Here is a 56824-nt window from a genome sequence, read left to right as displayed (position 1 = left end):
TGTTGCCGGTGGCAATGGTCAGCCGGCCGCCGGCCGCCGTACCGTTTCCGGAAGGTTCACGCTGACCGCCACAGGCGACCAGTGAGGCAGCGGCGGCAAGCGCCACCACGACTGCGGGGAGGCGACGGATTCTCATGATCTGGCGGATCCTTCCGTGGGTGCGGCCTGGCGTTGCCGCCGGACCACATTGATGACGACGGCAACAAGTAGCAAACCGATTCCGGCGCTGATGGTTACGGGCGCGAGGTAAAGCAGCAGCAACGCGGCCGGTACGCACAACGCCCGCTCGATCCAGGTCGTCGCGACCACGATCCAACCGCCTGTCACGACAGCTAAAGCGGCGACCGCGAGCATCGACGCCGCGAGTGTCCACACCATGCCGACGAACGATCCCTGACCGAGCAGGTGCGCACCGTTGTCGGTGAGCACGAACGCGAACGGCACCAGGAACGCAGGCAGGGTGTACTTCCACGCCTGCCACATCGTCGGCATCACTTTGCCGCCGGTGATCGCGGACGTCGCCACCGCAGCCAGCGCGGTCGGCGGTGACACCTCGGAAAGCACTGCGTAGTAGAAGATGAACATGTAGGCCTCGGCCTGCGTCACCCCGAGCTGAACCAGCGCCGGCGCGATGATCACCGCGGCGATGATGAACGACGCGGTGACCGGAACCGCAAGCCCCAGCACCAGTACGGCGAACGCCGACAGCACCACGGTCAGAATCAGGATCACCGTCTGGTTGTCGGTGAGCCCACGAGCCGCGCCGACGATGATCTCGGCCAGGTTCAGCCCGAGCCCGGTCTGGGTGGTGACGGCAACGATCACCCCGGCGGTCGCACAGGTCGCCGCCACCGGCAGGATCGAACGGGTGCCCTGGGCAAGCGCTTTGAACAGCGGCTTCCCGGTCAGCCGGTGCTCGCGGTCCAGGAACGACAGTCCGAACTGGATGATCACCGCGTAGACGACAGCCTTGAACGGCGGTACGTCGACCGCCATGAAGCCGATGATCACGAACAGCGAGAGGAAGTGGTAGCCGAACCGGACCAGCAGTTTGAGCGCGGACTGGTCGGAGGTCTCGGTCGACTTCGTACCGTGCCGGCGGGCGTCGATCTCGATCGCGAGCAGGATGCCCAGGTAGTACAGGATCGTCGGGATCACGGCGTACCCGAGCACGGTCAGGTACGAGACCTGCAGGAACTCGGCGATGATGAACGCCGCCGCACCCAAGGTCGGCGGCGACAGGATCGCGCCGATGCCCGAGGCCGCGAGCATTCCACCGGCCGGTTCAGGCGGATACCCAGCCCGGCGCAGGATCGGCCACGACACCGTACCGAGCGATACGGCGGTCGCCGTACCGGAACCGGAGACGCTGCCCAGCAGGAAGCCGGCCAAGGTGACCGTCCGGCCCGGCGCGGTGCGGCTGCGCTTGAAGGCTGCGAACGACAGGTCGATGAAGAACTTGCCGGCACCGGAGTAGTCGAGCACTGCGCCGTAGATGGTGAACAGCACGATGTAACTGGCCGCGACGGCGAGCGGCGTCCCGTAGAAGCCGGCCGTCCCCATCGTGAACTGCCCGATGATCGCGTCGAAGTTGAAGCCCTGGTGTGCCAGCGACCACGTGTAGGGCAGGAAGCCGCCGTAGTACGCGTAGGCGATGAACAACAGGCTCACCAGCGGCAGCACCCACCCCGTCGTACGACGGCAGGCCTCGAGCAGCAGAACCAGCAGTACGGCGCCAGCCAGTACGTCGAGTCCGGTCGGAGCCTGACGCCGTTCCAGGAAGCCGTCGAAGTCGAGCAGGGGGTAAACACAGGCCGCGAGCGCGATCAGGGCCAGCAGCCAGTCCGTCAGACCGGGGTCGTCATGCGACCGCGCCTTGAACGGATTGAGCACCGGTGGGACCTTCCAGCCCCGGTAACACAGCAGCGTGATCGGCAGAACGGCTGCGAGAAAGATCACCAGGTAAAACTGGGTTCCCTGTGGTAATGGGAAGAACACCTGCAGGAGTACGCCGACGCTGACGATCGCGCACCAGACCGAGATCACCACATCCAGAGCAGGGCGAAGCCGCCGAGCGGGCCGCTCCTGCTCGTACTCGGCTAACTCCTGGTCGGAGGGCGTGCTCACGCCACCCCCCGTTCCGATACCGACAGTCATCTACCGGTTCCCTCCTGTGTGCGGAAGGCTAATGTTGCCGAACACTGCATGGAGTTGCGTGATTACGTCTTTACCAAGATCTGACACATCCACGCCCCACCTGGCCTACGATCACCGCATGAGTGGCGCTGTCAGGATTCTGCTGGTCGAAGACGATCTCGATATCGCCAATGCCCTGATACCCGCGTTGCGGCGGTACGGCCTGATGGTGACCCATGTCCGGACGGCGGCGGACGCCCTCGCGGCGGACCCCGGCGACCTGGTCCTGCTGGATCTCGGGCTGCCGGACGGGGACGGGATCAACGTCTGCCGGCAGATCCGTTCGGTCTCCGACGTGCCGGTGATCGCGGTCACCGCGCGCGGTGAGGCGGCCGACCGGGTCCGTGGGCTGCGCAGCGGCGCCGACGACTACGTGGTGAAACCCTTCGCGATCTCCGAGCTGCTGGCCCGGATCGATGCTGTACTACGTCGTACCGGCCTACTGCAGCCCCGCCCCCGGGTCACTGTCGGCGACCTCACCGTGGACATCGAGGCCCGGACCGTCCAGGTCGCCGACAAGCCCATCAGTCTGACCCGCAAGGAGTTCGACGTGCTCGCTGTGCTGGCCGCACACCACGGCCGGGTCGTCCCCCGCGAACAGGTCGCCCTGTACGCCTGGCAGTCCGTCTTCGAGGCCTCCTCGCGGACCATGGACGTGCACGTCGCCAGCCTGCGGGCCAAGCTCGGCCGTCCGGAGCTGGTGCAGACGATCCGGGGCGTCGGTTACCGACTGGGTTCGGACTGACCGTTGCGCCGTCGACTACTGCAGTCCCTCGTTCCGATGGTCGTCCTGCTGGCCATCATCGCCACCGTCCCCCTGGCGAACTTCATCGCCACCGGCGCCTCCCGCACCCTGTTCCTGTCCCGCAGCAACGACGCGGACTGGTTCGCCACCATGGCCGAAGCGCCGCTGCAGTCCGGTGACATCGCCAACCTCCGCGAGATGGCCGTCCGGTACGACGAGCTCTACAACACCCCGGTCTTCATCGTCGACGACAACAACAAGGTCGTCGCCACCTCGAAGTCCGGCGTGGACCTGCAGGAGCCCGATATCGCCACCGCCCTCGGCAGCACCCTGGCCGGCCGGCTACCGGCCGAGCCACCGGCACTGTGGCCGTGGCAGGACGGCGAGATGATCGTCGCCCGTCCGGTCGCCAACAACGGCCGTATCCTCGGCGCCGCCTTTCTGCGGGTGCCCACCGACGACCCGCGGCTCGAGGTCCGGCGCAGCCTGATCCTGCTGCTGATCGGCCTGCTGATCAGCATCGGCGCGATCATCGCCGGCATCGTCCGGCCGATCAGCCGCTGGGTGATCAACCCGGTGAAGGATCTGGACAACGCGACCCACCAGATCACTCGCGGCGCCCTCGACACCCGAGTCTCCACCGACGGTCGCGCGCCAGAGCTCCGCCGCCTCGGCGACAGCTTCAACTCGATGGCACTCAGCCTGCACCAGGCCCGGCAGCGCGAGCGCGAGTTCGTCGCCGACGCCTCGCACCAGCTCCGCACACCGCTGACCTCGGCCCGGATCCACATCGAGGGCCTGTCCCGGCTGTCCCCGACCGCGCGCTTCGCGCTCAGTGACATCGACCGGCTCGGCCGGATCGTCCAGCGGCTGTCCCGGCTGGCCGGTTCGGACCGTCCCGGAGCCGATGCCGAGGGCAACAGCGAGGAGCCGCTGGACCTGGCCCAGGCGGTCAAGGAGCGGCTGGTCGGCTGGAAGGCCGTGTACGCCGCCGACGACCTCGAGCTGATCATCGGCGACATGGTCCCCGGCGGGGTCGCCCCGGAGCTCGAGGTCGACGACATCCTCGACGTACTGCTCGACAACGCCTCCAAGTACGGCGCTCCGCCGGTCGAGGTCTCGGTCACCCGCGACGGCACCGAGGTCGTGCTCTCGGTCCGCGACCACGGCCTCGGCCTCGGCTCGCGCGACCTGAAGAAGGTCGGCGAGCGGTTCTGGCGCAGTGCCCACCACCGCGAGATGCCGGGCACCGGCCTCGGCCTCGCGATCGTCCGCTCCGAAGCGGCCCGGGTCGGCGGCCGCGTGGTCGCCCGCCCGCCGATCGGCGGCGGCCTGGTGATCGAGGTCCGCGTCCCCCTGATCGACGACTACGAGCTCTGAGCAGGTACGGCGCTCGCCGTACCTCAGATGTGGTTGTTGCGGTACCAGCGTTCGGCGGCCGGGTGCAGCGGGACCGGCATGGTCGCGATCGCCGATCGCGGGTCCAGGGCGCTGGCCTCGGGGTGGTAGTTCGCTTTGTCGTTCGGGTTGCCGATCAGGTCCTTCTGGCGGCGGAACAGCGTGTTCACGATCCACCAGGCCCAGGAGTCGGACAGGTTCGGCCGGGCGATCAGGTAGTTCGGGATGGTCAGGGTCGGGACCGCGCTGGCCAGCCCGTAGGTCTTCGGCGGGATCGAGGAGACGATGTAGCCGCCGAACTGCTTGAGCGCGATGGTCTGCGCGACCGAGCCGATGTCGACCAGCCGGAAGCCGATCGTCGACTGCAGCGCCGCGATCGGCGCGGTCGGCAGGCCGCCGCTCCAGATCATCGCGTCGATTCCCTGGCCCGGTGCGGCCGACTTGTTGGCCCGGTCCGACAACTGCTTGACCGCTTCTTCCAGCGACAGCGACTTCTTCCGGACCCTGCTCCCGACGCTCTCGCCGGTCTTCTCGATCTTGGCCGTGTCGAGGATCATGTCGGCGACCAGCTGGGTCCCGGAGTCCTTCGGCCCGACACTGACGTCCTTGCCCGCCAGATCCTCCAGGGTCTTGACCGTCGAGGCCATCGGCACCACGACATGCACGTAGTTGTCGTAGGTCCGGCCGAGTGAGGTGATCTTGTTCAGCGCTCCGGGTTTGAACTGGCCGAGCCCCTCGTAGGCGGCGTACGCCGAGTCCGAGGTGGCGAAGCCGACGTCGGCGGTCCCGGCCTGCACCCGGCGAAGGTTGTCGATCGACCCGGCGGTCTCGACCGCGGTCAACGTCATCCCGGTGACCTCACTGACCAGCATGGCCAGTCCGCTACCGAACGAGTAGTAGACACCGCCGACGTTCCCGGTCGCGAGCTTGGCCGGAGCCGCCGGCGCGGGCTCGTCGGAGCGGCCCCGCGAGCACCCGGGCAGCGCAAAGGCCGCCGCGGCGGCCGCGCCGAGGCCGAGCACTCTGCGCCGGCTCATCGAATCCGGAACGATCAGGCGGGGACGGTCCATACGGGACAACCTATGTGGCAACCGGGCCGGTTCGGTAGCTGCGCATGCCCGCCGCTACCGAACCGCTACCCGGAGCGTCCGTCAGCTGGTTCTCACAAACTGCGTCTGGACGGGCCCCCGGTCGGTGTGACAGCGTTGTCATCGCGCGACCGCGTGGATTGCGTGTCTGAACCCCAGTAACAGCCCCCGGAGGATGATTTCGTGCACGACGACCGTCAACTCATCGAGGAGCGGCTCAAGCGCGCCCTGCGGGAGCGGATCCGCCCCGCGATCTACGGCGCGGCGGTCCCGCTGGACATCAAGGTGTGGCACGCGCCTGGTGAGCCGGTATCCCCCGCCGAGGCACTCGCTGCCAGCTACGAGCCCGCCGAGATCGGCCTCCCCTGGGGCGCCCCCTGGGGCACCGCCTGGTTCCACTTCAGCGGCCAGGTCCCGGCCGAATGGGCCGGATCCGAGATCGAGGCCGTCATCGACCTCGGCTTCAGCGGCGGCCCCGGCTTCTCCGCCGAAGGTCTCGTGCACACCACCAAGGGCGTCCCGCTGAAGGGCCTGCACCCGCGGCAGACCTACGCGCCGCTGTCCATCCTGGGCCCGGACGGTACGGCGGCCTCGCCCGGCGACACCATCGAGTTCTACGTCGAGGCGGCCGCGAACCCCGAAGTACTGGGCTGGAACGCGTTCGCCCCGGTCTCCGCCGACCTCGGCTCGAAGCCGGAGCCGGGCGGCAAGCCGATCTACCAGCTGACCCGCGCGGACCTGGCCGTCTTCAACGCCGAGGTCTGGGACCTGATCCTCGACCTCGAGGCGCTCGACGGCCTGCAGCGTGAGCTGACCCCGCAGGAGCCGCGCAGCCGCGAGATTCTCCGTGCGCTCAGCCGGGCGCTCGACGTACTGGACTACGAGGACGTCGCCGGTACGGCGGCCGATGCGCGCGCCCAGCTGACCGACGTACTGAGCCGTCCGGCGCACGCGAGTGCGCATCAGCTGTCCGCGGTCGGGCACGCGCACATCGACTCGGCGTGGCTGTGGCCGCTGCGCGAGACCCGGCGCAAGGTCGCCCGCACGGTCTCCAACGTCGCCACCCTGGCCGAGGAGTACCCCGAGCTCGTCTTCGCGTTCTCGCAGGCCCAGCAGCACGCCTGGGTGAAGGAGAACTACCCGGAGGTCTGGGAGCGGCTGAAGAAGGCCGTTGCCGAGGGCACCATTGTTCCGGTGGGCGGCATGTGGGTCGAGTCCGACACCAACCTGCCCGGTGGCGAGGCGCTGGCCCGGCAGTTCGTGCACGGCAAGCGTTTCTTCCTGGACGAGTACGGGATCGACACGCAGGAGGTCTGGCTGCCGGACTCGTTCGGCTACACCGCGGCCCTGCCGCAGCTGGTGAAGCTGTCCGGCTCGAAGTGGTTCCTGACCCAGAAGATCTCCTGGAACCAGAAGAACAAGTTCCCCCACCACACCTTCTGGTGGGAGGGCCTCGACGGCACCCAGATCTTCACGCACTTCCCGCCGATCGACACCTACAACTCCGACCTGTCCGGCCACGAGCTGGCCAAGGCACAGCGCAACTTCGCCGAGAACGGTTCGGCGACCCGCTCGCTGGCGCCGTTCGGGTACGGCGACGGCGGTGGCGGACCCACCCGTGAGTTCATCGCGACCGCCCGCCGGGTGGCCAACCTGGAGTCCTCGCCGCGGGTGACCATCGAGTCCCCGACCGAGTTCTTCACCGCAGCCCAGGAGGAGTACGCGGACCAGGCCCCGGTGTGGTCCGGCGAGCTCTACCTCGAGATCCACCGCGCGACGTACACCTCGCAGGCCAAGACCAAGCAGGGCAACCGGCGCAGCGAGCACCTGCTCCGCGAGGCCGAGCTCTGGTCGGCAGCCGCCGTGGTCGCGGGCAAGCTGGACGCGTACCCGTACGAGGAGCTCGACCGGATCTGGAAGGCCGTGCTGCTGAACCAGTTCCACGACATCCTGCCGGGCAGCTCGATCGCCTGGGTACACCGCGAGGCCGAGGCGACGTACGCGAGACTGGCCGAAGAGCTCGAAGCGATCATCGGCAAGGCCCAGCAGGCATTGGCCGGCACCGGTGACGCGCAGATCGTCTTCAACGGCGCACCGCACAGCCGCAACGGCGTGGCCGGACTCGGCGCCGGCATCGCGGCCGGCGAAGGCCAGTCGGTGACGATCGAGAACGGCGTACTGGACAACGGCGTCATCCGCGTCACCATCGACGAGCGCGGCCTGATCACCTCCCTGTACGACGTCGAGGCCGCCCGCGAGGTGATCGCACCAGGTGCCGTAGGCAACCTTCTCCAGCTGCACGTGGACACCCCGAACCAGTGGGACGCCTGGGACGTCGACTCGTTCTACAAGAACAACGTCCGCGACCTCACCGAGGTCGACAGCGTCGACTTCAGCTCGGTCGACGGGGTGGCGACCGTGGTCGTCAAGCGCTCCTTCAACCGTTCGACCGTCACCCAAACGCTGCGGCTGCGCCCCGGCGCGAAGCGCGTCGACATCGAGACCGCGATGGACTGGCACGAGGCCGAGAAGTTCCTCAAGGCCGCCTACCCCGTCGACGTCCACGCCGACCGCTCCGCCTCCGAGACCCAGTTCGGCCACATCTTCCGGCCGACCCACCAGAACACCTCGTGGGACGCGGCGAAGTTCGAGATCGCGGCCCACCGCTGGGTCCACGTCGGCGAACCCGGCTACGGCGTCGCCGTCGTCAACGACTCGACGTACGGCCACGACATCAACCGCACCGCCCGCCCCGACGGCGGCACCACGACCACCATCCGCACGTCGCTGATCCGCGCCCCGCGGTTCCCCGACCCGCAGACCGACCAGGGCCTGCACACCGTCAACCACGCCCTGGTGGTCGGCGCCGGCATCGGCGACGCCATCTCGGAGGGCTACCGCATCAACCTGCCCGAACGCGTCGTCACCGGCGCCGAAGGCACCGCCCCCCTGGTCACCATCGACAACCCGAACCTCGTCGTCGAAGCCCTCAAACTCGCCGACGACCAGTCCGGCGACGTCATCGTCCGCCTCTACGAATCCACCGGCGGCCGCTCCCGCGGCACCCTCACCCCCTCCTTCGGGGCGGCGTCGGTGACCGAAGTAGACCTCCTCGAGCGTCACCTCGCGGACCGGGACCTGGACAACGGAGCGGTCGCCCTCGACCTCCGCCCCTTCCAGATCCTCACCCTCCGCCTCAAGCGCTCCTAACCCCCGAGGGCACCACCCCCCCACCCCGGTGCCCTCCACCCCGCGCCCGGTGCCAATCACAGGCACCGGGCGCGGCGGCTTGTGCGGGGGGTTTGAACAGGAACTGGTGGGCCGCCACAGGTCATTCCTTGTTCAAGCCCACCACCCAATGTCCACACCCCCGGGAGTGAGCCGGGGGTGTGGACTCCGGAGCGGGGGTTACTGGGCGGCTGCGGCGACCAGGGTGCCGAAGGCGGCCATGCCTCGGCGGGACGGGTGTAGGGGGGCTGCGTCGGAGGTGGGGATGAGGCCTTCGAGCCAGCGTTGGGTGATGGGGGCGCAGGCGTCGTGGCCGATGGAGGGCTTGCGGAGGTCGACGTAGGTTGCGCCGTGGAGGGCGGACTGAGTAGCGAGCATGTGGTTGAGGCGGTCGACCGTTGCTTGGAGGTAGTTGGCGTCGATGGGCCAGACGGGGATCTGGGGGTAGCAGCCGGCGGGGCGGATGTAGGTGCCGTAGCCGGTGACGAGGATGCGGGCGTTGGGGGCCAGCGCGCGGATGCGGTCGAGGGCTTGGCCGAAGGCGGGGGCGGTGGCGGTGATGCGGGCGGCCAGTTGGTCCTTGCCGCCGGCGGTGTAGCGCTCTTTGCAGGAGAGGCCGGCTGGGGCGGGGAGCAGGTTGATGCAGCTCAGGGCTGCTGCCACCAGGCCGGTGTCGTTGCCGCCGATGGCGACCGTCACCAGGTCGGTCGTCGGCTTCAGAGCGTTGTACTGCGGGGGCACGAAGCCGAACTGCTTTTCGCTGAAGTCGGGGATCACGGCTCCCGAACAGGTCACGTCGGTCAGCTGGGCGCCGAGTTCGGCGGCGGCGATGTGCGGGTAGTTGACGCCGGACCGCAAGCACGGCAGATCGATCTGCGGCAGGATCAGCGGCCCGGCCGCGGAGGAGTCGCCGAGAGCGACGTACTCGAAGACGTCGTCCGCGCGTGCCGTCGCGGGGCTGACCAGGCCAGCCAGCATCACGCCCACGGCCAGCAGTACCCGTCGCTTCATTGTCATCACCCTTTGCGGTCGGCCCGGCACTCTACTTCTGGGTAGTAATGTTCGACCCCAAAGCGCCTGCCGGTCGCTGGGGCCACGCCCAGAGTTCGAGGGGTGATTGTTGTGACAGATCACAAGGAGCTGCGTGCGGGCGGCGTGCCCGTGCATGAGCTGGTCCGGTCCCGCCTCCCGCGGCTGGTCGACGACGTACTCACGAGGCTGGTCGCGGAGATCCCGCTGTATGCGCAGCTCCCGACCGAGGAGCTACAGGGCGACATCCGCCGGATCACCGATCAGTCGTTGCGAGCGTTCATCGAGACCTTCCGGACCGGCGTCGTACCGACCGGCGACGTTCTCGCTCCGCTCAGGGAGTCAGCGCGGCGGCGGGCCGAGGAGGGCGTGCCGCTGGAGGCGCTGCTGGCCGCGTACCACCTGGGCGGGAAGGTCTGCGCCGACGACGTCGCTGCCGGGTTCCGTCCTGAGGAGCTGCCCGACGCGATCCTGCTCAACCGGCTGATCCTCGACTTCCTGCAGCAGGTCACCGCGGTCGTGTCGGCGAGCTACTTCGAGGAACGCCAGTCGATCGCGGGTGAGGACCAGGCCTCCCGGCAGGCAGTGCTCGCGGCGCTACTCGGCGGGCGCGCGGTAGACGAGGCGGCGGTGCGGACCGGCGTACGGCTGCCGGCCGAGTATCTCGTGGCCGGCCTCGCCTTCGGCACCCACCCGGATGAGCGGCAGCCAGGTGTCGACCCACAGATCGTTGCCCGACGCAAGCTTCGGCGGGTCCGGGTCGAACTCGACCGCCTGGCAGGCAGTATGGCGAGTTTGTCGGTCGACGGCGGGATCGCGTTACTCCCGTGCACCCGCGGCGAGGTCGACACCCTCCGCACCAAGTTGAGCCGGGTGGCCGGTGTCGACATCACCCTGGCGATCACCACCAGCCCGCCATCCGACGTACCGGCTGCTGCCGCTCTGGTCAGGGACCTGCTCGACGTCATCCGCATCCATCGCCATCCACCGGGCGTCTACGAGCTCGACGATCTCGTGCTGGAGTTCCAGCTGAGCAGGCCGAGCCCGGCGCGCGACCGGCTGGCTCAGCTTCTCGATCCGCTCGAAGACCGAGCCGATCTGCTCTCCACCTTGCGCTGCTACCTCGACAACGCCCGCAGCCGTCGCCAGACCGCGGCCGACCTGCACGTCCATGCGAACACCGTCGACTACCGGCTCAAACAGGTCGCCAGACTGACCGGCCTCGATCCGGCGAGCGACAATCAGTTGCCCAGGATCGTTGCTGCGCTTGTCGCTTTCGATGCTCAGCGTTCACCAGTTTGACGTAACGTCGAAGGATGGCTCCGACACCACTGCTCGGTTCCCGCACCCTCGATCGCCAGACCGCCCGCACGCTGCCGCCCGGCCCACGCTGGCCCACCTTGGTGCAGAGCGCTCTGTTCGCGAGCCACCGCAAGACGTTCCTCCCACGGATGCGCGAGCAGTACGGCGATGTCTTCACGATCCGCCTGGTTCCGAAGAGCCGGGTGTGTGTCGTGCTGAGCCGGCCGGATCACATCCGTGAGGTCTTCGGCGGATCGCCTTCGGTCATGCACGCCGGCGAGGGCAACACTGCGCTCGAGCCGGTGATGGGGTCGAGTTCGCTGCTCCTGCTTGACGACGAGGACCACGTGCGGATGCGCCGCCAGCTGATGCCGGCGTTCTCCGGCCAGGCACTGCGTGGGTACGCCGACATGGTGCACGAGCTCGCCGTGGCCGAAGCCGCCACCTGGCCGATCGACACACCGTTCGAGATGCACCAGCGGATGCGGAACCTGACGCTGGAGATCATCCTGCAAGTGATCTTCGGCGTGACCGATCACGACCGGCTGAACACGCTGCGCCCGCTGGTGGACAAGATCGTCTCGGTGTCGCCGATCATCATGCTGGGCGGCTTCTACCGGCCGCTGCTCCGGATCCCGCCGTGGCGGACCTTCCTGCGCGCGCAGGAACAGATCGACCAGATCCTGTACGACGAGATCGCGCGCCGGCGCGGAAACCTGACCGGGCGCAACGACGTACTCTCGCGGTTGCTCGCGGCCGGCGAATGGACCGACGTCGAGCTCCGCGATCAGCTGGTCACGCTCCTGCTGGCCGGTCATGAGACGACCGCGACCGCACTGGCCTGGGCCTTCCACGAGCTCGCCCGCCGGCCGGAGGACCTCGCGTTCGGGCAGCACGCCACCGACCACGGTGCCGACGGCGAGCTCGAGGCGATCGTCAAGGAATCCCTGCGCCTGCATCCGGTCGTCTACCAGGTCGGCCGTCGGCTGACCGAGACCACCGACCTGGCCGGCTACCGGTTACCGCGCGGCACCACGATCCTGGCTGCCATGGGCCTCGTCCACCGCGACGCCGAACACTTCCCCACACCGGCCGAGTTCCGCCCGCAGCGCTTCCTGTCCGACGACCCGCCCGCCCCCGGCACCTGGATGCCCTTCGGCGGCGGCTCCCGCCGCTGCATCGGCGCCGGCTTCTCCCTCATGGAAGGCACCGAGATCCTCCGCGCCACCCTCGCCGCCTACAACCTGCACGCCCCGGACCCCACCCCCGAACCAGCCCAAGCAAAAAACGTCACCCTAGTCCCCAAACACGGCACCAGGGTGACCGTCACCCGGCGGTAGGTCAGTTCTCGGGGTCGGTGACGTCTCCGAGGTCTACGTTTTCGTAGGAGGCGAGGTCGGTGTCGTCGTCTTCGTCCAGTTCGAAGTTTTCTTCGTCGTCGACCACGTGGACGGCGGCTTCCTCGGCGGAGGCGGCGGCGCCGTCGAAGCCGATGTCTTCGGCGACCAGGTCGGAATCGATGTCGGCGTGGGCGCCTTCGTCGGGGGCGACCAGGCGGCCGGAGCGGCGGGTGCCGACCTCGGGACCGCCGACGTCTTCGGCCTGCTCGGCGTACGGGTCGACGTCGGGCTCTTCCTGGGCGATCCGCTGGTCGAGGGTCTCGCCCTGGAGGGCCTCGTCGGCGGTGGTGCCGAAGCCTTCACCGGCGGACCACTTCTCGGGCGGCGAGTAGCCCTCGTCGAGCAGATCGTCCACCCCACGGTCGTTCAGGGTGTCCTCCGCCTGCAGCTGGTCCTCGTCGTCGACGCTGTAGCTGCCGTAGTCCTCGCGGTTGTTCTCCGTCATGAACACACAGTGTCCCTTCAGGCCCCGATGAATCAAGCCGGGCACAATGATCGGATGGATCCGGTCAGGCTGACGTTGGACCAGCTGCGGGAGCTGCGCGACGACGTCGCGCCGCAGGCTGCACGACGTTCGCGCGCCTCGGTACGCCGCCGCCTGGAGCGCTGGCGCGATCGGATCTTCTTCATCGCCCAGTGTGCGATCGCGGCCGGTGTCGCCTGGGCGCTGGCTCGGTACGTTGCGGGCCATCATCAACCGTTCTTCGCGCCGGTGGCCGCGATGGTCTGTCTGGGCTTCAGTTTCGGCCAGCGACTACGCCGGGTCGCCGAGGTGATGGTCGGGGTGGCCGTGGGAGTCGGGGTCGGCGATCTGTTCGTCCGGTTCTTCGGCACCGGCGTACCCCAGATCATCTTCGTGGTCGCGCTCGCCATGAGCATCGCCGTACTGCTCGGCGCCGGCACTCTGATGACCACCCAGGCCGGCGTGCAGGCCGCGATCGTCACCACCCTGCTCCCCAACCCCGGCGCCGGCTTCAGCCGCTGGCTGGATGCGGTGCTCGGCGGCGTGGTCGCGCTCGCCGCGGCAACCATCGCCCCGGCCGCCGCAATCAGGCGCCCACGGCAACAAGCCTCCGAGGTACTGAACGAGCTCTCCGCAATCCTCGTCGAAACCGCCGACGGCCTCCGCGACAAGACCGACCAAGAAGCCCACGCAGAAGAACGCGACGAGCGCGAGCTGACCGATGCCCTCCGCCGGGCCCGGGCGAGCGAGGCCATGCTCGACGACCTGCGCAGCGCCGCCGCGGAGGGGGTCGCGGTCGTCCGCCTCTCCCCGTTCCGCCGCAGGCACCGCGGCCGCGTCCAGCAGATCGCCGATCTCGTCGTCCCGCTGGACCGCGCGATCCGCAACATCCGCGTCCTGGTACGGCGGTGCGCGGTCTCGGTCTGGCGTGACGAGCGGATGCCGGAGGAGTACCCGATGCTCCTGGACCGGCTCGCCGACGGCACCCGTCTGATCGCGGAATCCCTCTTCGAGCCCGCCGCCAAGGTCGCCGCGCACCGCGTGCTGGGCGAGCTCGGCCGCCGTACGGCGGATATGCCGCTGCCGGCCGGATTGTCCGCGGTCGTGGTCCTGGGCCAGATCCGCTCGACCGTGGTCGACCTCCTCGAGCTGACCGGAACGTCGTACGACGAGGCCCGCAAACTCGTCCCGCTGCGGCTGGATGGGCTCGACGAGAAGTAGGTCCGAACAAAGTGGCCTAGGTCACATCGAGATTTTTCCCGAAATTCTCGTCATACCCGGGCCTGCGGTGCGTCTCACTGGCATGACGATCCACCGACTGATGATCGCGATGGCCAACGAGAAGAGTCTCGAGGCAACCAACCCCACAGACGACCGGAGCGACGCCGCCGCTGAGCAGTAACTGGCGCGAACCGGACGAACGGAGACGGCAGCGCACCCGAACGGTCCTACCCACCGAGTTGGACCGCACGGATGACGCACACGAAAACGCAGAGGCGCCCATGTGCAGCGCCGCCGGATCCGTCCGGTGCATCACCACAGAGATGCACCGCAAAACCACCCACCGACTGTCCTGACGCCGCTTGCGCGAGGCTCAGGCCAGACCCGGTGGGTGGTTTTTGTTGCCTAGAGCTACTGCTCGACCGTGATCTCGGTGGTCACCGAGTTCGCGATGAAACACTCCTGATGCGCCAAGTGGTGCAACCGGTCCAGTACGTCGGCCGCCGGCTCGGCGCCGGCCCAGACGATCTTGGGGTGCAGGGTCACCGCGGTGACCGCCACCCGGCCGGCCTCGTTCTTCGCCATCACGCCGACCGCGTGGTCGTCGTACGAGTCGACCACCAGTCGCTTGCGGGCCGCGATCGCGAGGAAGGTGAGCATGTGGCAGGACGAGATCGCCGCCACGAACGCCTCCTCGGGATCGACCGGTCCGGGACTGCCCAGGTACGCCGGATTGGCGGACCCGGGCACGGTGATGCCACCGTCGAAGCGCCACTCGTGGTCACGGCTGTAGGTGTCGTAGGTGAACTCGTGCTCACCACGGCTCCAGCTGACGTCGACCACGTGCTCCGACATGTTCAGATCACCTCTCCGCTACGCGCAATCCCGGCTTCCCGGTCACGGGGTTCAAGCGTACGGGAGTGTCCCCGGGCAGCTCGGCGACGAAGTCGCTGTCGTAGCGCGAAGCCATCCCGGCCACCGGGAAGTCGGTGCTGACGAACTGCGCACCGCTGGCCAGCGCGATCCCGACCCGGCTGAACTCGTTGTTCCGGATCGTCGACAGCGGCTCGTCGGACCGGGTCCGCACCAGGTAGCCCTTCTTCACCAGGCGCTGGATCTCGGCCGTGCCCGCGCCGCGCGGGTCGTTCACCTGGGTGATCGCGGCGTCCGCCTCACCCTCGGCACCGCGGGTGAAGACGGCCCGGCCCTCGAGGTTCGGCTTGCCCTCGCGGTAGATGTTGCGGAGCTCGGTGCCCGGTCCGGCGTTGTCGAAGTAGAACAGCACCTTGCCGGCCGCGTTCTTCAGTGTCGGCCAGCCCTTGGTGGTGACCGACTGCTCCAGCGTCAGACCGGACTTCCGTACGTCGTCCGGTGACAGCAACTGGTTCTCGCTGAAGACCGAGCGGATCTCGGCGTCGACGCTGTTCAGGTTGCCGGCGTCCCACGGCGGAGCCTTCACGCCGCCCTGGGCAACGATGGCTGGGTCGGACTGCTTGAGTTCGAGGCTGATGACGACCGGCGCCGCGTACGGGTGCGCGTCGGACCAGGTCTTCACCTGCTGCAGGCACTGCTTGAAGCTGCGGCAGACGGTGTTGTAGTCGACGTCGACGATGTGCATCACCTTGATACCGGGCTTGGCCAGCTCCGGGTCGGTGAGCGCGGGCAGCCCGGCGATCTTGCGGATCAGCGGGTAGGTGTAGAGGCCGCCGTTCGGGTCCGGGACCAGGTCGAGCTCCAGCTGGCGGACGTTCTGGTCCTCGAGCTGCTGCCCGATCGGGGCGTGCGAGTAGAAGAGGTCGACCGCGCCCGGGTTCTGCCCGACCTGGATCTTCTTCTCGTTGTCACTGAGCTCGCGGTGGTAGGAGTTGTGCGAACCCATCACCTGGATCTGGTTCATCTTCACGCCGGCCGACGTACCGGCCGCTGAGGTCTGAGTGGTCAAAGCCGAACCGGCCAGGCCGGACGCGGCGACAGCGGTGGTCGCGATACCGGCGATCACCGATTTGCTGATACGCATCTGTTGCGTTCCCTCCCATGAGTCATGACGCAGATCTGACGGCAATCTGTCATACGAAGGTGCCAGCGTTGTCGACGTTTCGGTGCACAATGGCCGAATGGTGACATCGGGGGCGTATCCGCTGCGCCGCACACCGACCCAGGACCGGGCCAGCCGCCAGGTCGAGCGGATTCTCGACGCGGCCTGTGCCGAGGTCGTAGAACGTGGGTACGACGCGGCGTCGACGAGCGGGATCGCGAAACGGGCCGAGATCGCGGTCGGCAGCGTCTATCGGTACTTTCCCGACAAACGCAGCCTGATCCAGGCGATCGAGCGGCGGAACCAGGCCCGCTACACCGAGGCGGTGGCCACCCGGCTGGCAGAGGTGACCAGCTGGCGGCAGGCCGTCGACGTCACGATGGTGACGTTCCGCGAGATGCACCGCACCGATCCGGGCTTCCGCGCGGTCGTGCTGAGCGGACTCGGCGATCCGGATCTGGAGACCCAGCCGGGTGAGTACGACGATCAGCACGCCGGTGAGTTCTCCGAGCTGCTGGTGGCCCGCTTCGGCGCCCGGGACAGCCGCAACTTCCGGCTGGCGGTCACCCTCAGCATCGCCATGGGTGAGGCGCTGGCCCATCTGGCCGACCGGCTGCCGGAGGCGGAGGCCGAGTACGTTCTGTCCCAAGGGCTGCCCGCCCTCTACAGCACGCTCGCTCCGCACTTTCCGGCCTGAATCACAAAACCCTCACCTGTCATCAGGTGAGGGACTCCAAGGTGTGCGGGGGAATTACCGCTGTGGCAGCGGATCCCCCGCCCGCGGGCCGAGTGTCGGCCAGTGGGTGACGCGACCGGCGATCCGGCCCCGCCGTGGCGTGCGCACGTCGTACGAGACGATCACCCGATCGCCCTTCTGGTACGACGTCCGGCTGCCCACCGGGAGTTTGCGAGCGACCTCGTACGGTCCCTCACCCCGGCGGGTGTAGTACTCGACGATGACCTCGGTGTAACTGGCCGGGGTACCGTCCTGCAGGCGGCCGTGCACCGGGCCGCGGACCCGGATCACCCGCCCTGCGGTCTTTTCCTCACTACCCGAAGGATTCACCTCACGCCGGGAACCGCTGACCACATCCGCCACGATCATGGCGGCGACCAGCAGCACCAGGCCGAACCCACCGAGTACAACGATCGTCAACATGGCACTCACCCCCGACGCGTCGCCCGCGAGCGACGCGGTCGTTGTCGAAACTGACTGCGCGGCCTTTACCGCACGTCGGTGAGACGCCGGTTACACGTACTCGGTTCCAGGTCCGGACAAAGATTTTTCCGCGTCAGCTTCCGGACATCCCGAACTGGTACTCCGGCGGCACCGGACGCCCGGTTCCGAGCGCCTCCTCGGTCGCCAGCCAGTAGTCGGTCAGCGGATTGTCACCCTCGCGCACGGTAGCCAGCTGAATCCCCTCCGCCAGCAACTCATGTGCCCGCTGCGGGTTCCCGGTGTCGAGAGCCTGCTGTACCCGGAGCGTCTGAATCCTCGGGTCATCCGCTGCGAAGGTGAGGTACTCCATGGCACGAATCGGGTCGACCACGATGGCGAGTGCGATCGCCTCGACCTGCAACTCGACGAGGTCGGGGCGGAGCTCAAGAGCACGGTCGTATGCCATCAGGTCCTGCTTGACGAATCCGATGTTCCGCAGCGCCCACGGATTGTCCCCCGACTCCCGCCACGCCTCCAGCGCCCCGGCCTCGTCACCCGCGTAGTACCGCGCAACCCCGCGGTGGTACCAGACCAGCCAGTTGTCGGCCGCCTTCTCCAGCAGCTCCAGCCACCCGACCAACGTCCCGTCCGGTACGCCGTCCGTCGCCGGCAACTGTCCATCCAGCAACGGCAACCAGGCCCGCTCCCGATCGGTCATCGTGTCCGCGTCGAACGGCGTCCCTGCCGACACCGACCAGCCGGTCCGCGCCAGCTCCAACGCACCCCAGCCCGACCCGACCGCCAGCCGCTCCGCCGGTGCCGCGTCGATCACGGTCGACCACTCGGCCTCCCGCGCCGGCAGTTCGTCGAGAACCCCCTGCAGTGCCGCAGCACCCGCCGTACGCGCGACCTGCCAGTCGTCCGCATGGGCCGCATCCGAATCCACCGACACCGACCCGTACGCCTCCAGCCACTGCCAGGATGTTGCCCCCGGCAACTTCAGGTGCTCCATCTGGGTCCGCGCCAACCCGGCCTGGATCTCCGCATAACCAGGCCCGTCAAGACCGGGCGACAACCACTCCTGCCACCGTCGCCCACCCGGAGCCTCACCCCACACGAACAGCTTCCGGCCGCGCAGCAGGGAGGTCGACACCTGCGCCAGTCCGTTGCCCTCAGCATCGATCGACGCGATCCACGGCCGCTCACCGGCCAGCGGTTCGAAGAAGTAGTCCACCGCCTTGTCGTGCCGGGTCGGGTAAGTCAGTTCGCTCGACACGTCGATCAGATCCAGCCGAGCGCCGTACCCGTACCGCCATGCCTGATCCGCCGGCGTCAGCACCCGCGTGTGTTCCGACTGCTCGACCGCGATGTTCGACCACCAGTACGCCGGTACGTCGTGATCGGCGGGATTCTGCAGCCGCACGCCGACGTACAGGAACTCGGAGTCGGCGGGCAGCCAGAAGTCGAGCTGGGTAATGAGATTGCGGGTTCGCTCCAGCTCCCACAACCGCAGGATCGGCGTACCGTCCGGGCCCTCGACGCGAGCCGCGTGCATCGGCGCACAGGTGCCGGTCCAGTGCCCCGTACTGCCGACGTTCCACTCGACGCCGCCGGCGAACCAGGCGTTGCGCAGGGCAAGGTTCGCGGGCTGGAAGACGGGGTTGCGGTAGAGCAGCTCCCGACCGGTCGCCTTGTGCACGAGCGAGCAGAGCCGGCCACCGAGAGTCGGAAGCACGACCGCGCGGACGTGGTCGTTCTCCAGGACGAGTGACGGCAGGGCGGTCTCGACGAGCGTACGGTCGTACCCGTCCTGATCCAGACACGGCAGGGTGCTGCGCAGGCCGCCGTACGCGATGTTCGCCTGCAGGTCGGCCGGAAGCTCGGCGAGGTTGCGGACCTCGTGCACCTCTTGGTGGCTGCGGAGCGGCGGCAGGGGGTTCTCCCTACCGAGAGAGGCGGCGGGCAGGACGAGGTCTTGCGCGGAAAGGATCGTCACGCCGGATATTCTTGCAATTACGCGCATTGCCGTCTACGCCTGCACGGAGTCCGCTATACATGACCCCATGGACGCCGATGTGATCGTCGTGGGGGCGGGACTGGCCGGGCTGGCAGCGACCGCGGAGCTTGCGGATGCAGGCAAGAAGGTACTGCTGCTGGACCAGGAGCCGGAGGCCTCGCTCGGCGGGCAGGCGTTCTGGTCGTTCGGCGGGCTGATGTTCGTGGACTCTCCCGAACAGCGCCGGATGGGGATCAAGGACTCTCACGACCTCGCGCTGCAGGACTGGCTCGGCTCGGCCGGGTTCGACCGGCTGGACGACGAGGACAAGTGGGCCCGGCAGTGGGCCGAGGCGTACGTCGACTTCGCGTCCGGCGAGAAGCGGCCTTGGCTGCATGCCCAGGGTGTGCGGTTCTTCCCGGTGGTCGGCTGGGCCGAGCGCGGTGGGTACAACGCCGACGGGCACGGCAACTCGGTCCCGCGGTTCCACATCACCTGGGGCACCGGCCCGGGCCTGGTCGCGCCGTTCGAGCGCCGCGTCCGGGAGGCAGTGGCCAAAGGGCTGGTGGAGTTCCGCTTCCGGCACCGCGTCGACGAGCTGACCGTCACCGGCGGTGTCGTCGACGGTGTCTCCGGCAAGGTGCTGGAACCCAGCAGCGTGCTGCGTGGACAGGCGAGTTCGCGGACCGAGGTCAGTGACTTCGAGCTGAAGGCGCAGGCCGTCATCGTCACGTCGGGTGGGATCGGCGGCAACCACGATCTCGTCCGCGCGCAATGGCCGAAGCGGATGGGCGAACCGCCGAAGCGGATGATCAGCGGCGTACCGGCGCATGTCGACGGACGGATGCTCGCGATCACCGAACAGGCCGGCGGCCGGTACGTGAACCGCGACCGGATGTGGCACTACACCGAAGGCATCCAGAACTGGGACCCGATCTGGCCGATGCACGGCATCCGGATCCTGCCCGGCCCGTCGTCGCTGTGGTTCGACGCCACCGGCAAACGGCTGCCGGTCCCGCTGTTCCCCGGCTTCGACACCCTGGGCACGCTCGAGCACATCATGACCACCGGCTACGACTACACGTGGTTCGTGCTGACCCAGAAGATCATCGAGAAGGAGTTCGCGCTCTCCGGCCAGGAGCAGAACCCGGACCTGACCGGTAAGGATATCAAGGCGGTCCTCGGGCGGGCCCGCGGTGGCGCGACCGCGCCGGTGCGCGCGTTCATGGAGAAGGGCGAGGACTTCGTCGTCCGGGACAACCTGCCCGACCTGGTCCGCGGGATGAACGACCTGACCGGCGACAAGCTGATCGACCTGACCGATCTCGAGCGCCAGATCGTCGCCCGCGACCGCGAGATCACCAACACCTTCACCAAGGACCTGCAGATCACCGCGTTGCGCGGGGCGCGCAACTACCGCGGTGACAAGCTGATCCGGGTCGCGCCCCCGCACCGGATCCTGGACCCGAAGGCAGGTCCGCTGATCGCCGTCCGGCTGAACATCCTGACCCGTAAGTCCCTCGGCGGTCTGCAGACCGACCTGGAGTCGCGTGTGCTGCGCACCGACGGTACGCCGTTGCCCGGTGTCTACGCGGCCGGCGAAGTGGCCGGCTTCGGTGGCGGCGGCATCCACGGCTACCGCTCACTCGAAGGCACCTTCGTCGGCGGTTGCCTGTTCACCGGACGCACCGCCGGCCGCGCAGCTGCCAAAGCAGTCGACTAGAACACCATCGTGAGGAGATCGGCGAACAACTCCTGTTCGTCGATCTCCAAGCCCCTGCTGGTGAAGTAGGCCGCCATGTTGTGGCAGTCCCGGAGCAGGAACTCCATCCCCTTCGGGTTGCCGACGACATCGATCACCTGCGGCAGATCGATCATCACGATCCGCTCGCCCTGCGCCAGCACGTTGTACGGCGAGAGGTCGCCGTGCGCGAGGCCGGCCCGAGCCAGCTCCCGCATGGCATTCCGCATTTGCTCGAAGTACGCACCGAGCAGGTCCTTCGGCGGACGCACCTGGGCCAGCCGCGGCGCGGCCCCACCCTCGCCGTCGTCGATGAACTCCATCAACAGCTCGGTCCCGTCGATCTGGACCGGATACGGCACCGGCACCCCGGCCTTCCACAGCTGGTTCAGCGCAGCCCATTCCGCGTAGGCCCACTGCCCCGACGCGACACTGCGCCCGTGCTGGGTCTTCTTGGCCATGGCCCGGCTGTCACGGCTGTTCCGGGTACGGCGGCCTTCGACGTACGCCGTACTGCGGTGGAAGGACCGGTGTTCCTCGGTGCGGTACCGCTTGGCGGCCAGCAACGAGGACTGGGCAGGCGCGTCGCCGATGGCTTCGACGGCGCGCTCGATCAGGAAGACATCAGCTTCCTTACCGGTTTTGAGGACGCCGAGCTCGGTGTCGATCGCGGCCTGTGCCGTCACCACCCACGAAGGGCGGGGCTCAGGCCCGCGAGAACCGCGCTCGACGTCCAGCCAGGTGGTCCAGCGCTGGTTCGGCGCCAGACTTTCGTCGACCTGCTGGAATTCGAAGGTAAATGAGTCAGATTCGGTACGAAAGACGTCTGAAGACATCGGGAGTGCTCCTGAAGCTTGAGGTGAGACTGACGCGGACATGCCGCAGCACAGTGATGGCCATCCGTCAGCCCTCCTTAAGCCCAGGCAGCGCTCGTCGCCGCTCAAGTCGATTCAGCATGCCTGCGCGCAACCGGGCGCGCAACGTATTTAACGGAGCTGAGAACGCGTGGTCGGCCGCAGCCGCAGTTCCTGCCCTTCCCAGCCTGACAACGCCTCCCGGACCACCCCGTACGCCGCATCGTCGGCGAAGCGCGCGAGCCACACCAGGACGGAGTCCTCGCGCAGCGGTAGCGCGGGGAAGTTGTTCTCGACGGACAGGCTTTGGAAGATCGCCAGCGGGGAGACGCCGAGGTCGTTCAGGACTGGGAGGATCTGGTCCTGGAAGTGTTGCGGGAAGCCGTCGTCGGCCGGGTGGACGATGCCGGCGATGACCGAGTCCGTCTCCACACCGGGGCGCGGGAAGGCTGGAGTCGGGTAGCCCGGGCCCAGATGGATCGGCTGCAGTAGCAGGGCATTGTCGGAGTCGATCATGGTCGCGTTGGCGACTGCGGCGTGCTGGCGCCAGACCGGGCCGTAGTAGAAGGCTTTGAGAGCCTCGGCGCGGGCGTCCAGAGTGTTGAAGCCGCGGAGCCAGACAAAGCGGTCTGGCTCGTTGAGGTCGCGGAACTGGCCGACGATGTGCATTCCGCACACCTCCTGACCCTCCACGAAGTGTTCATCGAAAACGTCTATGAGGGTGTCGCGGGCACCCGGGTGCAGTGTGTACTGGCGGAGGTCGACCACGGAGCAGCATTCATTCACCGACCAAGCAAAGCAGCTCAACGTGCCAGAACGTGTCAGCTTTCGGGTAGCGTCGGGCGGGTGGACTTCGAGGAGGCGGCGGACCGGCTGTACGCGATTCCGGCGGCTGACTTCATTGCGACGCGCAACGAGCTGGCCAAGCAGCTGAAGGCTGACGGCGATCAGCTCGGTTCGACGCGGCTGAAGGCGCTCCGCAAGCCGACCGTTGCCGCCTGGGTGGCGAACCTGGTCGCTCACAACGCGCCGGACGACCTGGACGATCTGATTGCGCTGGGCGACGAGTTCCGCGAGGCGACCGCCGATATGGACGGCGACCGGCTGCGTGAACTGACCCCGAGACGCCATCAGTTGCTGGACAAGCTGGTGACAGAGGCCGGGCGGCTCGCCAAGGCGGCCGATCAGAAGGTCAGTGCGGATGTCACCCAGAAGCTCCGCGAGACACTCGATGCTGCTCTGGTCGACCCGGCCGCCGGCGACGCCGTACGGGAAGGCCGGTTGAGCAGCGCGCTGCGGCACGTCGGCTTCGGTGTCGTGGACGAGAACGGCGAACCCACCAACGTCACCCCGTTGACCGACGAGCGCCGGGAGGCTGCGCGCGCCCGGCGGAAGACCCAACAGGCCGACGAAGCGGCCGACACGAAGGCCGAGGCCGAGAAGGATCGGGCGCAACGGGAGGCCGAGGAGCGGGAGGCCGCCGCTCGCGCGGAGGCGAAGAAGGCCTTCGAGGCGGCCGTCGCCACGGCTCAGGCCGCCGAAGCCCGCGTCGAGGACCTCGACAAGCAGCTCGACGACGCCCGCGATGCGCTCGCCGAGGCGCAGCAACTCGTGCACAACCTGGGTGCCGAGCTCGACGAAGCCCGCCGTACCGCTCGCGACGCCCAGAAGGAGAGCCGCGAGGCCCGGAAACGCTACAACCGCATGTGAGCTGGGTACCGGGCGTGCATGGCGCGATCGATCTGGAGCGGTTACATCACCTTCGGCCTCGTCTCGGTGCCGGTCGGCCTGTACAGCGCGACCGAGGAGCACGAGCTGGACTTCCACCAGTTCCAGCGCGGGACCTCGGACCGGATCCGGTACAAGCGGGTCAACGAGCGCACCGGGCGTGAGGTCCCCTACGACAAGATCGTGAAGGGGCACGACCTCGGCAACGGCAAGTACGTCGTCGTCGAACCGTCCGAGCTGGACGACATCGCGCCGGGCAAGTCGCGGTCGCTGGAGATCGACACCTTCGTCGACCTGGACGAGATCGATCCGATCCACTTCCAGAAGACCTACTACCTGGGTCCGAAGGACGGTGACAACGCCTCGTCGTACGGGCTGTTGCGGGACGCGCTGGCGAAGACGAACCGGGCCGGGATCGCCAAGTTCGTGATGCGCGGCAAGGAGTATCTGGCCGCGATCCGTGCGCAGGACAAGGTGCTGGTTTTGGAGACCATGTACTTCGCCGACGAGATCCGGGATCCGGTCGCCGAGCTGGACGATCTGCCGGCCAAGTCGCGGGCCGGGAAGCAGCTGACGATGGCGGCCGACCTGGTCGAGGCGATGAGCGGTGAGTGGAAGCCGTCGGCGTACAAGGACACGTACACCGAGCGGGTGCAGAAGCTCGTCGAGACCAAGCGCAAGGGCAAGGAGGTCGTCTACAACGAGGAGGAGCCGGAGGCGACCACCCCGACCGATCTGGTCAGCGCCCTGCGCGCCAGCGTCGAGGCCGCCCGCAAGGCGCGGACGTCCAAGAAGAGCACCACGAAGAAGACGGCCGCCAAGAAGACAGCAGCGCGGAAGAAGGCTTCCTGAGGCCTATTCGCCGTGGGCCATCAGGTACGTCGTCGGGTTCGGAGGGGCACCGGCGTCGAGCCAGCGCTGGAAGCCCACCGGGTTGCGGCGTTCGAACTCGTCCAGGCAGATCCGCCGCACCTCGGCGACCGCCTGCCGGTCCCGCATGTCGGCGCCCTGAGCCAGCTGGCCCGCAGTCTCGACCCAGACATCGCACAACTCGCTGATGCTCAACGGGCACTGCAGGGCCGCGATCAGTGCCTCGTCCTCGAGGAACTGCTCCTCGGTCAGCCGCCGGATCCGACGCTGCCTGCGCGACGACGGCCGCTCCCGACGAGCCGGCACGACGAGATCGATCAGCACGAACGCCACCGCTCCGACCAGCAGAGTCGCGACACCGAACGCTCCGTCCGCGACCAACCGAACCAGGCCGGGCAGGCACAGCACCCCCGCGGCGGCCAGCGCGGCGACCGTGACCGCCGAATAGTCCGGGGTGTCGTCCACGACCTGGCGGATCACCGCGGCCAGTGGCCAGACGATCAGGAAAACGACTGCGAGCAGGAGCGAAGCCCCCAGCGGACCAAGCAGCAGCACGCCGGTGAGGGCGCCCACCGTCCCGGCACCCAAACCGGCAGCAATCACCACCCGCTGCACACTCACAGTCACGCCCACCTCACGTCATTCCCACCCGCTACCCGATAGAACGAGTGGCCCTATCCCACCGTTCCCCAAACAGAGACGTCTGGAACCTGGCGGAAGGTTGTCAGCCGCAGGTCGGACGTGATCAAGCGTTGGCTGGTTCCGGGGTGACGTCGAGCGGGTTGGCGAGCTCGTCGGAGGGCAGCCGGCCGAAGTAGACGACCAGCAGGCAGACGAGGGCCGGCCCGACACCGGCGATGATGAAGACGGCCGGTACACCGAGGAGGGCACCGGCCGGACCGGCCAGCGCCATCGAGACCGGCATCAGCAGCAGCGAGACGAAGAAGTCGAGGCTGGAGATCCGGCCGCGCAGGTGATCGGGGACCCGGCGCTGGAGCAACGTGCCCCAGATGACCATGCCCGCCGACATGGTCGCGCCGACCACAGCCGCGCCGAGCGCCATCACCCACAGATCCCGGGCGATACCGAGAACCACGATCGGCAGCGAACCGAGGCCCCACATCAACGTCATGACGGTCAGGTAGCGACGCGGCAGGCTCCGGGACGAGATCGCCAGGGCACCGATCGCCCCACCGATACCGAAGGCCGCGAGGACCAGACCGAAGTCCTTCGGCCCACCACCCAACTGATCCTTGACGGCGAACGGCAGCAGCACCTCCAGCGGCCCGAGAATGAACAGCACGAACGCGGTGCCGAACAGCAACGACGCGAGCAGCCACCGGGTCCGTCGTACATAGACCCAGCCTTCCCGGAGATCCGCGAACATCGCCCGCACGCCGGTCGCCCGCTCCTCGTCGACCTCATCGACCGCGGCCGGCTCATTGGCCGGCACCCGCATCGCGAGCACACAGGCGGCGGAGAAGAAGTAGGTGAGCGCGGTGATCAAGATCGCCATCCCCGGCGACATCGCGGCGATCACCAGGCCGCCCAGTGCGGGACCGGTCGCCTGCTGTGCCAACGGTCGCAGCGTCCCCTCGAGCCCGTTGGCCGCCAGCAACTGGTCAGCAGGCAGCAGCCTCGGCACCAATGCCGTGTACGCCGGTATCAGGAACGCCTCGCCGGCACCGACCAGCACGGCTGCCGCGGCCAGATGCCAAACCTCCAGCAGCCCGGTCAACGCGAGAGCAGCGACGACCAGCAGCACCGCACCTCGGACCACGTCGGCCGCGACGATGACCGAGCGCTGCGACAACCTGTCAGCGGCGACTCCACCGAAGAGGACACAGACGACCAGCCCGATGCTGTACGCCGTCGTCACCACGGACAGCTGGACCGGCCCACCACCGAGCTCGATCACCTGCCATGCGAGCGCGACCAGCCAGAGCCCACTGCCGAGTAGCGCCACCGCCAACCCGGTCCAGAGCAACCGGTAATTGCGGTGCCTCAGCGGCCGAACCGCCTTCCACCCCGCGCCGCTCTCGCTCACGATCGCCTCCTCCTGCTCACCCAACCGACTGTTTCACCCTACGCCGACAGAGTACCCACGTGAACAGTTCACGTGTCAACAGTTTTATTGTGCACCGAACGGCGTAGACTGATCTCATGCCGCCGGAGATGAGTCCCACCCAGCTCCAGGCCTGGCGAGCGCTGTACCGCGCGGACACCCTGCTGTTCGCGCACCTCGACAACACGCTCCGGACCAGGCTGAAGATGACCTACTTCGAGCACGAGGTGCTGCGCGCCCTGGGCGACGGTCCGCTGCGGATGGCCCGGCTCGCGGAGGAGCTGATGATTTCCCGCTCCGGCGCCACCCGCCTGGTCGGCAAGCTCGAGGACAAGGACGGCTGGGTGGTCCGCCGGACCACCCCGGAGGACCGCCGGGCCACCTGGGCCGAGCTGACCGAGGACGGCCGGAAGGCGCTCGACGCGGCCCGACCCGTGGTCGAAGCTGTGGTCTCGACGTTCTTCGCGGATCATGTATCGAATGCGGACCTTCAAGGCGCGAGCCGGATCCTGGACGTCCTCGCCGACGCCAATCCGAACGACGACGGCTTCGACTGCGGTTTGGAATAGAAAGACCGCGCCATGACCGCTGTCGACGAGCGGTTCGCGGAGCGGGTCCGCGCGCTCAAACCCGCGCCCTGCGACTACTCCGCGGAGCTGCTGCGCAGTCTGTACGACGCTCAGCTCGGTAGCCGGCATGCGGATCTCGCCGCGCGGTGGATGCAGTCCCAGGGACACGGCTTCTACACGATCGGATCGGCCGGTCACGAGGGCAATGCGGCCGTAGCCGCGGCGCTCCGGCCGACCGACCCCGCCCTGCTGCACTACCGCTCCGGCGCCTTCTACCTGGCCCGCGCGGACCAGTGCGGTGTGAAGGACGGGCTACGCGACATCCTGCTCGGCGTCGCCGCGGCGACCAGCGAGCCGATCTCGGGCGGCCGGCACAAGGTCTTCGGCCGGCACGACCTGGCGATCATCCCGCAGACCTCGACGATCGCGTCCCACCTGCCGCGGGCGATGGGCGTCGCGTTCTCGATGGCCCGGGCCGCGAAGCTCGGCGTACCGTCGCCGTGGCCCGCGGACGCGATCGTGGTGACCAGCTTCGGCGACGCCTCGGCGAACCACTCCACGGCCACCGGTGCGATCAACGCCGCCCTGCACACGTCGTACCAGGGCATCCCGATGCCGCTGCTGCTGGTCTGCGAGGACAACGGGCTCGGGATCAGCGTGCGGACGCCGGACGGCTGGATCAAGCAGGCCTACGGCCAACGCCCCGGCCTGCGGTACTTCGATGCCGACGGCACTGATCTGGCCGCGACCCTGACGATGGCGATGGAAGCAGCAACCTTCGTACGGCGGAATCGGCGGCCGGCGTTCCTCCGGTTGCGGACCGTCCGGCTGCTCGGCCACGCCGGTTCCGACGTCGAGGCGGCGTACCGGAGTACTGCAGAGTTGGCTGCCGACGAGGTGCTGGATCCTTTGCTGGGAACGGCGCGTCGCCTGCTCGGCGCGGGTCTCAGTGCGGACGAGGTGATCGAACTCTACGAGGACAAGCGGTCCGAGGCGATGCGGATCGCGGCCGAGGTGTGCGGTCTGCCGCAGCTGTCGTCGGCCGAGGCGGTCGCCGCGCCACTCCGCTTCCCCGATCCATTGGTGGTCGCCGAGTCGCTGCCGCAGCGCACGCCGACCACGGAACGCCTGACACTCAGCCAATCCATCAACCGCGCACTGAGCGACGTACTGGCGTCTTATCCCGAGGCGATGCTGTTCGGTGAGGACGTCAGTCGCAAGGGCGGCGTGTACGGCGTCACGCGCGGACTGCAGAAGGCGCACGGCGCAGCCCGGGTCTTCGACACCCTGCTGGATGAGCAGTCGATCCTCGGCCTCGCGCTGGGTGCGGGTGTTTCGGGGCTGCTGCCGTTTCCGGAGATCCAGTACCTGGCCTATCTGCACAATGCCGAGGACCAGCTCCGTGGTGAGGCCGCGTCGCTGAAGTTCTTCTCGCAGGAGCAGTACGCGAACCCGATGGTGCTGCGGATCGCCGGCTACGGCTACCAGAAGGGGTTCGGCGGCCATTTCCACAACGACGACGCGATCGGCGTCCTGCGCGACATCCCCGGCATCGTGATCGCCTCACCATCACGACCGGACGACGCCGCGGCGATGCTGCACGCCTGCGCCGCGGCGGCCCGATCCTCGGGCACGGTCTGTGTCTTCCTGGAGCCGATCGCGCTCTACCACCGCCGCGATCTGTACGACGAAGCCGATGACGCGTGGCTGACGCCGTACCCGACCGAGCCGGTCCCGATCGGCCGCGGCCGCACGTACGGCGGGGGCACCGAGCTGACCCTGGTCAGCTTCGGCAACGGGGTGCCGATGAGCCTGCGGGTCGCGGCGCGGGTGCCCGGCGTACGGGTTCTGGACCTGCGGTGGCTGGCGCCGCTGCCGGTCGAGGATTTGTTGCGCGAGGCAACGGCCACCGGCCGGGTGCTCGTCGTGGACGAGACCCGGCGCTCCGGTGGTGTATCGGAAGGCGTGCTGGCCGCGCTGATCGACCACGGCTACACCGGCCGGATGGCCCGCGTCACCTCGGAGGACTCGTTCGTCCCACTCGGCGACGCGGCCCGTCAGGTGCTGCTCAGTGAGGAGACGATCGAGAACGCGGCCCGAGCGCTGCTCAGCTGAAGATCCGCTGCCAGAACGACTTCTTCGCCGGTACGTCGGCCTCCTCGGCAGCACGAGCGAGGGCCCGGCGGCGGTTCTCCAGCCACTCCTCGTGGTCCACGCGCCACTGCGCCAGCGCCGCCTCGGCGTCGACCTTCCCGACCGGGATCACCGGGCCGGTGGTGTCGCGGATGGCGAGCACGATCCGCTTGTTCAGGTCCTCGAGGTACTCGCGGACCTCGGACTCGCGGCGCATCTTCGCGACCGTCTCGCGCACCTTCGCCTTCTCCTTGCGGAGCAGCATCGGAGGTGGCAGCAACGCCTCGGTGTCGAGGTTCTCCCGGCGGATGAAGTCCTTCACCCACCAATCCGGATCGTGCTGATCCGCGAGCTTCAGCGGCTTGCCCGCGCCGGGCAGATCGTCGAATTCGCCGTCCTTCTCGGCCTGGCGGACCTGATGGTCGACCCAGTCCTGCATGGACATGGACGGCGGCTTGCGGCTCGTCATCGTGGCACCTCGCTGTCGCTGCGACAGTTGCTCCGGACGTCCATTCTAACCGCTTGTGAATGCAATCACAAGAGCTCCTGGACCTCGCCCCTCGTGACGCCCGCCCCGTTTGGTGGGTGCACCCACCAGCTAGGAGGTTCCCCACCGAAATTCCGGGGCGGGAACCTCCCATTTGATGGGTGCACCCACCAAATGCGGGTTGAGGTGGCGGTGTGAGCTTCGGTGAGTGAGGGTGGGGTGATCAACTACTGAAGGGAATTGCATGGGCGTCGAGGTGTTGTCGGTTGTGGGCGGCGAGCGGGTTGCGGAGTCGGTACGGCGTACCGAGTCGACGAATCCGGCGCGGTTGAGCGATGTCGTCGGGACCGTGGGTAGCGCGGGGCCGGCGGTGTTCGTGCGGGCGGCCGAGGCGGCTCGGGCGGCGCAGGGGGCGTGGGCCGCGATGCCGGCGCCGCAGCGCGGTCAGGTGATCGCGAACGTCGGCCGGCTGATGACCGCCAACAAGGAGCGGCTGGCCCAGCTCGTCACGCGGGAGATCGGCAAGCCGATCGCCGAGGCGCGTGGGGAGGTCCAGGAGATCATCGACACCTGCGACTTCTTCATCGGCGAGGGCCGCCGGCTGTACGGGCAGACCGTTCCGTCGGAGATGCCGGACAAGCAGCTGTTCACCTTCCGCCGCCCGATCGGGACGGTGGCGATCATCACGGCCGGCAACTTCCCGGTCGCGGTCCCGTCCTGGTACATCGTCCCGGCCCTGCTCTGCGGCAACACAGTCGTCTGGAAGCCTGCGGAGTACTCGGCAGTGATGTCCGACGCGTTCTACGAGCTGTTCGCGCACGCCGGCGTACCGGCCGGTGTCCTCAACGTCGTGTACGCCGATGGTCCGGACACGTTCGCGGGGTTGGAGCAGTCGCTGCAGGCGGGGTTGATCGACAAGGTCGGGTTCACCGGATCGAGCGCGGTCGGTACCGAGATCGGCGAACTCTGCGGTCGCCACCTGCAGACGCCGTGTCTGGAGCTCGGCGGCAAGAACCCGATGGTGATCAGCGCGAGCGCCGACCTGGACCTCGCTGTCGAAGGCGCACTGTTCTCCGGCTTCGGCACCGCCGGACAACGCTGTACGTCGCTTGGCACGGTGATCGTGCATGAGTCGATCCACGACGTGTTCGTGGAGCGCTTCGCCGCGGCCGTCGCGGGTGCGGCGATGGGGGATCCCACCCAGGACGTGCTGTTCGGGCCGTTGCTGGACGAGAAGTTCGCGGCCGGGTTCGAGAAGTCGCTCGGCTGGATCGCGGCCCACCACACGGTGATCGGCGCGACCGGCCGGGTCGGCGCGGACAACCCACGGGCGGGATTCGTCGGCGACCCTTCGGATGGACTGTTCTATCACCCGGTGATCGTCGACGGGGTGCAGTCCGACGACGAGATCTTCCTGAACGAGACCTTCGGTCCGGTCGTCGGCATCACGACGTACACGACCCTCGAGGAAGCGATTGCCTTGGGCAACAAGCCCGGATACGGTCTGTCCAGCTCGATCTACACGACCGATCCGAACGAGGCGTTCCGGTTCGCGCAGGGCATCTCGGCCGGGATGGTGAGCGTCAACAACTCGACCTCCGGCGCCGAGGCGCACCTGCCGTTCGGCGGGAACGGCAAGTCGGGGAACGGTTCGCGGCAGAGCGGGATCTGGGTGCTCGACCAGTTCACCCGGTGGCAGTCGATGAACTGGGACTACTCCGGCAAGCTGCAGAAGGCGCAGATGGATACCGAGACCGTCGAAGCTGATCTGGACTTCCTGCTGCCATGAGCGGCGTACTGCCCGAGGCCGCCGACGTGGTGATCGTCGGCGGCGGGGTGATGGGGACGAGTATCGCGTTCCACCTGGCCGAGGCCGGGGTCGACCGCGTGCTGCTGCTGGAGCGGAACGCACTCGGTTCCGGTTCGACGTCGAAGGCGGCCGGCGGGGTCCGGGCGAACTTCTCCGACGACCTGAACATCGCGCTCGGCGCCCGCAGCCTGGAGGCGTTCGCGAACTTCGGAAAGCGTCCCGGACAGGAGATCGACCTGCACCGGGTCGGCTACCTGTTCCTGCTGGAGAACGACGACCAGCTCGAGCTGTTCCGCGAAAGCACGATCCGGCAGCGCGCAGTCGGCCTGCCGACCCGGATGATCGGCGTCGACGAAACCCTGTCGCTGGCCCCGATCCTCGCCCCGGACGGCCTGGCCGGCGCCTGCTTCTCCCCCGCCGACGGCCACTGCTCACCGGAGTCCGTCGTCCTCGGCTACGCGACCGCCGCCCGCCGTCTCGGCGCCACCCTGCTCACCAACTGCGACGTCCTCGGCATCGATGCCGTTGGCAACAACATCAGCACGGTCCGGACCAGCCTCGGCACCGTCCGCACCAGCACGGTCATCTGCGCGGCCGGCGCGTGGTCGGCCGCCCTCGCCGCACCCCTCGGGATCAATCTCCCGGTCACCCCGCTACGCCGTCAGATCGTGGTCACCGAGGCCATCCCCGGCCTCCCGCCCACCATGCCGATGACGATCGACTTCACCAGCACGCTCTACTTCCACCACGAGGGCCCCGGCCTCCTGCTCGGCATGTCCGACCCCGACGAGCTCCCCGGCTTCCACCTCGACCGCACGGACGCCTGGCTTCCGCGCCTCACCGCCGCCATGGAACGCCGAGCCCCGTCGCTCCTCGACGTCGGCATCGCCAGCGGCTGGGCCGGCCTCTACGAGGTGACCCCTGACCACGACGCCCTCATCGGCGAAGCCGACAGCCTCTCCCGCTTCCTCTACGCCACCGGCTTCTCCGGCCACGGCTTCCTCCAGGGCCCAGCCGTCGGCGAAATCATCCGCGACCTCTACCTAGGCCACGAACCCTTCGTCGACATCAGCCCCATGCACGCCAGCCGCTTCGGCACGGCCCTCCGCCGTACCGAACGCAACGTGGTCTGATCAGCGCTCGGAGGGGTCGTCCTTGGGGACGCACCACTCCGGTGGCCAGCCGCGGTCGATGCAGTACTGGCGGAGGATCTCGTCGCGGGTCGGCGGCCTGCTGGTGGTCGGGCGGGTCGGCTTCACCGTCTGGGTCGTCGGCGTCGGAGTAGTCGACGGCTTGACGGTTTCGGGCTTCTTCGTGGTCCTGGTCTTGGTCGGCCGCAGGGTCGGCTCGGCGACGGCCTTGATCTTGCTCGGGGTCGCCGTCGGCGTCGGGCGGCGGCTCGGCGTCACGCGCGGCGGTACGGCGGGAGTCTCGGTGACCGCAGGTGTCTCGGGGGTCTCGGCGATGTGCGCGGCACCGGCGTCCTCGCCGCCACCGCCGAACAGCCCGACCGCGGACAGCGCCCAGAAGACGACGGCGAACGCCAGCACCATCGCACCGGCTCCGGCGAAGACCGTGCGCTGCGAGGGACCGGCGTACCGGCCGACCGGGCCGCGGACCGGCTCACCCTTGCCGTCGACCCAGAACTGCCAGTCGTCGGGGGCCGGGGGCCAGGAGGGGTCAGGACGCCAGGTCTTCGGCGGAACCCAACTGCGGCGGGGCGGCGACGGCCAGTCCGGTGGGACCACGAACCGCTTCAACGACTTCCTCCATATCCGCCACACGCGCGTCAGGCTACTGGATACAACCAGTGACCTGATAGCCCCGTCGGGTCAGCTTTACCTTCTGAACGACACAGGAGGGCCGCGAGCTACTTGCGACTCGGGTGCGGACCGCGTGTCGTGCTGGATTTTTTCGTTCAACCCCTGACAATCTCGCCGCCGAGTCAGGTTAGGCTGCCCTAATGAATCTCCGATCCATCGTGGCCGTCGTCCTCGCGCTGGCCGGTCTCACCGCCTGCAGTCAGGGCGAGACCCCGCAGAACACCGCAGGCGACAGCAGCTCCGCGGGCTTCCCGGTGACCATCACGCACCTGTTCGGTACGACGACGATCAAGGCGAAGCCGCAGCGCATCGTCGCGATCGGCGGCGGGGACATGGAGGCCGCGATCGCGCTCGGGGTCGTCCCGGTGGCGGGTGCGGACTGGTTCGGCCACACCGAGACGCGCGGCTGGGTGAAATCCGCGCTCGGCGACCAGCCGGCCCCGAAGCTGGTGCAGGCGTACCAGCCGAAGTTCGAGGAGATCGCCGCCCTCGACCCGGACCTGATTCTTTACGTGAACTCGATCAACGACAAGAAGGAGTTCGAGACCTTCAACGCGATCGCGCCGACGATCGCGGCCCCGGCCGGTACCAAGAACGTGTACGGCGTGAAGTGGCAGGACCAGGTCGCCGAGATCGCCAAGGCCACCGGTACGTCGGCCAAGGGCACCGAGGTGATCGAGCAGACCGAGGCGCTGCTCAGCGACGCGGCCAAGGCGAACCCGGAGTTCGCCGGGAAGACGATCACGGCCGGCGTCTACACGAACCAGGTCCTGAACGCCTGGCTGCCGTCCGACCCGCGGATGCACCTGCTCACATCGCTCGGTTTCAAGACCAACCCACAGATCGACGCGATGGAGAACGGCGACTTCTACGTCGCGATCCCGGCCGAGCAGACCGCCAAGTTCGAGGCCGACGTGATCTACCTGGCCGCACTCGACGCCGCCGGCAAGATCGATCCCGGGCTGGAGAAGAACAAGCTGTACAACGCACTTCCGGCGGTCAAGGGCAAGCACGTCGCGTACTTCGGTGGTGCCCCGGTGATCAACACCCCGTCGCCGAGCGGTGAGTTCTCCAGCGCGTTCTCGATCGGTGGTCCGCTCGGGATCAAGTTCATGCTGCCGGAGCTGGTCGCGCAGCTGAAGAAGGCCATTGCCGGTCAGGGCTGAAGCACAGTCTCCAGCAGCCGGGTCAGATCCTGGCCGAACGGCCGGTCGGCGACGATCGGCGGTACGACGTCCGCGACCGCCTGCAGGCTCGTCGGCAGCGGGCGTTCGGCCAGTGTGAAGGCCTGATAGACGGCCAGTAGTTCGCAGGCGGTGACCTCGCGAGTCAGGCGAATGGCCTCCGCGAGGTTGCCGACCGCCTCCCACGAGAAGCTCTGCACATCCTCCTGCCCGTTCGACGTCTCCGCCGTACCGATTGCCGTGGGCAACGTCAGCCGCCGCAGCCGATGCGTCGTCGCGACCGCCCGTTTGTGCACCGCCACCAACCCAGCCTGCGGCCCCGGCTCGTGCGCGAGCTGAGCCGGCAGCCCGGTCACCGCGGGATCCAGCAACCGATGCAACCGCGCAGCCGAAACCTCCGCTGCATGGGCCAACGCCGCCACCAGGTGATCGCAGTACGCCGTCAGATCAATCCCGTGGAAGCCGGCCGTCCCCACGAACTCACCACCCAAGTACGCCGGCGAGTCGGTCACCCCGTCGAACGCCCGCCGTACCGCACGATCCAGATCGGCGACCGACCGTCGTACATGCGCAGTCACCTGCCCCGCCACCCGAAACGAAACCGGCGCCTGCAAACTCCGCGGCTCCGCCTCAGGCCCAGCCAGCTCCAGCAACTGAGCCAACTCCCCAGCCAGTACGTCGTCTCCCCGTCCCGCGAGAGGCTGGTACGGCGCCCGGTTCGCCCCGACCACCGAGATCGCCCCAGCAGCAACCGCCGTCAGGTGATCAGCCAACCGCCGAGCCCGCGCAACCTGCAGAGCCGCCCTCCCGGTGGCACCGGGAATCCCCGCCAGCAACGCGATCCCCTCCTTCGGTCCTGGTTCGAACGACCCGAAGGCATGTGCAAGCGGAATGATCTCCCCGGCCGACCCAGCTCCCTCGGCAGGAATCTGCACCACACCATTACTGTTGATCAGGGCAACCAATTGCTGGATCAGCTCGACCGAGACCCCGGCGTCGCCATTCAGGAAGGTCCGCAGCCGACCGAGCAACACCGCGCGCACCTCGTCGGCCGGCAGCCAGGGCGGTCCGCCAACCGCTCGCCCCAGCAGCAGGTTCCGTTGGTGGATGCGCTGTTCGGACTCGCTCAACCGCACCTTGCTCATCGCACCCATACCGGTATTGACACCGTAGACAGCCGAACCCGAGCTCAACGCCTGCAGCACTTCCGCCCGAATACCAGCGAGCCGATCGAGCAGCGGCTGGGCGATCTCGACCGGCGCAGCGCTGCTCGGATCGACGTCCGATGCCTGGTTGATCAGCATGTCAGTGGAACCGCAGCATCGTGCCGACATCCGCACCTTCGGCCTTCTGCAGAATCAGATACGCGATCGCCACATCCAGCAGCGACAACCCCCGATGCCAGAAAAGGTTGCGCTCGGCATCATTCTCCCGTCCCGGCTTCTGCCCGGCGACGATCTGCCCCAGCTCGGCGTACAAGGTCTCCGGGGACAGCCGGCCGCTGTCCACGTGCCGCCGCAACGAACCGAACTTCCCCGACTGCGCCTCGCGCCAGTCGTCCACCACGACCTTGTCCATCACATCCAGCAGATCCAGCTCCACCGCACTGACCGTCCCATACGGCACCACGAACGCCCCCGGCCGAACAGCCGCCGTCCGCAGCAACGGCTCAGGCTCCATCAACCGCGTCGCCTCCACGATCACGTCGGCCCCGTCGAACGCCTCCTCAGCCGTCGCCACCACCCGCACCGGCGTGGACAGCTCCTCCGACAGCTCAGCCGCGAACTTCTCCCGCGACTCAGCCCGCCGAGACGTCACCCGGATCTCGTCCAGCTCGAACAGATCGTCGAGCATCGTCACGTTCCACCATGCGGTCCCACGAGCGCCGGCATGCGCCAGGATCTTGCTGTCCCGCCGCGCCAGGTACCGCGCCCCCACCGTCGTCATCGCCCCGGTCCGCGCCGCGGTGATGAACGTCGCGTCCAGCACAGCCAGCGGTACGCCGGTCGTCGGATCGAACAACGTGGCCATCGCCAACTCACTCGGCAGTCCCACCTGGTAGTTCGGCACGAAGTCGCCGACCACCTTCACCCCGCTGATGCCGTGCGCACCCAACCCGTCCAGATGCCCGCGAAGCACGTTGAAGTGACCGATTCCGCCGTTCGACGGCATCAGGTGCACCCGCGGCTCGAAGCTCGTCCGGCCGAGACCGTGCTCGCGGACTGCCTCCTCGACGGCGTCGACGATCTCGGTCCGGGTCAGCCCCAGCGAGTCGATCTCGGGGCCGCTCAGGAAGCGCAGCCAGATGCCCTCGGTCACCAAGTCTCCTTCGGTCGTCCTGTTCCGATACTAAAGTTCCGCTCCCAGCCGCTAGTTTCGGAGCATGCAGGCGACGACGGGGAAGACGGTGATCGGGCATTCGCTCGCCGACAAGGTGCTCTTGTACGGCGCGTTGCCGCTGGCCGGTGTGGTGCTCGGCTTCTTCCTGCCCCGGATCGCGGACTGGCTGGCCGGGCTGCGCTGGGTCCCACGGCAGCGGATGTTCGAGGTGCTCGCGACCTGGGACGCGTTGTGGGTCGGTCTGGGCGGTATGACGGTGGGCCTGCTCGGTGGACTGTTCCTGGGCGCGATCGCGCTCGACGACACCCTCAAGGTGACGATCACCGACGAGTCGGTGGAGTTCCTGAAGAACGAGAAGACCGTGACCGTGCCGCGGCACAAGGTCGCCACCGCGTTCCTGGACGGCAAGGAGATCGTGCTGCTGGACTCGACGACACGTGAACTGGCGCGGGAGAAGCACGACCAGCTGAAGAGCGAGGTCCATAAGATCCCGCAGGCCTTCCGCCGGCACGGCTATCCGTGGACCGACAACGGCGATCCGCACGAGGACCGGTTCCGCCGCTGGGTCGAGGACGAGCCCGAGCTGCCTCCGGGGGCGAACGCCGTACTGAAGGCTCGCGCGAAGGGTTTCGACGACGGCGACAAGGGCAAGGCCGACCTGCGCGAGCTCCGCGACGAGGTGGCCAAACTCGGCTACACCGTGAAGGACAAGGACAAGAAACAGTACTGGCGCCCCAACACGCCGCGGTGACTCAGGCGGACAGCAGGTGCAGTACGGCGGCCGCGTAGGCCTGCTCGGCGTCTGGTGAACTGTGGGTGGAGCTGGTCAGCTCGACGGTGTACCCGTCGGCGACGGCCTCCAGTCGGCGGAAATGCGAACCCAGTAGCGTCCGGAGCTGTTCTTCACGAGGGAGCCAGATCACCTCGCGTTGCTCGATGCTGTCCAGCGCCCATTCGGTGGTGCCGTTGAACCCGATCACCTTGCTGCCTTGGTAATCGTGCACCTCGACGGTCATGTCGCTCACGACGAACACGTCGTCGTCCATCTCGCGGTCCGGGACGACGAACCGATCGCCGGCCGCGGGTGTCCACAGGACACCCGCCTTGCGTAACCGTGCGGCCTGCTCGAGAGTGATCACCCATCCAGTGTTACCGCTCGAGCGCTGCACGCAACTCCGCGGCGCGGTGGGCGATCCGGTCCCGGCACTCGGTGGTGAGCGGCAGGTCGAGCAGGGCGGTCGCCTGCAGGTGGCTCAACGCCAGCTCCTGACGCAACCGGCGTACGGCGGTGTCGCGGTCACCGGCAGCCGCCAGCACCGCGGCGACCTCGTCCCGGCGCTCGAAGGCGGCCAGTACGCCGTCGTAGATCTCCAGCTGCGTGTACGCCGACCGATCCGGCTCCGGCACGATCTTCTCGCTCCCCTTGACGGTGTCGCTGCCACGGACTACCTGGCGCCACAGTGCGGGGACGGTCAGCCGGGCGCGGGTGTAGCGCGTGGGCAACGGGTGTGCGTAGGTCATCGTCATGATCTGCTCCTGGCGGGCATCGGATGGACTATTTCTTGGCCACTGAGTGGGGTTCACGCGGTGGGCATTTGGTCCCTGGCGCCGTCAGAGCCTCGAAGTGCCAGGGTTCGTTGTCATAGCGGCGGCAGACGCCGTAGCGCCAGCCGTTCTTGTCCAGCCACTGCATGGCGGCCACCGGCTTGATGTCGACGGCCTTGCCCTGCACGTGGGCGGAGTACTTGGGCGGCAGCACCCAGCGGCTCGCTGCCTTGGCGGAGCCGTACTTCTTGACCGCCTCGTCGAACAGCCGCTGCTGCTTGGCGGCACTCCGCCGGCCGGAGTTGATCTGGATCCGGACGCCGTCGGCGCGCGCGGCGACGATCGCCTTCTTCAACCGGGCGCGCAGCTTCGGCGACAGCCCGTCGATGTCCAGCTCGCCGTACTCGGCCGTCTTCTTGGGGGCCTGCTTCGGGCTCTTCGTGGGCTTCGGCTTCGGGCTCGTGGTGGCCTTCGGCTTCGCCGGCTTCGTAGGCTCCCGCTCGGGCTGAGGCGTGCGAGTAGCCAGCGTCGTCGGAGGAGGCCCGGAGACACCGGGCGCGTTCAGCCCCGAGACGACCGGCTCCTTGTCGGCCTCCGGCGAGAAGAACTCCCCTAACTGCGTGTGCCAGATCAGGACTGATCCGACCACGGTCACCAGCACAGCCACCCCGGTCACGGACAGCAACCGGGACCGCATCGGACGGCTCGGCCGCTGCGGTAGCTGTTCGGTCATGGGTACAGCCTCTCGGATTGCCACGGATCCCACATCGGCCCCAGGGACCGTCCTCGCAGGCCACCAGTAGGCCCTGAGTATCAGTTCGGACGTCTGGAGTCGTCCGAAAGTTGGAGACTGACCCGACCGGGCAGACGAGGTGTCACTGAATACCGGATGACTACGCTGGGCGACATGACCGCATGGCGACGCCTGACCCAGCTCCAGCAGGACCTGCTGGTGGCTGCCCTCGTGGGCATCGTCTGGTTCGCGGCCCTGGCAGTGATCGACGACAGCTGGCTGCGGCCGCGCAACCCGATGGTCTCCGCGGTCACCGGCGTCTTCCTGATCGGCACCGTCGCCTTCGGCCGTCGGAGCCCCCGGACGACCCTGATCACTGTCGCGATCCTCTATCCGCTGGTCTACGCGACCGTCGGCACCGGCCTGGCCGCCCAGCTCGGCCTGACCATGTTCGGGCAGCCCGAGATCGCCGACGCGGCACTGCAGTCCGAGATTCATCTGGTCCCGTTGCTGGTGGCCGGCTACATCGCTGCCTCGAACGGCGTCCGTCGCCTGGTCAGCGGGTTCTTCGCGATGGGCAGCCTGGCCGGCCTGATGATCGGGCTGCCGACCGTGGTCGCGATCGTGCTGGGTCACTCCAACCGCGCGATCATGTACGGCAAGCGGTACGAGAACCTGCCGAGCAACCTGCAGAGCCTCTACAGCTACATCGACGTGTCGCTCTTCGTCTTCGCGGAGGCCCTGATCTGCGGCATGGTGCTGCTCGGCGCCGACGCGCGCCGGCGCCGCAAGAGCGTGGCAGTGCTGGAACAGCGCAACGCCGAGCTGGTCCGGCTGCGCGCGATCGAGGCCGAGCGGGCCGCGGTCGCCGAGCGGACCCGGATCGCCCGCGACCTGCACGACGTGATCTCCCATCACGTCAGCGCGGTGGTGATCCGGGCTCAGGCCGCCGACCGGGTGGCCGACCAGCGCCCCGAGGTGCTGCGCGAGGCGATCCGCTGGATCATTGCCAGCGGCAAGGAAGCGCTGACCGCGATGCGGGAGACCGTCCGGGTGCTCAACGGCGCCCCGGGAACTGAGCCGACCGACTCCGGTGGCGGTACCGCTCCGGTCCCCGACCTGGCTGATGTGGCCAGGATGGGCGAGCGGCTGAAGGCGGTCGGGATCGACGTCGCGATGTTCCTGCCGACCCGGCAGCACCAGCTCACCACGGCCACCGACCTGACCGCCGTACGGATCATCCAGGAGGCCCTGACCAACGTGATGGTGCATGCGAAGGCCACCGCGGCTCGGGTGACCTGGCAGAGTGGTCCGCAGGGCGAGCTCCTCACCATCGACGACAACGGCAGCGGTGGCCCACCACCGGTGAACGTGCTGGAGACCGCCCGGCGGAGCGAGAGCGGCCGCGGGAACGGGCTGATCGGGATGCGCGAACGGGCCACAGCGGTCGGCGGCACACTGGCCGTCGCCGCGGGCCCCTTGGGTGGATGGAGAGTGCAGGCATGGCTGCCGCCGCAGAACTGAACGAGCCGAAGATCCGGATCCTGGTCGCCGACGACCAGGGCGTGATCCGGATGGGGCTGGCGATGATCCTCGATCACGAGCCGGACCTGACCACGGTCGCGCAAGCCGGTGACGGCGAAGAGGCGCTGCGGCTGATCGACCAGTACGACCCGGACGTCGTACTGATGGACATCCGGATGCCGGTGATGGACGGGCTGGTCGCGACCGAGCGCATCACCGCCGCCAACAAAGCCGCCGGGCGATCGAAGCCCGCCGTACTGGTGCTGACGACGTTCGACGACGAGGCCTATGTGCTGAGTGCTGTCCGGGCCGGGGCCTCCGGATTCCTGCTCAAGGACACCGACCCGGACCTGCTGGTGTCAGCCGTCCGTGCCGTGCACCGCGGTGACTCCCTGGTCGACCCGGCGTCGACGCGCGTCCTGCTGGAGCGGTGTGTCGAGCTGGAGCGCCAAGTCGGCGGTACGGCGGCCGCGGCGCCCGCGCAGGCGGATGCACGCTGGGCCGGGATGCTCGGTCAGCTGAGCGAGCGTGAGCGGGAGATCCTGGTCTGGATGGCCCGCGGCCTGTCGAACCGCGACCTGGCCAGCAAGCTGTTCGTCAGCGAGACCACGGTGAAAACCCACGTCAGCAGTGTGCTGTCCAAGCTCGGCCTGTCCAGCCGTGTGCAGGCCGTCGTCGTCGCCTACGAGGCCGGTGTGGTCCGGCCCGGCGAGGCAGAAGTGCGCTGGGAGTCCTAAAGGAACAGGTACGCAGCCAACGCGGCCAAAGCAAGCAGTAGTACGACGGTCAGTGTCTGGCTGAGCGCTGAAGCCTTCCGGCGTTCAGGTAAGAAGTCCCCGGTCATACCTTCAAGAATGCGTGCCGAACCGCCGCCACCCATCGGCCGCCAGGATGGTCTTCCCCTCATCCCGAAGGACTAGTCGGCCGGGCACCATGCCGGTGACTCGGACCGGGGACCGCAGACGATCGTTGCCTTTGGCACCGGCTCGCCGCGCTGGAAGGTGACGATGGCGACCGGCTTGTCCACCGGCACCCGGTGGTTGACCCGGCCGCCGAAGTCGATCCGCCCGGTCACTCCCTGGTAGCCACGCTTGGCGCCGTCGGCGTCGGTGATCGACTGCAGGGCCGACCAGACCGTCCCGCCGTTCACCGCGATACTGTCGCGGCGCAGGAAACTGGTCGCCAGCACCACGGCGTACGCGGCGTCGAAGCTCAGTGCGGCGTGACCGTCCAGGCTGCGGCCGCGATCGCTCTTCTCGTACTGGAACAACTCTTCCAGCTGGGCGTAGAAATCGGCTGATTCCGAGGTCGCGTTCTCCAGCAGGTCGGGCGCGAGCGACAGCGCGAGGTACTGGAACGGGATCGACTGGTTCAGGCCGCTGGTGCTGCGATCGGCGACGTACTTGGTGACGTCGTCACCACCGATCAGGTACGGCGGCCGGGTCCGGCACCGGTCCTGCAGGCCACCCACGAAGGCCTGGAAGTCCACCTGGCCGCGGCCGGCGAAGAACACGATCTCACCGCGGTGATCGCACGCGTCCTGTCCGGCCTGGGCGGCATTCATGCCGGTGCCCTGCGGACTGAAGGAGACGGCCTGACCGGGGATCCCGGCAGCCTGGAACTCCTGCAGGACGTCCTTGGCCAGGTTCTGGCTGTAGGTGTCGGCCGGGTCGTCGGACTTGTAGACAGTCAGCTTGCGGGTCAGCGGCCGGCCGAACGGGTCCTTCTTGTCCTTGATCTCGTTCTGCACGTAGGCGGCCGCGACCGCGGCTTCGCGCCGGTTCTGGGGACTGATCTGCACGTACATCCGGCTGACGTCGACCATCTGGTCCGCGGTCAGCGTGGCGGCCACCGTCGGCAGCCCGACCGCGGCCAGCTTCCGGATCATCGCCTGCGTCGACTCCCGGCTCTCGACCAACCCGACGACCGCCACGATCGACGGATCCTTCGCAGCCAGCGTCCCGAGCTGCTGAGCCACCCGGTCCGCGTGCCGGAACTGCGGCCCGGCATTCGCGATCAGGACGCGCAGGATCGGCTCGTACCGCTGCGCCGGCTTCCCGAGCTGCACAGCCTGCGCGACCGCCAGCCCGGCCAGCTGCTCCCGCTCCGCCGTGAACACCCCCGCACTCAGCGACCGGTCGTTCGCCGAGGTCATGAAGACCAGCGTGATCACCGGCCGCTCCGGCTCCCGCTTGCTCAGCTCGACGGTCTGCCGGTTCTGCTCGAGGATCTTGTCCCCCACCGGCCCGAACGACTGAGTCGGGTACAACAACGCGTTGGTCCCGTCGGTCACCCCGACGCAGTCCCCGTCCACCCTCGCCACCGACTCGTCCACGGCCTCGAAGAACAACCACCGAAAGCCGTCCCCACCACAGTGCCGCCGATCGTCCAGTACGCCGAACCCGGCGTACGTCGCCGCCAGCACAGCAAGCACCGTCCCGATGATCAACCACCCACCGGACCGCCGCCGCCACAGCGGCCCCTGCACCCGCACGAAAGGCTGAGGCTTCTCCTCTTGCACCTTCTGCGGGACGGCCGGTACGTCGCGCCGTCCGACCCCGCGGCTCTGGGCGGGGATCGTCCGGCCGGCGATGGGGAACACCAGGAGCCAGGCCCCGACCAGCCGCCGCAGGCTTTCCTCCAGGTGCCGCTTCCGCCAGTCGGCCACACTCTTGTCGACCTTGGCCTTGCCTGGTTCGTCCGCGAGCGGCGGAACCTTCCGGCTGATGGTCACCAGCAGCAGGGGATCGAACCGCAGGGTGTCGTTCCGGACCTCTGCGACCATCCGGACCAGCAGATAGCCGCCGTTGGTCCTGCTGATCGGACCGACCAGCAGGATCGGATGGGTGGCCCGGTGCTTGTGGATCCACTCCACCGCCCGGAAGCCGGCCCGCAGATCCTCGAGGAAGGCGTTCACCAGCACACCGGCGTACCGCTCCGCGTCCTGGTCCTTGTACTGATCCGCGGAGAACCGGTTCGCCAGTTCGAACAGATTGTCGTCACCACGCGCGACGTACGCCTGGTTGCGCAGCCAGCGGTACTGACCGGACAGCACCGGCACCCGTCCGCTGTGCCGCAGCCAGAAGAAGGCGGGCAACAGCCACAGCGTCAGCACCTGGAGCCATCCCGGCAATTGGCCCTGGATCCGCCCCCAGATGCCGTCCCCGTCGTTCGCCCCGCCGACTGCACGCCGGTACAAGGCTCGCCGGACACGCGCGCGTGGCGTCCCCCGGCCCTCCTTGAACGACTCGTCCTTCAGCCAGCGGACCAGGTCGTAGCGCGGGAACTGGTAGCCCCCGCCGCGGTTGTCCGCGAGCCCTGCCGTTGCCCGGTCCAGAACCTCGACCAGCTTCTCGACCTCAGGCCTCTCCACCGGCTGCAGTTCATCGTCCGCGCCGCCCGGGGCCGACGTGTCCTCGAGGCTCACGAGGCAGTGCGGCACCTGCAGCTCCCGCGACTTCGCGCCGCCGGGGAGCAGCCGGTCCGACAGCATCCGCAGCACGACCGGAACCGCCGGCTGCTCGTCCCGGGCCGGTTCCAGGTCGAGCTCGTCCTGGACACAGGCGAAGACCGGCTGCGACTCGTCGCTCTCGTGCCGGAAACTGCCTCGCCGGTACACCTGAAACAGGAACGTGGCCAGGCGGTTGAATCCCACCGGCACCTGCTCGGCCATGCACGCTCCCCCAGATCCTCACGGTCGAGGGGATAACGTACCCACTTCGCTGCGCTGCGTCACAGGTTTGTCAGGAACTGCTCACGGACCTTCTTCGGCACGCACAGGGACCAGGCGTCGATGACGAGTTCACGGAGTTCGTCGTACTCGATGGCAGCGAGTCGTACGACGATCCACTGGTACCGCTCGTCGGACTTGCTCGGCGGGAGGAACTTGTCCGGCTCGGCGGCCAGCGCGGCCGCTCGCTCCTCGCGGGGGAAGCCGATGCCGATCGTCTCCTCGTCCGGCGCCACCGCCAGGTAGACGATCCGGCCGACGCGGAACTTGATCCGGTCCCGGACCAGCACCTCGTAACTGCGCGGCAGGTCGGCTGTCGCTGCCCGAATATCCGTGAGATCGACCACCTCCTCACGATAAGCCGCCATCACTGACAGGTCTTGTCAGTGTTTCTGCCAGTACCGTGTCGGGATGCCCAACGTCAGTGCGGTCGAAGGGGCCGAGGTGGTGTTCCGCCTCGGCGATCCGGCGCATGCATTCACCGGGGTGCGGCTGTGGCAGGAGCTGGGGCTGGCGGCGGAGCTGCTGGAGTTCAAGCCGGTCGAGTACGGCTGGGAGCTGCGGCTGGCGCGGCCATCGGTGCACCGGATGGAGTACCTGTTCGACATCGCCGATCTGGGGATGCGGACCGATCCGACCAACCCACGGGTGGTCGGTGGTGCGTTCGGTGACCACTCGTGGTTGCCGCTGCCGGGATACGTCGAGCCCGCCTGGATCGGCGTCGAGCCGGTGACGTCCACGCTCACACCGCGCACGGTGGACTCGCCGGTCGGGCCGATCGACGTACAGGTGTGGGCTCCGGAGGGGATCACGCCGGCGTTCGAGTTGCCGTTGCTGTTGTCGCATGACGGGCCCGAGTTCGCCACGTACGCCGGTCTGACGCACTACGCCGGCGCGATGGTTGCTTCCGCGGAGCTTCCGCCGTTCCGGCTCGCCCTGATCCGGCCGACCATGCGGAACCTCTGGTACGCCGCCAATCCGCAGTACGCCGAGGCCCTGACCCAGCTGGTGCTTCCAGCGCTGGCGGCCCAGTACAAGAGCCGTCAGCCGGTGCTGATGGGTGCGAGTCTGGGCGCATTGGCGGCTCTGCACGCCGAGTGGAATCACCCCGGGTCTTTTGACGGACTGTTTCTGCAGTCCGGGTCGTTCTTCACGCCGGACACCGATCCGCAGGAGTCACGGTTCGAGTTCTACGCACAGGTGACCGGTTTCGTTCGTGAAGTGCTGTCGGCCACGACTGCGCCGAGCACGCCAGCGGTTGCGATGACCGCGGGTGCCACTGAGGAGAACGTGCACAACAACCGGGTGATGGCAGCGCAGCTGGGCGAGCTGGGGCTGGCGGTCTCGTTCGACGAGACACCGGACATGCACAACTTCACTGCCTGGCGTGACGTGCTGGATCCGGACCTGACGCAGTTGCTGAACCGCCTCTGGGCCTAGTCTCGAGCGGGTGCTGAAAACACTCGCCGGGTTCGGTGCATTCGGTCTCTTCTGGGGCGCGTGGGGTGCTGCGCTACCCGCTGTGAAGGCCGAGGCCGGAGTCACCGACGCGCAACTGGGTGGCGCACTACTCATGGTCGGGCTGGGCGCACTCTGCTCGATGCGCTTCACCGGCTACCTGATCGACCGCTTCGGCGGAGTCGTACTCCCGGTGACCGTGCTGCTGTTCGGAGCGTGCGGTGTGCTGCCCGCACTGGCCGGATCGGCCGTCGCACTGGGCGGTGCGCTGTTTCTGCTCGGCGTTACATCAGGAGCCACCGACGTAGCCGTCAACGCAACCGGCTCCGCTGCTGAGGCAGAAACCGGCCGACCGCTGATGAACCTGGCCCACGGCCTGTTCTCCATCGCAGTAGTCGTCGCAAGCCTCGGTACGGCGGCGCTCCGCGCGGCCGGCGCCGGTGCGTTGCCAGTACTCGGCGGCGTCTTCATCCTGATCGCTTTGTTGGCCGCGGTCGTCCTCGCACCAGGCTCAACGCGCATCAAACCAGTAGTCGCCGAAAAGGCGCCCCGCCGACTTGAACCCGCGCTACTGGTCTTCGGCGGTCTCTGCGCACTCGCGTTCGTCGTAGAGAACGCCTGGCAGAGCTGGAGCGCCGTACACCTCGACACCACGCTCGGTGCCGCACCGGCGCTCGCCTCCAGCGCACCGGCCGTCTTCGCCGCCGCTGCGGCTACCGGCCGGATCAGTGGCAACGCTCTCCTCCGCCGCCTCAAGCCTGCGCAGCTCCTGGTCGCCGGAGGCGTCATCGCAGCGCTCGGCAGCGCACTGGCAGCCATGGCCGGCAACGCCTGGCTCGCACTGGTCGGCATAGCCATCGCAGGCCTCGGTACGTCGGTCTGCGCGCCGACCATCATCAGCATGGCCGGCGCCTGGGCCGGGCCGGAGCGCCGCGCGAGCGCGATCTCCACCGTCACCACCATCGCCTACCTGGGCTTCCTGCTCGGCCCCGCGATGGTCGGTGCCGCGTCCAGCGTCTGGTCGTTGCCGACGGCACTCGGTGGGGTCGCAGTACTGGCTGTAGTCGTGGCTGCCCTCGGTCCGTTGGCGGGACGCGCTCAGACGAGGCATCCGAGGTAAAGACATGGCAGGGTGGCTGGCAAGAGGTGAGGCGGATGGAGCGAGAGCAGATCGAACTCGACGCGCCGGGGCTCGACCGGCGCGGGACCCTGATCCGGTACGGGCACTACGGGCGGCCCGTGCTGGTGTTCCCGAGTGAGCAGGGTCGTGCCTGGGACTACGAGAACAACGGCATGGTGGACGCGGTCGCCGACCTGATCGAGGCCGGCCGGGTGAAGCTGTACTGCGTCGACTCGTTCGACCACCTGAGCTGGTCGGACCGCAGCATCCAGCTGGAGGACCGGGCGCGCCGGCACGGCGGTTACGAATCCTGGATCCTGAACCAGGTGGTCCCGGCGATCGGTGCGGACTCGCCGGGTACGACCGACATCATCACCACCGGCTGCAGCCTGGGCGCCTTCCACGCGCTGAACTTCGCCTTCAAGCGAGCCGACCTGTTCCCGGTCGCGATCTGCCAGTCCGGCAACTACGACGCCGCCAGCTGGCACGCCTGGGGCGAGCGCGGCGAAGCGACGTACTTCAACAACCCGGCCGACTACCTGCCGAACCTCGAGGGCGACCACCTGGACTGGCTGCGCCGGCGCCTGTTCGTCGTGCTCACCGTCGGCCAGGGCGACTGGGAGACCAACCCGACGGGTTCGTTGCCGTCGGCCCGCGCGATCGACGCCGTACTGACCGCCAAGGGCATCCCGCATGAGTTCGACCAGTGGGGGTACGACGTAGCCCACGACTGGCCCTGGTGGCGGCAGCAGATCGCCCACCACCTGCCCCGATTCGTCTGATTCGTGAGGAGAACCCGTGGCTGACAATTCTCGCCATCTGATCGGGCTGCTGCTGGGCGCCGAGGAGGACTGGCCGCAGGCGTTCGAGGCGCTGCTGCGCAAGGTCGGCCCGGTCAAGACCGCGTCCGGCACCCACGAGTTCGAAGCCGAGCGGCTGACCATCGAGCCGTTCGACCTGAACGACCCGGTCCGGGTGGAGCTCGTCATCGACCGGCTCGCGTACTGGTACTACCACCCGCGCGAGTGGCTGAAGAAGGCCGCGCTGATGAACGGCACCTACCTGCTGAACTCGCCGTTCACCTTCCAGTCGATGGAGAAGCACTCGGCGTACTGCGCGATGCTCCGGCTCGGGCTGAAGATCCCGAAGACCGTCCTGGTGCCGTACAAGAACCCGGTCGACAACGTCCGCTGGGCCTACACCTCGGCGAAGTACAACAAGACCTTCGACCTGGACGCGATCGCCGAGGACCTCGGCTACCCGCTGTACATGAAGCCGTTCGACGGCGGCGGCTGGCGGGGCGTCTCCCGGATCAACAACAAGGTCGACCTGCATCACGCCTACGACCAGTCCGGCGAGATGCTGATGCACCTGCAGGCGACCATCGACTACGACAAGTTCGCCCGCGCGCTCTCGATCGGCGCCGAGACGATGGTGATGGACTTCCGCCCCGACGAACCGATGCACAACCGGTACGCCGTCTCGCACGGATTCCTCAGCCAGTCCGCCGGCCACCAGGCGGTGGCGATCAGCCGGATCGTGAACGCCTTCTTCGGCTGGGAGTTCAACTCCTGCGAGATGCTCGTCCGCGGCGATTCGGTACACCCGATCGACTACGCCAACGCCTGCCCCGACGTCGCAGTGACCTCGCTGCACTACTACTTCCCGTGGGCGATCAGCGCGTTGGTGAAGTGGTCGGTGTTCAGCCTGGCCACCGGCCGCCGCACTTCCGTCGATCTGCAGACCGACAAGTACTTCGCGATCGCCGACAACCCCGAGCTGGACTACGACGCCAAGATCGAGGGCTACCTCGCGCTGGCCGATCAACACTTCGAGACAGCGAAATACCACGAATGGTGTGCCGAGAACCTGCCGGACTTCGACGCTCGTGTCCGCGACTGGTTCAGCGGGACGGAGTTCTCCGACATCCTGCGCGAGACGGTCGTAGCGACGTACCCGGCCGACGAGCACGAGAAGTTCCAGGCGCACTTCCAGGGTCTGATCAACCTCTGGCTGGCTGATCAGGCTGAGCTGTAGTGCGTGATGAGGAGGTTCCGGCCTGGTGGGCCGGGTTGGGCCTGGACGGGCTGATCGACGTCCATGTTCACTTCCTGCCCGACCCGGTCATGAACGCGGTCTGGGCGTACTTCGACCAGGCCTCGACGCATTACGGGACGGCCTGGCCGATCACCTATCGAACGTCGGTCGAGGAACGCCTGAAAACCCTTGATCTGTTGGGTGTTCGAGCATTCCCGGCACTGGTCTACCCGCACAAGCCGGATATGGCCGCCTGGCTGAACACCTGGGCTCGCGATTTCGCGGCCAGCACGCCCGGCTGCATCCCGAGCGGTACGTTCTACCCCGAGCCGACGGCATCGGCGTACGTGCGTGAGGCTCTTGACCTGGGCACCCGCATCTTCAAGGTGCACCTGCAGGTGGGTGACTACGATCCGCGCGACGAGGTCCTCGACGACGTCTGGGGACAGCTGGCCGAAGCCGGTACGCCGGTCGTCGCGCACTGCGGTTCGGGTCCGATCCCTGGTCGCCATACGGGACCAGGGCCGATCGGTGAGGTCCTCCGCCGGCACCCGCGGCTGACCGTGGTCGTCGCGCACCTGGGCATGCCCGAGTACGCCGAGCATCTGGACCTCACGTCGTACCCGAACGTCCACCTGGACACGACGATGGCGCTCACGCCGTTCACCGAAGCGCTGATGCCGTTCCCTCGGGAGCTCGTGCCACGGCTGGCCGATCTTGCGGACCGCATCGTGCTGGGCTCCGACTTCCCCAACATCCCGTACTCCTACGCCACCCAGCTCCAGGTCCTCGCCGAGCTGGAGCTCGGCGACGACTGGCTACGCGCCGTCTGCCACCACAACGGCGCTCGCCTGCTCGGCCTCTAGCCGCGCAGCTCCCGGGCGAACGCGCGGGCCTCCGCTTCGGCATCGATGCGGTTGGCTGCCAGGTCGCGGCGGAAGTCGTTCTCGGCACGGAAGGCGCGGCCTTCCAGCGTGTCCGGGTCGGTGAACTCCTCTTCCATGTCCAGGTGGTTCAAGAAGGTGCGCAGGACCGGGCGGGTATCGGGTCCGAGTTGCTCGCGGACGCTCGGCGGATAGCCTGCGGTGTAGCGAGCGCCGTGGTACTCGTCGATCTCGCCGACGAAGATCGCGTCCAGGTTGGGAAAGGCCGCCGGGTCGGCGATCACGGGCGGCAACGATTCGTCACCCGGACGTTGGTCGAGCTTCCAGCAGTCCTGTTCGAGGTCCAGCTCGAGGAGGCTGACGGCTGCCGCACCCAAGGCGGTGAGACTGTCGTCGTCGAGGTGGCTGTCGTGGAGGTTGAGCTCCCACAGCCGCGGTACAACGGACCACGCGGCCAGCGCCTTGGCGGAGCCGATGCTGTTGTACGCCAGGTTGAGGCTGTCGAGCTCGGCCGTTGCGGCGGCGAGGGCGGTGAGGTCGTCGTCGTTCAGATTGCAGGCCTCGAGATCGAGGCAGCGTCCGGGGAGTCGCTCGACGATGGGCCACTTGCTGAGCTGGTTGTAGGAGAGGTCGAGGGTCTCGAGCCGGCCGGTGTTCAGGAGCTCGGGAATCGCGGCCGGGGTGAGACCGGTAGCGGCCAGGTGGAGCTCGGTGAGGTTGATCGCGTTGTGCGAGGAGGCCCAGGCCACGGCACCGGCGTCACCGATCGGCTGGATCTCCGAACGGCCGTAGTACGGCGAACCGCCCGGATCGCCGGACAGGTCGAGGCGCTCCAGCGCGGGCAGGTCGACATCGTGCGCCAAGTGCTGAGCACCGGATTCGGTCAGGAAGTTGTACCGGAGATCGAGGTTGCGGAGGGCCGAGTAGGTGCCGGTGAACCCTTCGGCGGTCAGGTCTGTGAGGGCCAGTCCGTGCAGAGTCAGGCTCTCGATCCGCTCGCGATCGAGCGCCTCGACCACCTGGATCACTGGGGCATCGCCCAAGGGAAGGAGCTTGAGGGTGAGCGCAGTCAGCCGTGCCACCACACCGCTCGCAACCACCGCGTCGAGCCCCTCGGCGCCGAGACCGTGGAAGCCCCGTCCCAACGAGGCACCCACGATGGTGAGCTCGCGCAGGTCCGTCAGTTCGGCGTTCGCAAAGAAGGCTGCACAGGCTGCGTCGTCTTCGGGGATGACGTTACCGATGGACAAGTCCCTCGAAACCTTCCCGTTCCGACCGCAGCGGAATCCGATCGAGAGCTCTTCGAGCTGCGCCAACTGCGGGCAGGCGCTGAGCTCGCGCGCCTCCTCGATGCTTTCGACGCGGACCGTGGCCGAGCGCAGGTCCGGCACAATCCCCGAATGCAGCAGGTGCAGGAGGTCGGAAGCCTGCAACCCTGCGTGCCGGAGTCGCAGCCGCCGGTCGGCCGGTGGGCGGAACGGCGGCGGAGCGAAGTGGACCAGATCCTCGTTGACATCGATCAGGTCGAGCGATTCGAGCTGTCCGAGTCCGGGGTTCGCGGCGAATCCGGCCACGGCGTCCGCATCGCTTTCAGTCAGCATCTGGGTGGCGAGAGACCGCAGGTTCGGCCACGACGGTAGCGCCTCAGACACGGGTGCGAGTTGGTCTCCGGCCAGCCATCCCAGATCCAGGGCCGTGATGTTCTGACTACTCGCCGGGATCGGAAGGTCCGCCGTACCGATGCGGTCCGACTTCAGTGCCAGTGCGCGGACCAACTGCCAGCCCGGTACGGCGTGCCCGTCGTGGTCGGCGGCGAGCCACGACCACGGCGCTTTGCGAGTCTCGTCAGGCCAATCCGCGAGCCCTTGCTCACAACGAACAACGAGCTCGTCCGGACTGCCCGCTCGGCCCAGCGCGGCACAGAGTGCACGGAACGCCAACTGACTCGGCGGGCCGGCCAGCACCCGCTCGATCTCCCCCACAGCATCGATCACGGCCGCCACCCTACGGGGCGCAGCAGCCGTCCTCACAGGTGGTCGCCGTGGGCGCGCAGCAATTGTCACCGCGCCAGGACTGGATGCCTTCCCTCGTAGCGACGGCGGCGATGATCAGACCGGCGATCGGGTCGGCCCAGGTCCAGCCGAGAGTAGCGTTCAGGACCAGGCCGATCAGCAGCACCGCGGACAGGTAGGTGCACAGCAAGGTCTGGGTGGAATCGGCCACAACAGCGTTGGAACCAAGGGCCCTGCCGGTACGGCGCTGGGCCCAGGACAGGAACGGCATCACGATCAGCGACGCGATCGCGAGCCCGATTCCGACCGGGGAGACGTCCGGCGTGGCCTGGGTGATCAGGGCGCGGACCGACTCGAACGTCACGTAGGCCGCGAGCGCGAAGAAGGACAACGCCAGCATCCGCAGCGCTTGCCGCTCCCGCGTCTCGGGCAGCGGATGGCGGAACTGCCAGAGAATGATCAGCCCACTCGACACCTCGACCACCGAGTCGAGGCCGAAGCCGACGAGTGCGACCGAGCCCGCAACCAGACCGGCCGTGACCGCGACGACCGCCTCGATCAGGTTGTAGGTGACGGACGCGCCGGCGAGCAACTGCGCCCGCCGGCCGAGGCGCTGCCGATCGACTATCTCAGTCATGGTTCAGCCCGTAGTTCGGGCAGAGCGCGACCGCGTCACCAGTCAGACCGAGAAGTTTCTCGGCCGCGGACAGCAACTCCATCGTCGCCTCCGGATGCGCCAGCCTGAACACCGACGCCCGCCCCTCCGCCCGCGACTCGACCAACCCGCAATCCCGCAAGCAGGCAAGGTGTTTCGACACCGTCGACTGCGCCAGCCCCAGGTGCGCAGTCAGATCCACCACCCGATGCTCACCACCCGCAAGGTGCCGCACAATCGCCAACCTCGACGCATCACTGAACCCATGAAACAAACACCCAGCCACGTCGAGCCCGGCCATCTCCAGCATCGCCATCCAGCGATGATATCGCCACCTGGCGCTCTGCGCCACTCACCCCAGCGGCCAACCGCAGCGACCACCCACCGCCCCCTCCGCTCCCCGCCCCCGACAACACGAACTGATATCCCTCGGTGTTCCCCCTTCTCCCCTCGTATACGGACCGATAAGTGGCAGCAAGGACGGATATCCGTTCGTGTGCGTGGGAGGGACGGGTGGGAGGCAGAGGGTCTGGGGTGGAGGGTCTGGGGTGGAGGTTTCTCGTCTGGTCGAATGCTTTGAAGGTGGGGCGGTTGGGCGCGTTCACTGAGGCATGCTGACTCGCCGTAGCGTCCTGAAGGCCGCCGCCCTCGCGCCCGCAGCCGGACTGTTCCCCGCGGCTGACCTGCCGCGGGACCGCCTGCTGAACTGGTTGCGTTCCCTGCAGACCCGGTCGACCGATCGGCTGTTGATCGGCCAGGAGATTTCGGCGTGGAGCGCCGCGACGTACGGCGAATTCGTGGACGGTCTGGAACGCGAGACCGGTAAGCGGCCCGCGATGGTCGGAGTCAGCCTGCTCGAACCCGGTGACTACGACACCCTCACCATCGACAAACTCGTCGACCACAAGAGCCGCGGCGGGCTCGTCACCATCAGCACGCACTGGACGCATCCATGGGGCGACTATCCGAGCTCGGGCAAGTACTACGTCCGCGATTCTGAAGCACCCAAGCCGGATCTGCGCCAGCTCCTCAGCACCGCGCCGGACTCCCCACCGAAACGCGCTTACTGGGCGCAGGTGGCGGACCTGGCCGCCGTACTGAACAGGTTCACCGACACCGTCGTACTGCTGCGCCCATTCCACGAAATGAACGGCCCGTGGTTCTGGTGGGGTCACGACGTCACCGTCCCCCGCACCGCCCTCGTCGACCTCTGGCGCGACCTGCACCAGCATCTGTCGGCCCGCTTCACCAACCTGCTCTGGCTCTACTCACCAGCCACCAGCTGGAACGCCGCGATCCGCCACTACTACCCCGGTACGGCGTACGTCGACCTGGCCGGATTCGACCTGTACGACGACGAACTCCGCCCGTACCAGCCCGGCCACCGCCCCGACGCCGACGACTGGACCGAGACCCGCAACCTCAACCACCCCGCCGGCCTCGCCGAATTCGGCCCCGCCGGCGACTCCTACCCCCGCGGCGCCCGAACCCTCATCGACCGCTCCCTCGACACCTACACCACCGCCATCTTCGCCCACTCCTGGTACAGCTGGACCGACACCCAATCCCGAGCCCTGGTCGAACAACCCGACATCACCTGGGCCCTCAACCAACCCCAAACCCTCACCCTGGAAGGCGTTAGCTGGTAACACCGGCGGGCGTCGGCGATGCTGTGGCGATGGAGTACGTGTCCCGAGTCCCGCGACCGCCGCTGGACGGGCTGATCGACGACCTCTACTACCTGGAGGGTGCGTCGCCGTACGCCCGGTTGACGCTGCCGCCGTCGCCGTCGGCGTTGCTGATCGTCAACCTCGGGGCTCCGTTCCGCATCCGCGGCGGTACCGACAGCGAGACGGCCGAGTACGCCGACGGTTGTGTGGTCACCATGCCCACGCGCGCGTTCGAGTTCGGCTACCCGCTCCGGACCCGGTCCGTCGGTGTGCACTTCAAGCCGTGGGGGCTGGCGCCGTTCGTGCCGATGCCCGCTTCCGAGCTGTGTGATCGGCCAGTGACGATCGAGCAGGTGTGGGGCCGGCGCTCCATTGCCGAGTTGCAGGACCGGCTCGCCTCGGCGGACGGACCGCAGGAGATGCTGACGCTGCTCGAGGAGGAGCTCATGCACCGGCTGCGCGAGACCGCCGGCCTCGGGTTGGTCCGCCATACAAGTGGTGTCATCGCGGCGTCCAGCGGGGCGGTGGCGATCGGCGACCTCAGCGTGGCAGCCGGTGTCAGCAGCACTCATCTGGCACAGCGGTTCAAGGAGCTCATCGGCGTCACGCCGAAGCGGCTCGCCCGCACCTACCGCTTCACCGCCACCGTCTTCCCGATCGACCCCGACGGACCGATCGATTGGGGCGACCTCGCGGCTGCCGGAGGTTATTTCGACCAGGCCCACTTCAGCCACGAGTTCCGGGAGTTCACCGGGCTCACACCGACCCGGTACGTCGAGGTCCGGCGGCGGTTCCTGCGCGAACATCCCGGCCACACGCTGGAAGGCTGGCCGCTGCCGGCCGATTGATTTCTTACAAGAACCACAGCTCACGAAGCGCTAGGTTTTGGGCCACCCCAGAGCAAAGGAGAACCCCGTGGGCAAGGTGGTCATGTACGGCTCGGTGTCCGTGGACGGCTTCGTCGCGGACGAGAATGACCAGCCCGGTCCGCTGTTCGACTGGCTGACCAGCGGCGACGTCCCGTTGGACGAGAGCGGCGTGGTGAAGGTGTCGCAGGTCTCCTACGACTACACCCGCCCGTACTGGGACCAGATCGGGGTGACAATAGCCGGCCGCCACGTCTTCGACCTGACCGACGGCTGGGACGGCAAGCCCCCGGCCGGCGTCGACCACGTGGTCGTCGTGACGCACCGCCCACAGCCCGACGGCTGGGACCCCAACGCGCCGTTTCACTTCGTCGACAGCATCGAAGCGGCCATGGCCAAAGCACAGGAGCTCGCCGGCGACCGGATAGTAGAGGTCGCCGCCGGTGACGTCGGCGGTCAGATGCTCGCCGCAGGCCTGGTCGACGAGGTCCGCATGGACGTCGTCCCCGTCGTCCTCGGCTCCGGCAAACGCTACTTCGGTTCGGTCAACGCCCAGCACCTGCTGGAGGACCCGGACGTACTCCAGGGCACCCGAGTCCTCCACCTGCGCTACCAGGTACGCCGTACAAGCTAACCGAAGAGCAACCTGCTTCCGTCGGTGAAGTTTTGGCCTAGGTACTGGGAGTCGCCGCGCCAGGGCATCGGGCCCCAGCCGATGCCGTTGGTCCAGGCCTGGAGGTGGCCGTCGGGCTGTACGACGGCGATGTCGGAGCGACCGTCCCCGGACAGGTCGGCGAACTTGACGTTCGCCGGCGGGGTGGTGCCGAGCTGGGCGATGATGACCGAGTCGCCGCGCCAGGGCGGGGCGGCGAATCCTTCGACGTTGTGCCAGGCCCGGACGTTGCCGTCGGACTGCAGCACCATCACCTCGACCTTGCGGTCGCCGTCGAGGTCGGCCCAGTGGATCCGCTCGGCGGCCGTCGTACCGAACTCGGCGACGATCAGCGAGTCGCCGCACCACGGCATCGGTGCGAAGCCGTTGCAGTTCTTCCAGGCGCGGACCTTGCCCTCGGGTTCCAGGACCAGTACCTCGGCCTTCCGGTCACCGTTGAGATCGGCGAACCAGACCCGCTCTGGTTTCGATCCGTCGATCGCCGCCACCTGGACCGACGCGCCGCCCCACGGGTGATCGCCGTACGCGCGGACGTTCCGCCACGCCATCGCCTTACCGTCCGGCTGGATCTGGATCGCCTCCGTCCGGCCATCACCGTCCAGGTCGGCAAACCGCGTCCGCCCCGGCTCAGAGAACCCCGACGCCGCCACCACCGAATCCGGGCTGCCCCAAGCGCCGACCCCGTTGTCGTTGTGCCAGGCCCGCACGGCACCACCAGGTTCGACACACAGCAACTCCGCGCGCGCATCCCCCGACAGGGATGCGCCGACCCCGGCCGGATCGCTGATGTCACCGACGGCATAGGGCTGCTGCGTCGCGTCCAGCTGAACGCTCCCACCGCCCCAGACGGCGGTCGCCGTCACCGGTACGGCGGTAGCTCCGGCCGGTGCTTTGATGTCAAAGGCAACATGTGCGACCCCAGCCGCAGCAATCGTCCCGACCGCAGGCGGCTTCGACACCACCCAGCCCGCAGGCAACGCCAGCCGCGCCTCGACCCCGGTCAGCTGAGCCGCCGTGTCGTTGACGATCGACACGATCGCCTGCCCGGTACCG

52 protein-coding genes (2 of these 52 running past the window's edge) are annotated in these 56824 nt (G+C 68.1%); 26 read left to right on the top strand and 26 right to left on the bottom strand.

What is annotated here, in order from left to right; all coding sequences use genetic code 11:
- Positions 1 to 136, bottom strand: the beginning of a protein-coding gene (locus ACFCV3_RS08900; RefSeq protein WP_376027768.1) for a TAXI family TRAP transporter solute-binding subunit. Its footprint begins 842 nt before the window's first position; 136 of the gene's 978 nt are visible here — the first part of the coding sequence; the start codon lies at positions 134 to 136; its stop codon lies off the left edge, out of view.
- Entirely contained in the window at positions 133 to 2127 is a 1995-nt protein-coding gene (locus ACFCV3_RS08895) for a TRAP transporter permease (protein ID WP_376027765.1), read from the bottom strand. The genes ACFCV3_RS08900 and ACFCV3_RS08895 overlap by 4 nt, the downstream gene beginning before the upstream one ends.
- Positions 2128 to 2275: 148 nt before the next feature.
- Between ACFCV3_RS08895 and ACFCV3_RS08890 the strand changes: the two genes are divergently transcribed.
- Positions 2276 to 2941, top strand: coding sequence for a response regulator transcription factor (locus ACFCV3_RS08890; protein ID WP_132414253.1), 666 nt, complete (start codon positions 2276 to 2278; stop codon positions 2939 to 2941).
- A gap of 36 nt (positions 2942 to 2977) precedes the next feature.
- The gene (locus ACFCV3_RS08885) at positions 2978 to 4321 is read left to right on the top strand and encodes an ATP-binding protein (RefSeq protein WP_376027762.1); all 1344 of its coding nucleotides are present in this window, start codon (positions 2978 to 2980) and stop codon (positions 4319 to 4321) included.
- A 23-nt stretch (positions 4322 to 4344) separates the two neighbouring features.
- Here ACFCV3_RS08885 and ACFCV3_RS08880 read toward each other — a convergent pair whose 3' ends face one another.
- Positions 4345 to 5409 carry a TAXI family TRAP transporter solute-binding subunit gene (locus ACFCV3_RS08880; protein ID WP_376027760.1) on the bottom strand — a complete coding sequence of 355 codons (1065 nt, stop codon included), beginning with the start codon at positions 5407 to 5409 and terminating at the stop codon, positions 4345 to 4347.
- Positions 5410 to 5610: 201 nt separating this feature from the next.
- Between ACFCV3_RS08880 and ACFCV3_RS08875 the strand changes: the two genes are divergently transcribed.
- Positions 5611 to 8637 (top strand): alpha-mannosidase, encoded by a 3027-nt coding sequence (locus ACFCV3_RS08875; protein WP_376027759.1) that lies wholly within the window; start codon positions 5611 to 5613, stop codon positions 8635 to 8637.
- 198 nt (positions 8638 to 8835) lie between these two features.
- Here the strand turns inward: ACFCV3_RS08875 and ACFCV3_RS08870 are convergent, their stop codons facing one another.
- A complete protein-coding gene (locus ACFCV3_RS08870; RefSeq protein WP_376027757.1) occupies positions 8836 to 9666 on the bottom strand; it encodes an SGNH/GDSL hydrolase family protein in 831 nt (276 codons plus the stop codon).
- Positions 9667 to 9777: 111 nt separating this feature from the next.
- Here ACFCV3_RS08870 and ACFCV3_RS08865 point away from each other — a divergent pair, with 111 nt between their 5' ends.
- Both ACFCV3_RS08865 and ACFCV3_RS08860 read left to right on the top strand, forming a co-directional pair.
- Positions 9778 to 10986, top strand: coding sequence for a PucR family transcriptional regulator (locus tag ACFCV3_RS08865; protein WP_376027756.1), 1209 nt, complete (start codon positions 9778 to 9780; stop codon positions 10984 to 10986).
- Between the two features lie 14 nt (positions 10987 to 11000).
- A complete protein-coding gene (locus tag ACFCV3_RS08860) occupies positions 11001 to 12326 on the top strand; it encodes a cytochrome P450 (protein ID WP_376027753.1) in 1326 nt (441 codons plus the stop codon).
- 1 nt (position 12327) lies between these two features.
- On the opposite strand, the gene ACFCV3_RS08855 is transcribed toward ACFCV3_RS08860, so the two are convergent.
- Positions 12328 to 12831, bottom strand: coding sequence for a DUF5709 domain-containing protein (locus ACFCV3_RS08855; RefSeq protein WP_376027750.1), 504 nt, complete (start codon positions 12829 to 12831; stop codon positions 12328 to 12330).
- Between the two features lie 54 nt (positions 12832 to 12885).
- On the opposite strand from ACFCV3_RS08855, the gene ACFCV3_RS08850 reads away from it, so the two are divergent.
- Positions 12886 to 14070, top strand: coding sequence for an aromatic acid exporter family protein (locus tag ACFCV3_RS08850; RefSeq protein ID WP_376027748.1), 1185 nt, complete (start codon positions 12886 to 12888; stop codon positions 14068 to 14070).
- Between the two features lie 411 nt (positions 14071 to 14481).
- On the opposite strand, the gene ACFCV3_RS08845 is transcribed toward ACFCV3_RS08850, so the two are convergent.
- Together ACFCV3_RS08845 and ACFCV3_RS08840 are read right to left on the bottom strand one after the other, a co-directional pair.
- Positions 14482 to 14925 (bottom strand): OsmC family protein, encoded by a 444-nt coding sequence (locus ACFCV3_RS08845; RefSeq protein ID WP_376027746.1) that lies wholly within the window; start codon positions 14923 to 14925, stop codon positions 14482 to 14484.
- A gap of 7 nt (positions 14926 to 14932) precedes the next feature.
- Positions 14933 to 16087 (bottom strand): phosphatidylinositol-specific phospholipase C1-like protein, encoded by a 1155-nt coding sequence (locus ACFCV3_RS08840; protein ID WP_376027744.1) that lies wholly within the window; start codon positions 16085 to 16087, stop codon positions 14933 to 14935.
- Between the two features lie 97 nt (positions 16088 to 16184).
- Between ACFCV3_RS08840 and ACFCV3_RS08835 the strand changes: the two genes are divergently transcribed.
- Complete coding sequence (locus ACFCV3_RS08835) at positions 16185 to 16802, top strand: TetR/AcrR family transcriptional regulator (protein ID WP_376027741.1); 618 nt, start codon at positions 16185 to 16187, stop codon at positions 16800 to 16802.
- 54 nt (positions 16803 to 16856) lie between these two features.
- Here ACFCV3_RS08835 and ACFCV3_RS08830 read toward each other — a convergent pair whose 3' ends face one another.
- Together ACFCV3_RS08830 and ACFCV3_RS08825 are read right to left on the bottom strand one after the other, a co-directional pair.
- The gene (locus tag ACFCV3_RS08830) at positions 16857 to 17264 is read right to left on the bottom strand and encodes a DUF3592 domain-containing protein (RefSeq protein ID WP_376027739.1); all 408 of its coding nucleotides are present in this window, start codon (positions 17262 to 17264) and stop codon (positions 16857 to 16859) included.
- 133 nt (positions 17265 to 17397) lie between these two features.
- On the bottom strand, positions 17398 to 19260 hold the full coding sequence (locus tag ACFCV3_RS08825; RefSeq protein ID WP_376027736.1) for a DUF5107 domain-containing protein: 1863 nt from the start codon (positions 19258 to 19260) through the stop codon (positions 17398 to 17400).
- 67 nt (positions 19261 to 19327) lie between these two features.
- Between ACFCV3_RS08825 and ACFCV3_RS08820 the strand changes: the two genes are divergently transcribed.
- Positions 19328 to 20983, top strand: a complete 1656-nt coding sequence (locus ACFCV3_RS08820) for an FAD-binding dehydrogenase (protein ID WP_376027734.1) — start codon at positions 19328 to 19330, stop codon at positions 20981 to 20983.
- Here ACFCV3_RS08820 and ACFCV3_RS08815 read toward each other — a convergent pair.
- Positions 20980 to 21837, bottom strand: coding sequence for a serine protein kinase RIO (locus ACFCV3_RS08815; RefSeq protein ID WP_376027732.1), 858 nt, complete (start codon positions 21835 to 21837; stop codon positions 20980 to 20982). The two genes, ACFCV3_RS08820 and ACFCV3_RS08815, sit on opposite strands and share 4 nt — an antisense overlap.
- A gap of 150 nt (positions 21838 to 21987) precedes the next feature.
- Positions 21988 to 22623, bottom strand: a complete 636-nt coding sequence (locus ACFCV3_RS08810) for an NIPSNAP family protein (RefSeq protein WP_376027730.1) — start codon at positions 22621 to 22623, stop codon at positions 21988 to 21990.
- A gap of 78 nt (positions 22624 to 22701) precedes the next feature.
- Here ACFCV3_RS08810 and ACFCV3_RS08805 point away from each other — a divergent pair, with 78 nt between their 5' ends.
- Together ACFCV3_RS08805 and ACFCV3_RS08800 are read left to right on the top strand one after the other, a co-directional pair.
- Positions 22702 to 23565, top strand: a complete 864-nt coding sequence (locus ACFCV3_RS08805) for a hypothetical protein (RefSeq protein WP_376027727.1) — start codon at positions 22702 to 22704, stop codon at positions 23563 to 23565.
- A gap of 18 nt (positions 23566 to 23583) precedes the next feature.
- Positions 23584 to 24435: a Ku protein gene (locus ACFCV3_RS08800; RefSeq protein WP_376027725.1), complete on the top strand. Its 852-nt coding sequence runs from the start codon at positions 23584 to 23586 to the stop codon at positions 24433 to 24435.
- 3 nt (positions 24436 to 24438) lie between these two features.
- Here ACFCV3_RS08800 and ACFCV3_RS08795 read toward each other — a convergent pair whose 3' ends face one another.
- Positions 24439 to 25080 carry a hypothetical protein gene (locus ACFCV3_RS08795; protein ID WP_376027723.1) on the bottom strand — a complete coding sequence of 214 codons (642 nt, stop codon included), beginning with the start codon at positions 25078 to 25080 and terminating at the stop codon, positions 24439 to 24441.
- A gap of 118 nt (positions 25081 to 25198) precedes the next feature.
- Positions 25199 to 26500 carry an MFS transporter gene (locus tag ACFCV3_RS08790; protein ID WP_376027720.1) on the bottom strand — a complete coding sequence of 434 codons (1302 nt, stop codon included), beginning with the start codon at positions 26498 to 26500 and terminating at the stop codon, positions 25199 to 25201.
- A gap of 116 nt (positions 26501 to 26616) precedes the next feature.
- On the opposite strand from ACFCV3_RS08790, the gene ACFCV3_RS08785 reads away from it, so the two are divergent.
- On the top strand, positions 26617 to 27087 hold the full coding sequence (locus ACFCV3_RS08785) for a MarR family winged helix-turn-helix transcriptional regulator (protein ID WP_376027718.1): 471 nt from the start codon (positions 26617 to 26619) through the stop codon (positions 27085 to 27087).
- 12 nt (positions 27088 to 27099) lie between these two features.
- Entirely contained in the window at positions 27100 to 29202 is a 2103-nt protein-coding gene (locus tag ACFCV3_RS08780) for a thiamine pyrophosphate-dependent enzyme (protein WP_376027716.1), read from the top strand.
- Here the strand turns inward: ACFCV3_RS08780 and ACFCV3_RS08775 are convergent.
- Positions 29195 to 29689: a DUF1992 domain-containing protein gene (locus ACFCV3_RS08775; RefSeq protein ID WP_376027713.1), complete on the bottom strand. Its 495-nt coding sequence runs from the start codon at positions 29687 to 29689 to the stop codon at positions 29195 to 29197. The two genes, ACFCV3_RS08780 and ACFCV3_RS08775, sit on opposite strands and share 8 nt — an antisense overlap.
- Before the next feature lie 262 nt (positions 29690 to 29951).
- Between ACFCV3_RS08775 and ACFCV3_RS08770 the strand changes: the two genes are divergently transcribed.
- Both ACFCV3_RS08770 and ACFCV3_RS08765 read left to right on the top strand, forming a co-directional pair.
- Positions 29952 to 31496, top strand: a complete 1545-nt coding sequence (locus ACFCV3_RS08770; RefSeq protein WP_376027710.1) for an aldehyde dehydrogenase family protein — start codon at positions 29952 to 29954, stop codon at positions 31494 to 31496.
- Positions 31493 to 32650 carry an NAD(P)/FAD-dependent oxidoreductase gene (locus ACFCV3_RS08765; RefSeq protein ID WP_376027708.1) on the top strand — a complete coding sequence of 386 codons (1158 nt, stop codon included), beginning with the start codon at positions 31493 to 31495 and terminating at the stop codon, positions 32648 to 32650. Before ACFCV3_RS08770 ends, ACFCV3_RS08765 begins: the two co-directional genes overlap by 4 nt.
- Here the strand turns inward: ACFCV3_RS08765 and ACFCV3_RS08760 are convergent, their stop codons facing one another.
- A complete protein-coding gene (locus ACFCV3_RS08760; RefSeq protein ID WP_376027705.1) occupies positions 32651 to 33277 on the bottom strand; it encodes a hypothetical protein in 627 nt (208 codons plus the stop codon).
- 203 nt (positions 33278 to 33480) lie between these two features.
- Between ACFCV3_RS08760 and ACFCV3_RS08755 the strand changes: the two genes are divergently transcribed.
- On the top strand, positions 33481 to 34506 hold the full coding sequence (locus ACFCV3_RS08755) for an ABC transporter substrate-binding protein (protein ID WP_376027703.1): 1026 nt from the start codon (positions 33481 to 33483) through the stop codon (positions 34504 to 34506).
- Here ACFCV3_RS08755 and ACFCV3_RS08750 read toward each other — a convergent pair.
- A complete protein-coding gene (locus ACFCV3_RS08750; RefSeq protein WP_376027700.1) occupies positions 34497 to 35828 on the bottom strand; it encodes an aromatic amino acid lyase in 1332 nt (443 codons plus the stop codon). The two genes, ACFCV3_RS08755 and ACFCV3_RS08750, sit on opposite strands and share 10 nt — an antisense overlap.
- Position 35829: 1 nt before the next feature.
- Positions 35830 to 36843: an ornithine cyclodeaminase family protein gene (locus tag ACFCV3_RS08745; protein ID WP_376027697.1), complete on the bottom strand. Its 1014-nt coding sequence runs from the start codon at positions 36841 to 36843 to the stop codon at positions 35830 to 35832.
- A gap of 64 nt (positions 36844 to 36907) precedes the next feature.
- Here ACFCV3_RS08745 and ACFCV3_RS08740 point away from each other — a divergent pair, with 64 nt between their 5' ends.
- A complete protein-coding gene (locus ACFCV3_RS08740) occupies positions 36908 to 37615 on the top strand; it encodes a hypothetical protein (RefSeq protein WP_376027695.1) in 708 nt (235 codons plus the stop codon).
- Between the two features lies 1 nt (position 37616).
- On the opposite strand, the gene ACFCV3_RS08735 is transcribed toward ACFCV3_RS08740, so the two are convergent.
- Genes ACFCV3_RS08735 through ACFCV3_RS08725 form a run of 3 tightly spaced genes read right to left on the bottom strand, consistent with a single transcriptional unit; the run spans position 37617 to position 39142 of the window.
- The gene (locus ACFCV3_RS08735) at positions 37617 to 38003 is read right to left on the bottom strand and encodes a pilus assembly protein CpaE (RefSeq protein WP_376027693.1); all 387 of its coding nucleotides are present in this window, start codon (positions 38001 to 38003) and stop codon (positions 37617 to 37619) included.
- Between the two features lie 10 nt (positions 38004 to 38013).
- Positions 38014 to 38391, bottom strand: a complete 378-nt coding sequence (locus ACFCV3_RS08730) for a hypothetical protein (protein WP_376027690.1) — start codon at positions 38389 to 38391, stop codon at positions 38014 to 38016.
- Positions 38392 to 38419: 28 nt separating this feature from the next.
- A complete protein-coding gene (locus ACFCV3_RS08725) occupies positions 38420 to 39142 on the bottom strand; it encodes a M15 family metallopeptidase (RefSeq protein WP_376027687.1) in 723 nt (240 codons plus the stop codon).
- A 174-nt stretch (positions 39143 to 39316) separates the two neighbouring features.
- Here ACFCV3_RS08725 and ACFCV3_RS08720 point away from each other — a divergent pair, with 174 nt between their 5' ends.
- Both ACFCV3_RS08720 and ACFCV3_RS08715 read left to right on the top strand, forming a co-directional pair.
- Positions 39317 to 40666, top strand: coding sequence for a sensor histidine kinase (locus tag ACFCV3_RS08720; protein WP_376027684.1), 1350 nt, complete (start codon positions 39317 to 39319; stop codon positions 40664 to 40666).
- Entirely contained in the window at positions 40663 to 41403 is a 741-nt protein-coding gene (locus ACFCV3_RS08715; protein ID WP_376028719.1) for a response regulator, read from the top strand. The genes ACFCV3_RS08720 and ACFCV3_RS08715 overlap by 4 nt, the downstream gene beginning before the upstream one ends.
- A 179-nt stretch (positions 41404 to 41582) precedes the next feature.
- On the opposite strand, the gene ACFCV3_RS08710 is transcribed toward ACFCV3_RS08715, so the two are convergent.
- Both ACFCV3_RS08710 and ACFCV3_RS08705 read right to left on the bottom strand, forming a co-directional pair.
- Positions 41583 to 44339 carry an ABC transporter substrate-binding protein gene (locus tag ACFCV3_RS08710; protein WP_376027681.1) on the bottom strand — a complete coding sequence of 919 codons (2757 nt, stop codon included), beginning with the start codon at positions 44337 to 44339 and terminating at the stop codon, positions 41583 to 41585.
- 59 nt (positions 44340 to 44398) lie between these two features.
- Positions 44399 to 44743: an MmcQ/YjbR family DNA-binding protein gene (locus ACFCV3_RS08705; protein WP_376027679.1), complete on the bottom strand. Its 345-nt coding sequence runs from the start codon at positions 44741 to 44743 to the stop codon at positions 44399 to 44401.
- Positions 44744 to 44807: 64 nt separating this feature from the next.
- Here ACFCV3_RS08705 and ACFCV3_RS08700 point away from each other — a divergent pair, with 64 nt between their 5' ends.
- The 5 genes from ACFCV3_RS08700 to ACFCV3_RS08680 are packed head-to-tail and all read left to right on the top strand — an operon-like array spanning position 44808 to position 49877.
- Entirely contained in the window at positions 44808 to 45836 is a 1029-nt protein-coding gene (locus tag ACFCV3_RS08700) for an alpha/beta hydrolase (RefSeq protein WP_376027676.1), read from the top strand.
- Between the two features lie 10 nt (positions 45837 to 45846).
- Complete coding sequence (locus tag ACFCV3_RS08695) at positions 45847 to 46974, top strand: MFS transporter (RefSeq protein WP_376027673.1); 1128 nt, start codon at positions 45847 to 45849, stop codon at positions 46972 to 46974.
- Between the two features lie 35 nt (positions 46975 to 47009).
- The gene (locus ACFCV3_RS08690; protein WP_376027671.1) at positions 47010 to 47756 is read left to right on the top strand and encodes an esterase family protein; all 747 of its coding nucleotides are present in this window, start codon (positions 47010 to 47012) and stop codon (positions 47754 to 47756) included.
- A gap of 16 nt (positions 47757 to 47772) precedes the next feature.
- Positions 47773 to 49011 (top strand): RimK family alpha-L-glutamate ligase, encoded by a 1239-nt coding sequence (locus tag ACFCV3_RS08685; RefSeq protein ID WP_376027668.1) that lies wholly within the window; start codon positions 47773 to 47775, stop codon positions 49009 to 49011.
- Entirely contained in the window at positions 49011 to 49877 is an 867-nt protein-coding gene (locus tag ACFCV3_RS08680) for an amidohydrolase family protein (protein WP_376027665.1), read from the top strand. The genes ACFCV3_RS08685 and ACFCV3_RS08680 overlap by 1 nt, the downstream gene beginning before the upstream one ends.
- On the opposite strand, the gene ACFCV3_RS08675 is transcribed toward ACFCV3_RS08680, so the two are convergent.
- The 3 genes from ACFCV3_RS08675 to ACFCV3_RS08665 are packed head-to-tail and all read right to left on the bottom strand — an operon-like array spanning position 49874 to position 52878.
- Complete coding sequence (locus ACFCV3_RS08675) at positions 49874 to 51889, bottom strand: hypothetical protein (protein ID WP_376027663.1); 2016 nt, start codon at positions 51887 to 51889, stop codon at positions 49874 to 49876. The genes ACFCV3_RS08680 and ACFCV3_RS08675 overlap by 4 nt on opposite strands.
- 10 nt (positions 51890 to 51899) lie before the next feature.
- Complete coding sequence (locus ACFCV3_RS08670) at positions 51900 to 52544, bottom strand: cation diffusion facilitator family transporter (RefSeq protein ID WP_376027660.1); 645 nt, start codon at positions 52542 to 52544, stop codon at positions 51900 to 51902.
- On the bottom strand, positions 52537 to 52878 hold the full coding sequence (locus ACFCV3_RS08665) for an ArsR/SmtB family transcription factor (RefSeq protein WP_376027658.1): 342 nt from the start codon (positions 52876 to 52878) through the stop codon (positions 52537 to 52539). The genes ACFCV3_RS08670 and ACFCV3_RS08665 overlap by 8 nt, the downstream gene beginning before the upstream one ends.
- A 295-nt stretch (positions 52879 to 53173) precedes the next feature.
- Here ACFCV3_RS08665 and ACFCV3_RS08660 point away from each other — a divergent pair, with 295 nt between their 5' ends.
- The 3 genes from ACFCV3_RS08660 to ACFCV3_RS08650 all read left to right on the top strand — a co-directional run bounded on the left by ACFCV3_RS08660 (position 53174) and on the right by ACFCV3_RS08650 (position 55732).
- Positions 53174 to 54211, top strand: a complete 1038-nt coding sequence (locus ACFCV3_RS08660; protein WP_376027656.1) for a glycosyl hydrolase — start codon at positions 53174 to 53176, stop codon at positions 54209 to 54211.
- Positions 54212 to 54240: 29 nt separating this feature from the next.
- The gene (locus tag ACFCV3_RS08655) at positions 54241 to 55080 is read left to right on the top strand and encodes a helix-turn-helix domain-containing protein (RefSeq protein ID WP_376027653.1); all 840 of its coding nucleotides are present in this window, start codon (positions 54241 to 54243) and stop codon (positions 55078 to 55080) included.
- A 67-nt stretch (positions 55081 to 55147) separates the two neighbouring features.
- Positions 55148 to 55732 (top strand): dihydrofolate reductase family protein, encoded by a 585-nt coding sequence (locus tag ACFCV3_RS08650; RefSeq protein WP_376027650.1) that lies wholly within the window; start codon positions 55148 to 55150, stop codon positions 55730 to 55732.
- Here the strand turns inward: ACFCV3_RS08650 and ACFCV3_RS08645 are convergent.
- Positions 55729 to 56824, bottom strand: the end of a protein-coding gene (locus ACFCV3_RS08645; protein WP_376028716.1) for an FG-GAP-like repeat-containing protein. 3065 nt of this gene lie beyond the right edge of the window; 1096 of the gene's 4161 nt are visible here — the last part of the coding sequence; its start codon lies beyond the right edge, outside the window; its stop codon occupies positions 55729 to 55731. The genes ACFCV3_RS08650 and ACFCV3_RS08645 overlap by 4 nt on opposite strands.

The sequence above is a fragment of the Kribbella sp. NPDC056345 genome (genome assembly GCF_042262745.1).
GTDB lineage: Bacteria > Actinomycetota > Actinomycetes > Propionibacteriales > Kribbellaceae > Kribbella.
This window is presented reverse-complemented; position numbering and strand designations above follow the sequence as displayed.

Bases quoted from the DNA above. Each gene is read 5' to 3' on its own strand.
- ACFCV3_RS08720 (WP_376027684.1), top strand. From the start codon at position 39,317: ATGACCGCATGGCGACGCCTGACCCAGCTCCAGCAGGACCTGCTGGTG.
- ACFCV3_RS08755 (WP_376027703.1), top strand. From the start codon at position 33,481: ATGAATCTCCGATCCATCGTGGCCGTCGTCCTCGCGCTGGCCGGTCTC.
- ACFCV3_RS08820 (WP_376027734.1), top strand. From the start codon at position 19,328: ATGGACGCCGATGTGATCGTCGTGGGGGCGGGACTGGCCGGGCTGGCA.
- ACFCV3_RS08710 (WP_376027681.1), bottom strand. From the start codon at position 44,339: ATGGCCGAGCAGGTGCCGGTGGGATTCAACCGCCTGGCCACGTTCCTG.
- ACFCV3_RS08770 (WP_376027710.1), top strand. From the start codon at position 29,952: ATGGGCGTCGAGGTGTTGTCGGTTGTGGGCGGCGAGCGGGTTGCGGAG.
- ACFCV3_RS08840 (WP_376027744.1), bottom strand. From the start codon at position 16,087: ATGCGTATCAGCAAATCGGTGATCGCCGGTATCGCGACCACCGCTGTC.
- ACFCV3_RS08815 (WP_376027732.1), bottom strand. From the start codon at position 21,837: ATGTCTTCAGACGTCTTTCGTACCGAATCTGACTCATTTACCTTCGAA.
- ACFCV3_RS08725 (WP_376027687.1), bottom strand. From the start codon at position 39,142: ATGACCGAACAGCTACCGCAGCGGCCGAGCCGTCCGATGCGGTCCCGG.
- ACFCV3_RS08870 (WP_376027757.1), bottom strand. From the start codon at position 9,666: ATGAAGCGACGGGTACTGCTGGCCGTGGGCGTGATGCTGGCTGGCCTG.
- ACFCV3_RS08775 (WP_376027713.1), bottom strand. From the start codon at position 29,689: ATGACGAGCCGCAAGCCGCCGTCCATGTCCATGCAGGACTGGGTCGAC.
- ACFCV3_RS08850 (WP_376027748.1), top strand. From the start codon at position 12,886: ATGGATCCGGTCAGGCTGACGTTGGACCAGCTGCGGGAGCTGCGCGAC.
- ACFCV3_RS08855 (WP_376027750.1), bottom strand. From the start codon at position 12,831: ATGACGGAGAACAACCGCGAGGACTACGGCAGCTACAGCGTCGACGAC.
- ACFCV3_RS08845 (WP_376027746.1), bottom strand. From the start codon at position 14,925: ATGTCGGAGCACGTGGTCGACGTCAGCTGGAGCCGTGGTGAGCACGAG.
- ACFCV3_RS08750 (WP_376027700.1), bottom strand. From the start codon at position 35,828: ATGCTGATCAACCAGGCATCGGACGTCGATCCGAGCAGCGCTGCGCCG.
- ACFCV3_RS08765 (WP_376027708.1), top strand. From the start codon at position 31,493: ATGAGCGGCGTACTGCCCGAGGCCGCCGACGTGGTGATCGTCGGCGGC.
- ACFCV3_RS08665 (WP_376027658.1), bottom strand. From the start codon at position 52,878: ATGGCGATGCTGGAGATGGCCGGGCTCGACGTGGCTGGGTGTTTGTTT.
- ACFCV3_RS08660 (WP_376027656.1), top strand. From the start codon at position 53,174: ATGCTGACTCGCCGTAGCGTCCTGAAGGCCGCCGCCCTCGCGCCCGCA.
- ACFCV3_RS08730 (WP_376027690.1), bottom strand. From the start codon at position 38,391: ATGACGATGACCTACGCACACCCGTTGCCCACGCGCTACACCCGCGCC.
- ACFCV3_RS08670 (WP_376027660.1), bottom strand. From the start codon at position 52,544: ATGACTGAGATAGTCGATCGGCAGCGCCTCGGCCGGCGGGCGCAGTTG.
- ACFCV3_RS08830 (WP_376027739.1), bottom strand. From the start codon at position 17,264: ATGTTGACGATCGTTGTACTCGGTGGGTTCGGCCTGGTGCTGCTGGTC.
- ACFCV3_RS08655 (WP_376027653.1), top strand. From the start codon at position 54,241: ATGGAGTACGTGTCCCGAGTCCCGCGACCGCCGCTGGACGGGCTGATC.
- ACFCV3_RS08890 (WP_132414253.1), top strand. From the start codon at position 2,276: ATGAGTGGCGCTGTCAGGATTCTGCTGGTCGAAGACGATCTCGATATC.
- ACFCV3_RS08785 (WP_376027718.1), top strand. From the start codon at position 26,617: ATGCCGCCGGAGATGAGTCCCACCCAGCTCCAGGCCTGGCGAGCGCTG.
- ACFCV3_RS08860 (WP_376027753.1), top strand. From the start codon at position 11,001: ATGGCTCCGACACCACTGCTCGGTTCCCGCACCCTCGATCGCCAGACC.
- ACFCV3_RS08700 (WP_376027676.1), top strand. From the start codon at position 44,808: ATGCCCAACGTCAGTGCGGTCGAAGGGGCCGAGGTGGTGTTCCGCCTC.
- ACFCV3_RS08880 (WP_376027760.1), bottom strand. From the start codon at position 5,409: ATGGACCGTCCCCGCCTGATCGTTCCGGATTCGATGAGCCGGCGCAGA.
- ACFCV3_RS08800 (WP_376027725.1), top strand. From the start codon at position 23,584: ATGGCGCGATCGATCTGGAGCGGTTACATCACCTTCGGCCTCGTCTCG.
- ACFCV3_RS08780 (WP_376027716.1), top strand. From the start codon at position 27,100: ATGACCGCTGTCGACGAGCGGTTCGCGGAGCGGGTCCGCGCGCTCAAA.
- ACFCV3_RS08835 (WP_376027741.1), top strand. From the start codon at position 16,185: ATGGTGACATCGGGGGCGTATCCGCTGCGCCGCACACCGACCCAGGAC.
- ACFCV3_RS08740 (WP_376027695.1), top strand. From the start codon at position 36,908: ATGCAGGCGACGACGGGGAAGACGGTGATCGGGCATTCGCTCGCCGAC.
- ACFCV3_RS08885 (WP_376027762.1), top strand. From the start codon at position 2,978: ATGGTCGTCCTGCTGGCCATCATCGCCACCGTCCCCCTGGCGAACTTC.
- ACFCV3_RS08690 (WP_376027671.1), top strand. From the start codon at position 47,010: ATGGAGCGAGAGCAGATCGAACTCGACGCGCCGGGGCTCGACCGGCGC.